This window comes from Brevundimonas sp., assembly GCF_013912005.1.
Taxonomy (GTDB): Bacteria; Pseudomonadota; Alphaproteobacteria; order Caulobacterales; family Caulobacteraceae; genus Brevundimonas.
In genome coordinates this window covers 1-54846 of record NZ_JACESB010000009.1, presented here as the reverse complement: position 1 = coordinate 54846, position 54846 = coordinate 1, and the positions used below count along the sequence as shown (strand labels likewise).

53 protein-coding genes (1 of these 53 only partly in view) are annotated in these 54846 nt (G+C 71.6%); 28 read left to right on the top strand and 25 right to left on the bottom strand.

Going from position 1 to position 54846, the window contains the following annotated elements:
- The 5 genes from H2038_RS08360 to H2038_RS08340 all read left to right on the top strand — a co-directional run.
- Positions 1 to 560 carry the 3' portion of an alpha/beta fold hydrolase gene (locus tag H2038_RS08360; RefSeq protein WP_292111558.1) on the top strand. 448 nt of this gene lie to the left of the window's left edge, so 560 of the gene's 1008 nt are visible here — the last part of the coding sequence; the start codon falls outside the window, past its left edge; the stop codon is at positions 558 to 560.
- Between the two features lie 92 nt (positions 561 to 652).
- A complete protein-coding gene (locus H2038_RS08355) occupies positions 653 to 1750 on the top strand; it encodes a Glu/Leu/Phe/Val dehydrogenase (RefSeq protein WP_292111556.1) in 1098 nt (365 codons plus the stop codon).
- A gap of 104 nt (positions 1751 to 1854) precedes the next feature.
- Positions 1855 to 3894, top strand: a complete 2040-nt coding sequence (gene cckA, locus H2038_RS08350) for a cell cycle histidine kinase CckA (protein WP_292111553.1) — start codon at positions 1855 to 1857, stop codon at positions 3892 to 3894.
- A 69-nt stretch (positions 3895 to 3963) separates the two neighbouring features.
- A complete protein-coding gene (locus tag H2038_RS08345; protein ID WP_292111550.1) occupies positions 3964 to 5808 on the top strand; it encodes a DUF885 family protein in 1845 nt (614 codons plus the stop codon).
- A 64-nt stretch (positions 5809 to 5872) separates the two neighbouring features.
- The gene (locus H2038_RS08340; RefSeq protein ID WP_292111548.1) at positions 5873 to 7672 is read left to right on the top strand and encodes a DUF885 family protein; all 1800 of its coding nucleotides are present in this window, start codon (positions 5873 to 5875) and stop codon (positions 7670 to 7672) included.
- On the opposite strand, the gene H2038_RS08335 is transcribed toward H2038_RS08340, so the two are convergent.
- The 3 genes from H2038_RS08335 to H2038_RS08325 form a co-directional block, all read right to left on the bottom strand.
- Entirely contained in the window at positions 7669 to 8583 is a 915-nt protein-coding gene (locus tag H2038_RS08335; protein WP_292111545.1) for a LysR substrate-binding domain-containing protein, read from the bottom strand. The two genes, H2038_RS08340 and H2038_RS08335, sit on opposite strands and share 4 nt — an antisense overlap.
- Before the next feature lie 348 nt (positions 8584 to 8931).
- Complete coding sequence (locus H2038_RS08330) at positions 8932 to 9840, bottom strand: NAD(P)/FAD-dependent oxidoreductase (RefSeq protein WP_292111542.1); 909 nt, start codon at positions 9838 to 9840, stop codon at positions 8932 to 8934.
- 3 nt (positions 9841 to 9843) lie between these two features.
- On the bottom strand, positions 9844 to 10056 hold the full coding sequence (locus tag H2038_RS08325) for a DUF2945 domain-containing protein (protein WP_292111540.1): 213 nt from the start codon (positions 10054 to 10056) through the stop codon (positions 9844 to 9846).
- Positions 10057 to 10199: 143 nt separating this feature from the next.
- Here H2038_RS08325 and H2038_RS08320 point away from each other — a divergent pair, with 143 nt between their 5' ends.
- From H2038_RS08320 to H2038_RS08310, 3 genes are all read left to right on the top strand, one after another.
- On the top strand, positions 10200 to 11414 hold the full coding sequence (locus tag H2038_RS08320; RefSeq protein ID WP_292111537.1) for an NADP-dependent isocitrate dehydrogenase: 1215 nt from the start codon (positions 10200 to 10202) through the stop codon (positions 11412 to 11414).
- 125 nt (positions 11415 to 11539) lie between these two features.
- Positions 11540 to 12127 (top strand): DUF2939 domain-containing protein, encoded by a 588-nt coding sequence (locus H2038_RS08315; protein WP_292111534.1) that lies wholly within the window; start codon positions 11540 to 11542, stop codon positions 12125 to 12127.
- A 79-nt stretch (positions 12128 to 12206) separates the two neighbouring features.
- Positions 12207 to 12758, top strand: coding sequence for a DUF2939 domain-containing protein (locus H2038_RS08310; protein WP_292111531.1), 552 nt, complete (start codon positions 12207 to 12209; stop codon positions 12756 to 12758).
- Here the strand turns inward: H2038_RS08310 and alaS are convergent.
- From alaS to H2038_RS08290, 4 genes are all read right to left on the bottom strand, one after another.
- On the bottom strand, positions 12755 to 15400 hold the full coding sequence (gene alaS / locus H2038_RS08305; RefSeq protein WP_292111678.1) for an alanine--tRNA ligase: 2646 nt from the start codon (positions 15398 to 15400) through the stop codon (positions 12755 to 12757). The genes H2038_RS08310 and alaS overlap by 4 nt on opposite strands.
- A gap of 93 nt (positions 15401 to 15493) precedes the next feature.
- Positions 15494 to 15751 (bottom strand): hypothetical protein, encoded by a 258-nt coding sequence (locus H2038_RS08300; RefSeq protein WP_292111529.1) that lies wholly within the window; start codon positions 15749 to 15751, stop codon positions 15494 to 15496.
- Positions 15752 to 15968: 217 nt separating this feature from the next.
- Entirely contained in the window at positions 15969 to 17048 is a 1080-nt protein-coding gene (gene recA, locus H2038_RS08295) for a recombinase RecA (protein WP_292111525.1), read from the bottom strand.
- Positions 17049 to 17208: 160 nt separating this feature from the next.
- Positions 17209 to 19092, bottom strand: coding sequence for a M20/M25/M40 family metallo-hydrolase (locus H2038_RS08290; protein ID WP_292111523.1), 1884 nt, complete (start codon positions 19090 to 19092; stop codon positions 17209 to 17211).
- A 104-nt stretch (positions 19093 to 19196) separates the two neighbouring features.
- On the opposite strand from H2038_RS08290, the gene H2038_RS08285 reads away from it, so the two are divergent.
- On the top strand, positions 19197 to 19577 hold the full coding sequence (locus tag H2038_RS08285; RefSeq protein WP_292111520.1) for a GFA family protein: 381 nt from the start codon (positions 19197 to 19199) through the stop codon (positions 19575 to 19577).
- A gap of 260 nt (positions 19578 to 19837) precedes the next feature.
- Here the strand turns inward: H2038_RS08285 and H2038_RS08280 are convergent, their stop codons facing one another.
- The 5 genes from H2038_RS08280 to chpT form a co-directional block, all read right to left on the bottom strand.
- Positions 19838 to 20062 carry a hypothetical protein gene (locus tag H2038_RS08280; protein WP_292111517.1) on the bottom strand — a complete coding sequence of 75 codons (225 nt, stop codon included), beginning with the start codon at positions 20060 to 20062 and terminating at the stop codon, positions 19838 to 19840.
- A 129-nt stretch (positions 20063 to 20191) separates the two neighbouring features.
- On the bottom strand, positions 20192 to 20422 hold the full coding sequence (locus H2038_RS08275; protein ID WP_292111515.1) for a hypothetical protein: 231 nt from the start codon (positions 20420 to 20422) through the stop codon (positions 20192 to 20194).
- A 62-nt stretch (positions 20423 to 20484) separates the two neighbouring features.
- A complete protein-coding gene (locus tag H2038_RS08270; protein WP_292111513.1) occupies positions 20485 to 21264 on the bottom strand; it encodes a protein-glutamate O-methyltransferase CheR in 780 nt (259 codons plus the stop codon).
- A gap of 40 nt (positions 21265 to 21304) precedes the next feature.
- Positions 21305 to 21676: a response regulator gene (locus tag H2038_RS08265; RefSeq protein WP_292111511.1), complete on the bottom strand. Its 372-nt coding sequence runs from the start codon at positions 21674 to 21676 to the stop codon at positions 21305 to 21307.
- A gap of 101 nt (positions 21677 to 21777) precedes the next feature.
- The gene (gene chpT, locus H2038_RS08260) at positions 21778 to 22434 is read right to left on the bottom strand and encodes a histidine phosphotransferase ChpT (RefSeq protein WP_292111509.1); all 657 of its coding nucleotides are present in this window, start codon (positions 22432 to 22434) and stop codon (positions 21778 to 21780) included.
- Positions 22435 to 22506: 72 nt separating this feature from the next.
- Between chpT and cysQ the strand changes: the two genes are divergently transcribed.
- Positions 22507 to 23310 carry a 3'(2'),5'-bisphosphate nucleotidase CysQ gene (gene cysQ / locus H2038_RS08255; protein WP_292111506.1) on the top strand — a complete coding sequence of 268 codons (804 nt, stop codon included), beginning with the start codon at positions 22507 to 22509 and terminating at the stop codon, positions 23308 to 23310.
- Here cysQ and H2038_RS08250 read toward each other — a convergent pair.
- Entirely contained in the window at positions 23307 to 24536 is a 1230-nt protein-coding gene (locus H2038_RS08250; protein ID WP_292111503.1) for a hypothetical protein, read from the bottom strand. The genes cysQ and H2038_RS08250 overlap by 4 nt on opposite strands.
- A gap of 103 nt (positions 24537 to 24639) precedes the next feature.
- Positions 24640 to 24984 carry a hypothetical protein gene (locus tag H2038_RS08245; protein ID WP_292111501.1) on the bottom strand — a complete coding sequence of 115 codons (345 nt, stop codon included), beginning with the start codon at positions 24982 to 24984 and terminating at the stop codon, positions 24640 to 24642.
- A 142-nt stretch (positions 24985 to 25126) separates the two neighbouring features.
- On the opposite strand from H2038_RS08245, the gene H2038_RS08240 reads away from it, so the two are divergent.
- The gene (locus H2038_RS08240) at positions 25127 to 25510 is read left to right on the top strand and encodes a hypothetical protein (protein ID WP_292111499.1); all 384 of its coding nucleotides are present in this window, start codon (positions 25127 to 25129) and stop codon (positions 25508 to 25510) included.
- An 18-nt stretch (positions 25511 to 25528) separates the two neighbouring features.
- Here the strand turns inward: H2038_RS08240 and H2038_RS08235 are convergent, their stop codons facing one another.
- A complete protein-coding gene (locus tag H2038_RS08235; RefSeq protein ID WP_292111497.1) occupies positions 25529 to 27160 on the bottom strand; it encodes a peptide chain release factor 3 in 1632 nt (543 codons plus the stop codon).
- A 160-nt stretch (positions 27161 to 27320) separates the two neighbouring features.
- On the opposite strand from H2038_RS08235, the gene H2038_RS08230 reads away from it, so the two are divergent.
- Both H2038_RS08230 and H2038_RS08225 read left to right on the top strand, forming a co-directional pair.
- Positions 27321 to 27455: a hypothetical protein gene (locus H2038_RS08230; protein ID WP_292111494.1), complete on the top strand. Its 135-nt coding sequence runs from the start codon at positions 27321 to 27323 to the stop codon at positions 27453 to 27455.
- Between the two features lie 113 nt (positions 27456 to 27568).
- Positions 27569 to 27949, top strand: a complete 381-nt coding sequence (locus H2038_RS08225; RefSeq protein WP_292111491.1) for a hypothetical protein — start codon at positions 27569 to 27571, stop codon at positions 27947 to 27949.
- A 3-nt stretch (positions 27950 to 27952) separates the two neighbouring features.
- Here H2038_RS08225 and H2038_RS08220 read toward each other — a convergent pair whose 3' ends face one another.
- Positions 27953 to 28282 (bottom strand): DUF1491 family protein, encoded by a 330-nt coding sequence (locus H2038_RS08220; RefSeq protein WP_292111488.1) that lies wholly within the window; start codon positions 28280 to 28282, stop codon positions 27953 to 27955.
- A 58-nt stretch (positions 28283 to 28340) separates the two neighbouring features.
- On the opposite strand from H2038_RS08220, the gene H2038_RS08215 reads away from it, so the two are divergent.
- Entirely contained in the window at positions 28341 to 29216 is an 876-nt protein-coding gene (locus tag H2038_RS08215; RefSeq protein ID WP_292111486.1) for a hypothetical protein, read from the top strand.
- A 3-nt stretch (positions 29217 to 29219) separates the two neighbouring features.
- Here the strand turns inward: H2038_RS08215 and H2038_RS08210 are convergent, their stop codons facing one another.
- Entirely contained in the window at positions 29220 to 30908 is a 1689-nt protein-coding gene (locus tag H2038_RS08210) for a HAMP domain-containing sensor histidine kinase (RefSeq protein ID WP_292111484.1), read from the bottom strand.
- Positions 30909 to 31072: 164 nt separating this feature from the next.
- Here H2038_RS08210 and H2038_RS08205 point away from each other — a divergent pair, with 164 nt between their 5' ends.
- Positions 31073 to 31510, top strand: coding sequence for a SufE family protein (locus H2038_RS08205; protein ID WP_292111482.1), 438 nt, complete (start codon positions 31073 to 31075; stop codon positions 31508 to 31510).
- A gap of 2 nt (positions 31511 to 31512) precedes the next feature.
- Here the strand turns inward: H2038_RS08205 and H2038_RS08200 are convergent, their stop codons facing one another.
- Both H2038_RS08200 and H2038_RS08195 read right to left on the bottom strand, forming a co-directional pair.
- Complete coding sequence (locus H2038_RS08200; RefSeq protein ID WP_292111479.1) at positions 31513 to 32235, bottom strand: DUF6456 domain-containing protein; 723 nt, start codon at positions 32233 to 32235, stop codon at positions 31513 to 31515.
- A complete protein-coding gene (locus H2038_RS08195; protein WP_292111477.1) occupies positions 32232 to 32588 on the bottom strand; it encodes a helix-turn-helix domain-containing protein in 357 nt (118 codons plus the stop codon). Before H2038_RS08195 ends, H2038_RS08200 begins: the two co-directional genes overlap by 4 nt.
- A gap of 273 nt (positions 32589 to 32861) precedes the next feature.
- Here H2038_RS08195 and ctrA point away from each other — a divergent pair, with 273 nt between their 5' ends.
- The gene (gene ctrA / locus H2038_RS08190) at positions 32862 to 33563 is read left to right on the top strand and encodes a response regulator transcription factor CtrA (RefSeq protein WP_292111475.1); all 702 of its coding nucleotides are present in this window, start codon (positions 32862 to 32864) and stop codon (positions 33561 to 33563) included.
- 150 nt (positions 33564 to 33713) lie between these two features.
- Positions 33714 to 34334, top strand: coding sequence for a hypothetical protein (locus H2038_RS08185; protein ID WP_292111473.1), 621 nt, complete (start codon positions 33714 to 33716; stop codon positions 34332 to 34334).
- 32 nt (positions 34335 to 34366) lie between these two features.
- Here H2038_RS08185 and H2038_RS08180 read toward each other — a convergent pair whose 3' ends face one another.
- The 5 genes from H2038_RS08180 to H2038_RS08160 form a co-directional block, all read right to left on the bottom strand.
- Positions 34367 to 34561 (bottom strand): type II toxin-antitoxin system HicA family toxin, encoded by a 195-nt coding sequence (locus H2038_RS08180; RefSeq protein WP_292111470.1) that lies wholly within the window; start codon positions 34559 to 34561, stop codon positions 34367 to 34369.
- Positions 34562 to 34564: 3 nt separating this feature from the next.
- Positions 34565 to 34777 (bottom strand): DUF1902 domain-containing protein, encoded by a 213-nt coding sequence (locus H2038_RS08175; protein ID WP_292111467.1) that lies wholly within the window; start codon positions 34775 to 34777, stop codon positions 34565 to 34567.
- A complete protein-coding gene (locus H2038_RS08170; RefSeq protein ID WP_292111464.1) occupies positions 34708 to 35745 on the bottom strand; it encodes an oxygenase MpaB family protein in 1038 nt (345 codons plus the stop codon). The genes H2038_RS08175 and H2038_RS08170 overlap by 70 nt, the downstream gene beginning before the upstream one ends.
- Positions 35746 to 35780: 35 nt before the next feature.
- Positions 35781 to 37253 carry a DEAD/DEAH box helicase gene (locus H2038_RS08165; RefSeq protein WP_292111675.1) on the bottom strand — a complete coding sequence of 491 codons (1473 nt, stop codon included), beginning with the start codon at positions 37251 to 37253 and terminating at the stop codon, positions 35781 to 35783.
- A gap of 289 nt (positions 37254 to 37542) precedes the next feature.
- A complete protein-coding gene (locus H2038_RS08160; protein WP_292111461.1) occupies positions 37543 to 38298 on the bottom strand; it encodes an SDR family NAD(P)-dependent oxidoreductase in 756 nt (251 codons plus the stop codon).
- A 112-nt stretch (positions 38299 to 38410) separates the two neighbouring features.
- Here H2038_RS08160 and H2038_RS08155 point away from each other — a divergent pair, with 112 nt between their 5' ends.
- The 8 genes from H2038_RS08155 to H2038_RS08120 all read left to right on the top strand — a co-directional run bounded on the left by H2038_RS08155 (position 38411) and on the right by H2038_RS08120 (position 50025).
- A complete protein-coding gene (locus H2038_RS08155) occupies positions 38411 to 38821 on the top strand; it encodes a helix-turn-helix domain-containing protein (protein WP_292111459.1) in 411 nt (136 codons plus the stop codon).
- Between the two features lie 75 nt (positions 38822 to 38896).
- Complete coding sequence (locus H2038_RS08150; protein ID WP_292111456.1) at positions 38897 to 41044, top strand: malate synthase G; 2148 nt, start codon at positions 38897 to 38899, stop codon at positions 41042 to 41044.
- A gap of 99 nt (positions 41045 to 41143) precedes the next feature.
- Positions 41144 to 42022 (top strand): ABC transporter ATP-binding protein, encoded by an 879-nt coding sequence (locus tag H2038_RS08145; RefSeq protein ID WP_292111453.1) that lies wholly within the window; start codon positions 41144 to 41146, stop codon positions 42020 to 42022.
- Between the two features lie 8 nt (positions 42023 to 42030).
- Positions 42031 to 45606 (top strand): M1 family aminopeptidase, encoded by a 3576-nt coding sequence (locus H2038_RS08140; RefSeq protein WP_292111450.1) that lies wholly within the window; start codon positions 42031 to 42033, stop codon positions 45604 to 45606.
- A 93-nt stretch (positions 45607 to 45699) separates the two neighbouring features.
- Positions 45700 to 46599: a Ku protein gene (locus tag H2038_RS08135; protein WP_292111447.1), complete on the top strand. Its 900-nt coding sequence runs from the start codon at positions 45700 to 45702 to the stop codon at positions 46597 to 46599.
- Between the two features lie 124 nt (positions 46600 to 46723).
- Positions 46724 to 47053, top strand: a complete 330-nt coding sequence (locus tag H2038_RS08130; RefSeq protein WP_292111444.1) for a helix-turn-helix transcriptional regulator — start codon at positions 46724 to 46726, stop codon at positions 47051 to 47053.
- Positions 47054 to 47071: 18 nt separating this feature from the next.
- Positions 47072 to 48178, top strand: coding sequence for a hypothetical protein (locus H2038_RS08125; protein ID WP_292111441.1), 1107 nt, complete (start codon positions 47072 to 47074; stop codon positions 48176 to 48178).
- Positions 48179 to 48258: 80 nt separating this feature from the next.
- A complete protein-coding gene (locus tag H2038_RS08120; protein ID WP_292111672.1) occupies positions 48259 to 50025 on the top strand; it encodes an SLC13 family permease in 1767 nt (588 codons plus the stop codon).
- 2 nt (positions 50026 to 50027) lie between these two features.
- Here the strand turns inward: H2038_RS08120 and H2038_RS08115 are convergent, their stop codons facing one another.
- Positions 50028 to 51722 carry a hypothetical protein gene (locus tag H2038_RS08115; RefSeq protein WP_292111439.1) on the bottom strand — a complete coding sequence of 565 codons (1695 nt, stop codon included), beginning with the start codon at positions 51720 to 51722 and terminating at the stop codon, positions 50028 to 50030.
- Between the two features lie 118 nt (positions 51723 to 51840).
- Between H2038_RS08115 and H2038_RS08110 the strand changes: the two genes are divergently transcribed.
- From H2038_RS08110 to nadA, 3 genes are all read left to right on the top strand, one after another.
- A complete protein-coding gene (locus H2038_RS08110; RefSeq protein ID WP_292111436.1) occupies positions 51841 to 52944 on the top strand; it encodes an Ada metal-binding domain-containing protein in 1104 nt (367 codons plus the stop codon).
- Entirely contained in the window at positions 52925 to 53452 is a 528-nt protein-coding gene (locus H2038_RS08105; RefSeq protein WP_292111433.1) for a methylated-DNA--[protein]-cysteine S-methyltransferase, read from the top strand. Before H2038_RS08110 ends, H2038_RS08105 begins: the two co-directional genes overlap by 20 nt.
- A 140-nt stretch (positions 53453 to 53592) precedes the next feature.
- Positions 53593 to 54672 (top strand): quinolinate synthase NadA, encoded by a 1080-nt coding sequence (gene nadA / locus H2038_RS08100; protein ID WP_292111429.1) that lies wholly within the window; start codon positions 53593 to 53595, stop codon positions 54670 to 54672.
- The last annotated feature ends 174 nt before the right edge of the window (positions 54673 to 54846 follow it).

Sequence of the window (54846 nt, the reverse complement as noted above, 5' to 3'; positions counted from 1 at the left end):
CCTTCGCGTCGTCACGGCCGCCGGACGCCGATCGTCTCGTCCTGCTGGCCCCCGCCGTCTGGGGCTGGACCGCGCAGGGCCCGGTGAACAGCGCCGCCCTGTGGCTCGCCGCCCACGCCATGGGCCCGCGGGCGGTGGAGGCGCCGGAATGGGCGGTCCGCGACCGCTACGCCTCGGACAACATGCTGGAGCTGATCCGCAACGGCCGGGACCCGGACAGCCTGCTGAGCACCCGGTTCGACACCCTGTATGGCCTCGTCGACCTGATGGAGACCGCGTCCCGCGGGCTCGGCGAGGTGCGAACGCCGACGCTGCTGATGTACGGGGCCAACGACCACGTCATCCAGCGCGGCCCGATGCGGCTGGCGCTGGAGCGGGCGGGCCCGCGGCCGGGCCTGCGCACGGCGTGGTATCCGCAGGGCTGGCACATCCTGAACCGCGATCTGCAGGCGGAGACGGCGTTCCGCGACGTGGAAGCGTGGCTGCGTCGGCCCGAGGCGCCTCTGCCCTCCGGCGCCGGCCCGGTTCTCCCCGCGCTGCAGACTGCAACGAAACGCTGATAACCCACGCCGTCGTGAAACGGCGGTGCTTGCGGTGTCAAAGTCCGGCGCGTATCAGCCGCCAACAAAAAATTTCCGGGAGGCGCCTGCCCATGAGCACGACGCTGTTCGATTCTCCGTCCTTTGCGAAGCATGAGGGCGTCCACGCGGTCTATGACGAAAAGACCGGCCTGCGCGCCATCATCGCGGTCCACTCGACCGCCCGCGGTCCCGCCGTCGGCGGCACGCGCATGTGGAACTACGCGTCCGCCGCCGAGGCGCTGGAGGACGTGCTGCGCCTGTCGCGGGGCATGAGCTACAAGAACGCCGTCGCGGACCTCGAGATGGGCGGCGGCAAGTCGGTGATCATCGGCGACAGCCGCACCCAGAAGACCCCGGAGCTGTTCCGCGCCTTCGGACGCGCCGTGCACACCCTGGGCGGCGTCTACTACGCGGCGGAGGACGTCGGCGTCTCGGTGTCCGACATCGCCGAGGCCCGCAAGGTCACCCCCTATGTGCTCGGCCTGAACGACGGCCCCGAGGCTTCCGGGGATCCGAGCCCGGTGACCGCCGAGGGCGTGTTCCGCTCGACCCTGACTGTCGCGCGCCGGCTGTGGAAGCAGGACGACCTGACCGGTCTGACGGTGGCGGTGCAGGGCATTGGCCACGTCGGCGGCTACCTGGCCGACAAGCTGCACAAGGCGGGCGCGAAGCTGGTGATGACCGACGTCAACACCGCCCTGCTGTCGGAAGTCGCCGCCCGCACCAACGCCGAGATCGTGGCGCCGGACGCCATCTACGACGTCAAGGCCGACATCTACGCCCCGTGCGCCCTCGGCGCGACGCTGAACCCGCAGACGCTGGACCGGCTGACGGCCCGGGCCGTCGTGGGCGCGGCCAACAACCAGCTGGCCACCCCGGACATCGGCCGGCAGCTGTTCGAGCGCGGCGTGCTCTACGCCCCGGACTACGTCGTCAACGGCGGCGGCATCATCAACGTCGCCTCGGAGATGACCGCCCGGCAGACCGGCGGCGCCTATGATCCCCAGTGGGTCGAGGGCAAGCTGTCCCGGCTGATGGAGACCCTCGAAGAGGTGCTCGACCGTTCGGAATCCGAGAAGCGTCCGACCCACGAGATCGCCGACGCCATCGCCGAGGCCCGCATCGAGGCGGCCCAGGCCGAGAAGGCGGAGCGCCTCAGGGCCGCCTGAGGGCTGTCGGGGCCGAACCGCCGGTCCGTCCGGCGGATTCGCCCCGGCGCCGCCCGCGGCGCATGATGGCCTATCCTGCTCCGTCTGATTCGGGCCGAGGCGTCATGACCGCATCCCATCGCAAGGGCGTCGATCCGCTGCTGATCCTCATGGCCGCCGGCTTCGTGGTGGTCGTGGGGGCGCTGGCCTATCCCGCCTTCCGGGCCGATCCGATGACCGCGCCGGGGCTGGTCCTGATTTTCACCGTCGGCGCCGTCGCCCTGATCGGCCTGTTCGCCTTCGCCCGGGGCGAGGCCCGCAAGCCCTCCGGGGACGACGTCGTCGAGCTGCTGGACGCGATGGCCGAGCCCGCCGCCCTGGTTTGGGCGACCGGACAGGTGCTCGCCTACAACGCCGCCTGGGCCGAGGCCGGCGGGGCGACCGTCGCCCTGCCGGCAGGCCGCTCCGGTTCGGCGCTGTACATGGCCTTCGCCCAGGCCCGTGCGGGAGAACAGGGCCGGGCCATCGTTCCGGTCGGCGAGCGGGAGCTCGAGGTGCTGATCGGCCGCGCCGGGGAGGGGCGGTTCCTGCTGCGCGCCGCGCCCGAGGCGGTGCTGCCGGTGGCGAGCCCGGCGGTCGACCGGGCCCCTGCCGTTTCGAACGCGGCCGAGAGCCGGGCCATGGCCGCCGGCGCGCCGTTCGGCTCGGCGGTCATCGGCGCGGAGGATCTGTTCGCCGGGAGTCTGGAGGAGCCCAACGCCGCGCTGGCGGTGCTCACCGGCCCGGCCGCGGCGCGGGACGCCGCCTTCGGCCACCTGTTCGAGCCGGGCTCCGTCGCCGAGGCCCGGACCAAGCTCGCCGCCGGCTCCTCGGGCCCGATCGATCTCGTGGCCCGCGCCCACCCCGACCGCATGCTCCACCTCTATGTCGCCCCCGAAGGCGACAAGCGCCGCGTCTGGCTGTTCGACGTATCGGCGCAGAAGTCGATGGAGCTGCAGCTGTCGCAGGCCCAGAAGATGCAGGCCGTGGGCCAGCTCGCCGGCGGGGTCGCGCACGACTTCAACAACCTGCTGACGGCGATCCAGCTCCAGCTGAGCGGCCTGCTGGAACGGCACCCCGTCGGCGACCCCTCGTACGAAGGCCTGAACGAGATCCGCCAGACCGCCATCCGCGCCGCCGACCTGGTGCGCAAGCTGCTGGCCTTCTCGCGCAAGTCGACGGTGCGCCGGGAGCGGCTGGACCTGGGCGAGCTGGTGGGCGAGTTCGCCGTCCTGCTCCGCCGGCTGCTGCGCGAGGACGTGCGGCTGGAGACCGACTACGGCCGCGACCTGCCGGTGGTGCTGGCGGACAAGAGCCAGCTCGAGACCGCGGTGATGAACCTCGCCGTCAACGCCCGCGACGCCATGCGGGGCGTGGTCGAGCCGGGCGACGCGGTGGTCACCATCCGCACCCGGCGGCTCACCCGCGACGAGGCGCGGGGGATGGGCTGGACCCACGCCTCGTCCGACGCGGTCGCCCTCATCGAGGTGTCGGACACCGGTCCGGGCGTCCCGCCGGAGCTGCTCGACAAGATCTTCGAACCCTTCTTCACCACCAAGGCGGTGAACGAGGGCACCGGCATGGGTCTGGCGACCGTCTACGGCATCGTCGAACAGGCCGGCGGCCACATCAATGTGACCAATCTCGAGGGGGCCGGCGCGGCCTTCCGCATCTTCCTGCCCGAGGCGGCGGAGGCGGAGCTGGCGGAGGTGCCGCACGTCGAGATCAAGGCCAAGGCCCCGCGGGACCTGTCCGGGGCCGGCCGCATCCTGTTCGTCGAGGACGAGGCGGCGGTGCGCGGCATCGCGGCCCGGCTGCTGCGCCAGCGCGGCTACGAGGTGATCGAGGCCGAAGACGGCGAGCAGGCGCTGGAGCTGGCGGAACAGCACGCCGGCGAGATCGACATGATGATCTCGGACGTGATCATGCCGGGACTGGACGGCCCCTCCCTGCTGAAGAAGGCGCGGCCCTTCCTCGGGGACGCGCCGGTGATGTTCATCTCCGGCTACGCCGAAAGCGACTTCTCCGACCTGCTGCAGGACGAGGCCGGCGTGTCCTTCCTGCCCAAGCCGCTGGACATCAAGACCCTGGCGGAGCGCGTGAAGCAGGAACTGCACGCGGCCTGACCCATCGGTAACTTGCCAGCGCGGCCGTGAGGGGCTCCTCTGCGGCCTTCGCTGTTCCGGGAGACCGCCATGCTCGATCGTCGCCGCTTCCTTCTTTCGTCCGCTGCGGTCGCCGCGGCCGCCGTCGCGACCCCGGCGCTCGCCGGCGCCGCGCAGGCTGCGGGCTCCCCGGAGGGCCGCAAGGTCACCGCCCTGCTCGACCGCATGATGCAGGAGTTCCTCGCCGAGTCGCCGGAGTTCATGACCGGTCTCGGCCTCGACACCGGACCCAACGCCGCGGCCCGCAGCCGCCTCGACGACCGCTCCCTCGCCTTCGTGGACCGGACGTTCGCGGCCTTCCGCGGCTACGGGGCGGAGCTCGCCTCGATCGACCGCGCCGCCCTGTCCGGGATGGACGCGGTCAACTACGACACCACGCGCTTCATCGTCGACGGGGCCGCCCAGGCGGATCGCTTCGACTACGGCGTCCAGGCTCCGGTCGGCGGGGCCAGCCCCTACCTCGTCAGCCAGCTGACCGGCAGCTACAGCAGCATTCCCCAGTTCCTCGACACCCAGCACCCGGTGCGGACGGTCGAGGACGCCGAGGCCTACCTCGACCGCCTGTCGGCCTTCGCGACCGTGCTGGACGTGGAGACCGACCGGGTGCGCCGCGACTTCGCCGCCGGCGCCACGCCGCCCGACTTCGTGCTGCGCCGGACCGGCGAGCAGTTCGCCGCGACCCTCGGCGTCGACCCGGCCCAGTCCGGCCTGACGCAGTCGCTGGCCCGGCGCGCGGCCGAGGCCGGTCTTTCCGGCGACTGGGCGGCGCGGGCGGAGCAGATCGTGCGCGACGCCGTCTATCCGGCCATGCGGCGTCAGGCCGAGGTCGTCGCCGGGGCCCTGCCGGGCGCCCCGACCGAGGCCGGCTGCTGGCGTCTGCCGGACGGCGAGGCCTACTACCGCCACGGCGTGCTCAGCTACACCACCACCGACATGGGCGGCGACGAGATCCACGAGATCGGCCTCGCCCAGGTCGCGGAGCTCAGCGCCCGCGCCGACGAAATCCTGCGGGCCGAGGGCCTGACCCAGGGCTCGGTCGGCGAGCGCATCGCCGCCGTCGCGCGCCGCCCGGACCAGCTCTATCCGAACACCGACGCCGGCAAGGCGCAGCTGATCGCCGACCTGAACGCGCAGATGGCGGCGATGCAGGTCCGGCTGCCGGAGGTGTTCGGGCGGCTGCCCCGCGCCGGCGTCGAGATCCGGCGCGTTCCGGTGGAGATCGAGGCGGGCGCGCCGGGGGGCAGCTACCAGATGCCGTCGCTCGACGGCTCGCGGCCGGGCGCCTACTACATCAACCTGCGCGACACGGCCGAGACCCCGCGCTTCACCCTGCCGACCCTGACCTATCACGAGGCCTCGCCGGGCCATCACTTCCAGATCGCCGTGGCGCTGGAGGCCGAGGGCATCCCGATGCTGCGCAAGATGCCGCTGTTCTCCGGCTACACCGAGGGCTGGGCGCTGTACGCCGAACAGCTGGCCGACGAGATGGGGGTCTATGAGACCGATCCGCTGGGGCGGCTCGGCTACCTGCAGTCCTTCATGTTCCGCGCCGCCCGGCTGGTCGCGGACTCGGGGCTGCACCACAAGCGCTGGAGTCGCGAACAGGCCGTTCGCTACATGGTCGAGACCCTCGGCGACGCCGAGTCGACCATGACGACCGAGATCGAGCGCTACTGCGTCTGGCCGGGCCAGGCCTGCAGCTACAAGCTGGGCCACACGGTCTGGGACCGCACCCGCACGGCCGCCAGGGCCGCGATGGGCGACCGCTTCGACATTCGCGGCTTCCACGACGTCTCGCTCGCCGCCGGCGCCATTCCGCTGGAGGTGCTGGAGCGGCTGGTGACGGACTGGGCGGCGGGGGCGACGCGCGCCTGAAGCGGCTTGCCAGCCGGGGGCGGGCGGGCTCCACTGTCGGAACCGCCGCCGCCCGGAGCCTGCCATGATCGATCGCCGCCGCCTGCTCATCTCCGCCGCCGCGGGAGCCGCCGCGGCCGCCGCCGGGCCGGCGGTCGCCTTCGCCCGCGATGGGGACGCAGAGCTCGACGCCCTGCTGACCCGCTGGTTCGACGAAGACATCGAAGATTCCCCGGAGACCGCCACCAACCTCGGCCTCGACCGGGGCGCGCGGGCGCATCTGTCGTCGGAGCTGAGCGACCGGAGCGCCGCAGCCTGGGATGATGAGCGGGCGCAGGCGGTCGGGCGCTGGCGGATCCTGCAGGGCTTCGATCGCAGCTCGCTCAGCGAGGCCGGACGCATCAACCACGCCGTCGCCGCCTTCCGGGCGGAGACGGCGGCGACGGGCGCGAGCTTCGACTACGGCTCGGCCATGGGCGGCGGGCGGATGGGGCCCTATCTCGTCAACCAGCTGACCGGGGCCTACTTCACCGTCCCCGACTTCCTCGACACCCAGCACCGGGTCGAGGATCGCGACGGGGCCGACGCCTTCCTCTCCCGTCTCGCGGCGTTCGCTCCGGCCATCGACGCGGAGACCGGACGGGTGCGCGCCGACGCCGGCAAGGGCGTCGTTCCGCCGGACTTCATCCTCGACCTGACCACGGGCCAGCTGAACGCCCTCGCCGCCCAGCCGGCGGGCGACATGGCCATGATCCGGACGCTGGAGCGCAGGGCCGCGGCGCTCGGCCTGACGGGCTACGGGGACCGCGCCGTCGCCCTGGTGGAGGCCGAGGTGAAGCCGGCGCTGGCCCGCCAGATCGCCGCCCTTGAGGCGTTGCGGCCCACGGCGGTGCACGAGGCCGGCGTGCGCCGCCTGCCGGATGGCGAGGCCTTCTACGCCCACGCCCTGAAGCACTGGACCACGACGTCCCTGACCGCCGACGAGATCCACCGCATCGGGCTGGAGCAGGTGGCCGGGATCAGCGCATCGATCGACGAGATCCTGAAGGCGCAGGGGATGAGCCAGGGCACGGTCGGCGAGCGCATCGACGCCCTGAACCGGGATCCGGCCCAGCTCTGGCCCGACACCGACGCGGGCAAGGTGGCGCTGATCGAGTCGCTGAACCGTCAGGTGCAGGCGCTGAAGCCGCGGTTGCCCGAGGTGTTCGGCCGCCTGCCGCGCGCCGACGTCGAGGTGCGCCGCGTTCCGCCGGCGATCGAGGCCGGCGCCCCGGGCGGCTACTACCAGGGCCCGCCGCTCGACGGCTCCCGGCCCGGCGCCTACTACATCAACCTGCGCTCGACCACGAACTGGCCGAAGTTCGCCCTGCCGACCCTGACCTATCACGAGGCGTCCCCGGGACATCACCTGCAGGTCGCCCTGCAGCGCGAGACCGACACCCTCCCGCCCTACCGCCGCGCCAACGGCTTCTCGGCCTACAACGAGGGCTGGGCGCTCTACGCCGAGGCGGTCGCCGCCGACGACCTGGACGTCTACGCCGACGATCCGCTGGGCCGGGTCGGCTTCCTGATGTCCTATCTGTTCCGGGCCGTGCGGCTGGTGGTCGACACCGGCATGCACCACCACGGCTGGAGCCGCGAGCGGGCGGTCGAGTACATGGCCGCCTCGGGCGCCAAGCCGCTCAACGCCGCCAACAGCGAGATCAACCGCTACGTCTCGATGCCGGGTCAGGCCTGCGCCTACAAGATCGGCCACACCGTCATCGCCCGCCTGAGGGCCGAGGCGGCGGCGAAGCCCGGCTTCGACCTGCGCGCCTTCCACGACCGCGTGCTGGTCAACGGCTCCGTCCCGCTGGCGGTGCTGGAGGAGTTGATGCGGGCCTAGGCGCCCGCGCGCGCCTCGATCACCGCCGGATCGGCGTCGGCCTGGGCGACCAGCCAGTCGCGGAAACGGCGGATCTTGGGCGACCGCCGGCGGCCCTCCGGCCAGACGAGATAGTAGCCGGGCTGGAAGGAGACGGTCTGGGAGAAGGGGCGCACCAGCAGGCCGGCGTTGATCTCCCGCGCGAACAGGATCGGGGAGGCGAGGGCGACGCCCTGGTCGCCCAAGGCCGCGGCCACCTCGAGCACCTGGTAGTCCGCGGTCAGTCGGGTGGCGGGGCGGGCGCCGTCGCTCAGCCCGGCGGCGGCGAACCAGGCCGCCCATTCCTTCTCCATGCCGATCCGCGGCGCGTCGAGCAGGTCGCACGGCTCCCGCAGATGCAGGCGCTCGGCCATGGCCGGACTGCACAGCGGCGTGAAGACGCTGGGCATCAGCAGCTGGCTCTCCATGCCGGGCCAACTGCCCGCTCCTGAGCGTATGCCGACGTCGAAGCCTTCCCGCGACAGGTCCAGCACGGCGGCGCTGGTGTCCAGCCGCACCGCCAGGCCCGGGTTGGCCAGCTGGAACGCGCCCAGCCGCGGCGCCAGCCACTGGGTGGCGAGGGTCGCGAGGGTGGTGATCGACAGGATGTGCTCGTCCGCCTCGGTCAGGTCGTCGATGGCCCGACGGAGCAGGGTGATGGCCTCCGTTGCGGCGCGCGACAGGCGCTCCCCGGCTTCGGTCGGCTGCACCTCGCGGGGCAGGCGGCGGAACAGGCTCTGGCCGAGCCGGCCTTCCAGCGCCTTGATCTGCCAGCTGACCGCCGCCTGGGTCATCCCCAGCTCGGCCGCGGCCCGGGTGAAGCTCTTCAGCCGCGCCGCGGACTCGAAGACCCGGATCGAGGCGAGCGGAATGCCGGAGAGCGGATCAGCCATAAGCGAGCCTTGTTGCGCTGGCGGACATTCTGGTTTGAGGCGTCGGCCTGTCAAGCCGATACAGGTGCCAGCAACGAGCGTCGCCCAGGGAGGGGCCGGATGGAGCCGTCGGAGGCCATTCATAAGGAAGCCACGGGGCGCTGGACGGCTGTCCTTGAGGAATGGAAGCGGAGCCGTACGCGCCGCCTTCTGCGCAGCAGGGCCTGGCCCGACGCGTCGCCCCCGCGCGCCCACTGATCCCGAATCCGGTCGGCCGCAGGCGAATTCCCTTCCCCCGCGCGCGACCGTCGACCCCCCGCGGGTCGTGGCCCGGCTCCGGAGTCTCCTGCTCCCGGAGTCGGGTCGATGCTATTCGGGGATGGTCTGGCCGTCCGCCTGCCGCAGACGGTTGTGGATGGCGGTGGCGGCGATCGCGGCTTCCGCCGTGGCCACCGCGATCTGGTTCAGTCCCCGCACCACGTCGCCGGCGGCGTAGAGCCCCGGAACGCTCGTGCCCTGGTGCGCGTCGACGAGAAGGCGGCCGTCCTCGTCCAGCCGGGCCTCGACCGCGTCCGCGAGGGCCCGGTTGGGCGAGGTGCCCAGCGCGGAGTAGACGAGATCGAAGTTGCGCACCTCGCCGCCCCAGGCGAGGGCCGTGACGCGGCGGTCCTCCAGATGGACGTCCTCGATCCGGGCGAGGACCAGTTCCACGCCCAGCCGACGGAGGTCCGGGACGGTCGTCAGCGCGTCCGGCTCGCCGACGTGGATCAGGGTCACCCGGTCCGAATAGGTGCGGATGAAGGCGGCCTCGCGCGCGCCGCGGTCGTCCCGTCCGATGACGGCCACGGCCTTGCCCGTCGCTTCGTAGCCGTCGCAGATCGGGCAGATGCGGACGATGGCGTGTTCGATCGCCCGCTCCACCCCCGGCAGTTCGGGGTGATGATCCTCGACGCCGGTGGCCAGCAGCACGGCGCGGGGATGAAGATCGCGGCCGTTCAGCCGGGCGCGGAAGCCGTCGCCGTCGCGCGCCATCGCCCCGACCGCTCCGGGCTCTATCACGGCTCCGTACTCCTGCGCCTGCTCGGCCATGCGCGAGAGGATGGCGTCGCCGGTCACGCCTTCGGGGAAGCCGGGCATGTTGTGGCTGACGGGGATCCAGCATGCGCGCGGCGCGCCGCCGTCCGCCACCAGCACCTTGCGCCGGAAGCGGGCCAGATAGGTGGCGGCGGTCAGACCGGCCGGGCCGGCGCCGATGACGAGGACTTCGGGATCGTTCACGGGTCAGGACTTGCGGAGGGCGGAAGGCTTGTGCGCCGCCCGGGCGCCGGTGCGGGCGCTCTCGACCAGATACTCCGGATTGTCGCTCGAGGCCGCGACCCGGTGTCCCTTGATGTGGGTCGGCGAGGTCAGCTTGCGGACGACCTTGCCGGTGCTCGAGCCCTGGCTGTGGTCCCAGCGGACGCGGTCGCCCGCCGTGAGGCTGTCGTCATCCATGGCCGGTCTCCCTGTGGCGCCTGCTGCTCAGCGGACGCGGCCCCGTTCCGTTCCCGCGGCTGTCCTGCGCCTTTGCGCGCCGGGGCGGCCCCGGCTATACCGCCCGCCGAACGATCCACCCCTTCATCGACAGAGAGAGACGCATGACCAGGATCAAGGTCGCCAACCCCATCGTGGACATCGACGGCGACGAGATGACCCGGATCATCTGGCAGATGATCAAGGACAAGCTGGTCTTCCCGTATCTGGACCTCGAGCTCGACTACTACGACCTGTCGATCGAGAACCGGGACGCCACCGAGGACAAGGTCACCGTCGACGCCGCCGAGGCGATCAAGCGGCATGGCGTGGGCGTGAAGTGCGCCACCATCACCCCGGACGAGGCGCGGGTGAAGGAATTCAATCTCAAGAAGATGTGGAAGTCGCCCAACGGCACCATCCGCAACATCCTCGGCGGCGTCGTCTTCCGCGAGCCGATCATCTGCTCGAACGTGCCGCGCCTGGTCCCGGGCTGGACCCAGCCGATCGTCGTCGGCCGCCACGCCTTCGGCGACCAGTACAAGGCCACCGACTTCCTGATGCCGGGCGCCGGCACCCTGTCGATCAAGTTCGTCGGCGACGACGGCCAGGTGATCGAGCACGAGGTCTACAAGTCGCCGGGCGCCGGCGTGGCCATGGGCATGTACAACCTCGATGACTCGATCATCGAGTTCGCCCGCGCCAGCTTCGCCTACGGCCTGAACCGCAACTATCCGGTCTATCTCTCGACCAAGAACACCATCCTCAAGGCCTATGACGGCCGCTTCAAGGACCTGTTCCAGAAGGTCTTCGACGAGGAGTTCGCCGCCGAGTTCAAGGCCCGCGGCCTGACCTACGAGCATCGGCTGATCGACGACATGGTGGCTGCGGCCATCAAGTGGTCGGGCGGCTTCGTCTGGGCGTGCAAGAACTACGACGGCGACGTGCAGTCGGACGTGGTGGCCCAGGGCTTCGGCTCGCTGGGCCTGATGACCTCGGTGCTGATGACGCCGGACGGCAAGGTGCTGGAGTCGGAGGCCGCCCACGGCACCGTGACCCGCCACTACCGCCAGCACCAGAAGGGCGAGGCCACCTCGACCAACTCGATCGCCTCGATCTACGCCTGGACGCGCGGCTTCAAGCACCGCGGCAAGCTGGACGGCAACCAGGCGCTGATCGACTTCGCCGAGACGCTGGAGAAGGTCGTCGTCGACACCGTCGAGAGCGGCTTCATGACCAAGGACCTGGCGCTTCTGGTCGGCGACCAGCAGGGCTGGCTGACCACCGAGGGCTTCCTCGACAAGGTCGCCGAGAACCTGAACAAGGCGGTGGCGGCGTAAGACGCCGGCCGACGCCCCGGGTCGCGAGACCGAAGCAGGAACAGCCCGCCGGATCCGTCCGGCGGGCTTTTCTTTGAGCCGATCCCGGCTTCGTGCATTGATGGACCGGTGTTCGGGAGACGCACGTGAAGATCATCGGCAATCTGCTGCTGCTGGCCCTCGTCGTGGCGGTGATCAGCTTCTTCGCCGCGCCGGCGGTGGCCTTCCTCGCCATCCGGTCGGCGGCGGACGCCCGGGACGCCGCGGCGCTGGCGCGGCTGATCGACTATCCGGCGGTGCGCCAGTCGCTGCGGCCGCAGCTGGCGGGCGACGCGGCGGCCCGGGCCCCGGCGCCCTCCTTCCTTGAGGATCCGATCGGCGCCGTGCGCCGCCAGTTCGAGGCGGGGACGGTTCCGGCGGAGGATGTGGACGCCTACCTGACGCCCGCCGCCCTCGCCGGGCTGACCCGCGGCGAGGGCCGTTTCGCCCGCCAGCGCGCCGCCGGCGGCGCGGCGGCGCGCGGCGGCGACCCGACGCCGTCGCCGGTCTACTGGGGCGTGAACCGGGCGCGGCTGGCGGTCAGCGACGAGGGCGGCTCGCGCACCATCTTCACCTTCGAGCGGCGCGGGCCGTTCGAGTGGCGGCTGGCCCACATCGGCCTGCCCGACGGCGCCGCCCCGGTCCCGCCGCCGCGGGGCTCTGCGGCGCCCGCTGGAGCCGCCCGGGCCGGCTGACCGCGTCGCCTCTGGCCGTCGCCCTCGACTCGCGGCAACCGTGGCCGTGGGGGAGGCGTTACGACGCCGGAGGGATCGCATGAAGAAGCTGCTCATCGGGGTCGCCGCGGCGGCCGTCGTGGCGCTGGTCGCCGCCTGGGCCGCCGCGCCGGTGCTGGCGGCGCAGGGGCTGATCCGCGCCGCCAAGGCCGGCGACGCGCGTCGGCTGGAGGCGCTGGTCGACTTCCCCGCCCTGCGCCAGAGCCTGAAGGAAGAACTCAACGCCGAGCTCGTCGCCCGCATGAGGCGCGATCCGGAGGTGGCCGAGAGCGGTCTCGGCGGGCTGGGCCTGATGCTGGCCCCGATGCTGCTGTCCGGCGCGGTCGACACCTTCGTGACGCCCGAGATGGTGGCGCAGATGGTGGTCACCGCCGAGGCGCCCGACCCGACCGATCCGCCCGAGCGGGAGCCCGGCGACGCGGCCGACGCCAACGACATCCACCAGTCGTGGGGCTATCGCGACCTCGACCACTTCGCCGTGACCCTGACGGACCGCGACCGCCCGGACCAGCAGCTGGCGCTGATCCTCGAGCGGCGCGGCCTGTTCGCCTGGAAGCTGGCGGCGGTGGACCTGCAGGCGGACCGGGCCTAGCCGGCCAGCGCGCTCCGGATCGCCGCCAGACCGGCCTCGGCCTTCGCGCCGTCCGGCGCGCCGCCCTGGGCGAAGTCCGGCTTGCCGCCGGCGCCCTGTCCGCCCATGGCCAGCACCGCGGCCCGGGCGAGGTCGGCGGCGTTGACCCTGCCGGCCATGTCCGAGGTGGCGGCGACGGTCACCGCCGCCTTGCCGTCGACGACGCCGATCAGGGCGACCACGCCGGAGCCGACCTGCTTGCGGAAGTCCTCGGCCACGCCGCGCAGCTCCTTGCCGCCGACGCCGTCCAGCACCCGCGCGATCAGCTTCACCCCGCCGATCTCCTCCGGCGCCGCGGAGCCGCCGGCGCCGCCGCCCAGCGCGAGCTGCTTCTTCAGCTCCGCGACCTGCTTCTCGAGGGTGCGCACCGAGCCGGTCAGCGCCTCGACCCGGGCGGGCACCTCGGCGGGCTGGACCTTGAAGCCCTGCGCCAGCGCGCGGGCGACGCCGGCCTGGGCCAGCAGGTGCTGGCGGGCGGCCTCGCCGGTCAGCGCTTCAATGCGGCGCACCCCGGCGGCGATGCCGCTCTCCGAGACGATGCGGAACAGGGCGATGTCGCCGGTGCGGGCCACGTGGGTGCCGCCGCACAGTTCGACGGAGTAGTCGCCCTCGCCGGCGAGGGCGCGGCCGAGGGTGAGCACGCGCACCTCGTCGCCGTACTTCTCGCCGAACAGGGCCACGGCGCCGGCCTCGATGGCCGCCTGCGGCGCCATCATCTTCGTTTCGGCCGGCAGGTTCTGGCGGATCACCGCATTCACCTCGTCCTCGATCCGGGCCAGCTCCTCCTCGGTGACCGGGGCGTTGTGGCTGAAGTCGAAGCGCAGGCGCTCGGCGTCGACCATCTGGCCCTTCTGGGCGACGTGCGGGCCGAGCACGTTCTTCAGCGCGGCGTGGAGCAGGTGGGCGGCGGAGTGGTTGGCGCGGGTGGTCAGCCGCGCCTGCGGGTCGACGCGCAGGCTGGCGCGCAGGCCGATCTCCAGCGCCCCGGCGGTCACCTCCAGCTTGTGCGCGTACAGGTCCCCGCCGTGCTTCTGGACATCAAGCACCGTGGCCGAGCCGCCCGGCCACTCGATCTCGCCGCGGTCGCCGGCCTGGCCGCCGCCCTCGCCGTAGAAGGGGGTGCGGTCGAAGACCACCTCGGCGATCTGGCCGGTTTCGACCCGGTCGACGGCCTCGCCGTTGTGGATCAGGGCCAGCACCTCGCCGGCGTCGTCGACCTGGTCGTAGCCGGTGAACACCGTCGGCCCCAGCCGGTCGCGCAGGGCCAGCCACTCGCCGGCGTTGGCGCTCTGGCCGGACCCCTTCCAGTTCGCCTTGCCGCGCTCGCGCTGCTCGGCCATGGCGGCGTCGAAGCCCTCGGTGTCGACCGAGAAGCCGCGGCGCCGCGCCTCGTCCTGGGTCAGGTCGAGGGGGAAGCCGTAGGTGTCGTAGAGGGTGAAGGCGGTCTGGCCGGCGATGACGCCGCCGGGCTGCAGCTCCCGGGTGGCGTCCTCCAGCAGGCCCATGCCGCGGCCGAGGGTGGTGCGGAAGCGGATCTCCTCCTGCTTCAGCGTGTCCTCGATGAAGGCCTGGGCGCGCCTGAGCTCGGGGTAGGCCTCGCCCATCTCGGCGACGAGCGCCGGAACCAGCCGGTGCATCAGCGGCTCGGACGCGCCGAGCAGGTGGGCGTGGCGCATGGCGCGGCGCATGATCCGGCGCAGCACATAGCCGCGGCCCTCATTGGACGGGGTGACGCCGTCGGCGATCAGGAAGGACGAGCTGCGCAGGTGGTCGGCGATGACGCGGTGGCTGGGCGCCCGGTCGCCTTCGGCGCGGGTGGAGGTCGCGTCCTCCGAGGCGGCGATCAGGGCCTTGAACAGGTCGACGTCATAGTTGGAATGCACGCCCTGCAGCACCGCGGCGATGCGTTCGAGGCCCATGCCGGTGTCGACCGAGGGCTTCGGGAGGGAGCGGACGATCTCGTCGTTCTCCTTCTCGAACTGCATGAACACGTTGTTCCAGATCTCGACGAAGCGGTCGCCGTCCTCCTCGGGCGAACCCGGAGGCCCGCCGGGGATGTGCTCGCCGTGGTCCCAGAATATCTCGGTGCAGGGGCCGCAGGGGCCGGAGTCGCCCATGGCCCAGAAGTTGTCGCTGCCGGCGATGCGGACGATCTTGTGGTCCGCGAAGCCGGTGACCTTCTTCCAGATGTCGAAGGCCTCGTCGTCGTCGATGTAGACGGTGACCATCAGCCGCTCGGGATCGAGGCCGAACTCCTTGGTCACCAGGGTCCAGGCGCGCTCGATCGCGTGCTCCTTGAAATAGTCGCCGAAGGAGAAATTCCCCAGCATTTCAAAGAAGGTGTGGTGGCGCGCGGTGTAGCCGACGTTGTCGAGGTCGTTGTGCTTGCCGCCGGCGCGGACGCACTTCTGCGAACTCGTCGCCCGCCGGTACGGCGGGGTGGCGGCGCCGGTGAAATAGTCCTTGAACGGCACCATCCCCGCGTTGACGAACAGCAGGGTCGGGTCGTTCTGCGGCACCAGCGGCGCGGACTGCACCTTCTCGTGGCCGTCGGCGGCGAAGAAGTCGAGGAAGGTGGAGCGGATCTGGTTCAGGCTGGCCATGGTTCGTCGCAGACGCATTCAGGGAAGGCTGCGTCCATACAGGGCTTTCGCCCGGGGCGCATCACCCCGGGGTGCGATCGAACCGGGACCGGATCAGCTTTCGTCGTCGCGGACCACGTCGTCGACCACCTCGTCGTCGTCTTCCTCCTCGTCGGGGCCGTCGGAGTCGACCTCGTCGGCGGCGGCCTCGTCCTCGGAGAGCAGGTCGTCGAGGGCGTCGATGATGGCGTCGAGCTGTTCCGGCGTGGCCTCGACCGCGATCGATCCGCCGCCGTCGCCCTCGATCTCGATGAGGTAGCCGTCAGGGGTTTCCGACAGGGTGAACTGGCTGAGGGACTGGACGTCGGCCATGGGAGTCTCCGGGCTGGGGCGGAGCACAAACGGCGGGGAGGGGGAAAAGGTTCGGGACGAAAAAGGCCGCCCGACACGGGGGTCGGGCGGCCGCTCCGTCCGGCCCGGCCCGGCGGGGTCGGATGGCGGGTCGGCGGACCCGGCCGGAGAAGTCTTTCAGGGAGGGGAGGGGAAGCGGCCGCGAAAAGCAGCGGCCGCTTCGGTCGGTTTCAGGCGGTCAGCCTTCCAGGTCCTGGCCCTCGTCGGGTTCGGGCGTGCCCAGCAGCTCGTCGGCGATCTTCGTCGTCGAGGCGCGCACCGCCTTCTCGATCGAGGCCGCGACGTCGGGATTGGCCTTCAGGAAGGCGCGCACGTTCTCGCGCCCCTGGCCGATGCGCTGGCTGTCGTAGCTGAACCAGCTGCCCGACTTCTCGACCACCCCGGCCTTGACGCCCAGATCGATGATCTCGCCGATCTTGGAGATGCCCTCGCCGTACATGATGTCGAAGATGACCTCGCGGAACGGCGGGGCGACCTTGTTCTTGACCACCTTCACCCGGGTGGTGTTGCCGACCACCTCGTCGCGATCCTTGATCGCGCCGGTGCGGCGGATGTCGAGGCGGACCGAGGCGTAGAACTTCAGCGCATTGCCGCCGGTGGTGGTCTCCGGCGAGCCGTACATGACCCCGATCTTGTGACGGATCTGGTTGATGAACAGGACGATGCACTTGGAGCGCGAGATCGAGGCGGTCAGCTTGCGCAGGGCCTGGCTCATCAGGCGGGCCTGCAGGCCGGGCAGGCTGTCGCCCATCTCGCCCTCGATCTCGGCGCGCGGCGTCAGGGCGGCGACCGAGTCGATCACCACGATGTCCACGGCGCCGGAGCGCACCAGGGTGTCGACGATCTCGAGCGCCTGCTCCCCGGTGTCGGGTTGCGACACCAGCAGGTCGTCGAGGTTCACCCCCAGCTTCTGGGCGTAGACCGGGTCCAGCGCGTGCTCGGCGTCGACGAAGGCGGCGACGCCGCCCTTCTTCTGCACCTCGGCCACCGTGTGCAGGGCGAGCGTGGTCTTGCCCGAGGACTCGGGCCCGAAGACCTCGATCACCCGGCCCACCGGCAGGCCGCCGATGCCGAGCGCCATGTCGAGGCCCAGCGAGCCCGTCGACACGCTCTCGATCTCGGCGACCACCCCGGCCTTGCCGAGCTTCATCACCGAGCCCTTGCCGAAGGCGCGGTCGATCTGGGCGATCGCCGCCTCCAGAGCCCGCTGCTTGTCGCCGTCTTCCTTGCCCACCAGTTTCAAAGCCGCCTGTGACATCGCCTTCGTCTCCCTTGCCATGATTCCCGTCTGGTTCCGGGAGAGACCCGCCACGGACCCGCCCCCTGTTTGATGAGGCTCACTATGTGCACGGTTTGTTCAGGTTGCCAATATGTTCTTTTCCGGGGGCGCGGGGCGTGCGTCCGGAACTGACGTATGGCTAGTCGGCTGCGGCCGGTGGTTCCATCGGTTCGGCCAGCCGGGCCGCGCCCGACACGCCGGCCCCGGCGACCAAGATGGCGGCGGCGGCGAGGAGCAAGGGCCGGCGCAGCCGGTCGCCGGGCTCGAACGGCCGGAGCAGCATGGCCGTCAGCAGGGCGAGCAGGGCCAGAACGCCGGGCAGATCCATGCCGACGCCAAGGAAGACGGGATGGGCCAGCGAGAGCAGCCAGCCGCCGCCGGCCGCTGCGGCCATGGCCACGGGAGCGAGCGCCGCGGGGCGCGTGAGGCCCGGGTCCAGGATGGCGGCGAGGGCGGCGACTCCGGCGGCCAGCAGGCCCGGCCACAGGAACAGGAAGGCCGTGGCCGGGGCGAAGGCCTGGGCGGCCGCGCCGAACAGCAGGCAGAGGGCGATGAGGCCGCTCCAGCCGCCCCAGGTGGAGCGGGGCGCCAGACCGGGAGCCAGCGACAGGCCGACGGCGGCCGCCCCCGCTCCGGCGAGCAGCGGGTCGAATCCGCCCCAGGCGAGGCCGGCGACCGTGAGGGCGGCGAGGCCGCCGGCCAGCCACCGGCGATCCAGGCGCGCGCGGCCTCCCAGCAGGACCAGGACGAGGGCGACCAGGGCGCCCGCCACCCCCGCCTCCAGCCACGGCAGGCGGGCGAGCAGGACGTAGTAGGCGTCCGGGCTGGCGGCGCGGACCGCCATCGGCCCGCCGAGCAGGCGGACGACCTGCGCCAGCACCAGACCGACGGCGAGGAACCAGAGCCCGTCCAGCGCGCCCCGGCCGACGTCGGCGATGGTCAGTCCGGCCCGCCGGCCGGCGCGCCAACCGGCGAGGCCGAGCAGACCCGTCGCCAGGGCGAGCAGCCCCCAGCCGACCGGCGGCGCGTGGGCGACGACGACCCGACCGAACAGGTCCGCATAGACGGCGTCGCGGCCGCCGGCCGGCAGCGTCGGGGCGCGCAGCAGGGCGTCGGCCGCCTCCAGGGCCTGGGAGCCGATATGCTGCACGCTGCCCGGATCGAGGGCGTCGGGCGTGGACTCCGGGGCGTGGTACTGGGCGGGCCGGCCGATGAAGGCGAGGTTCAGACCCTGCACCCCCCGGTCGCGCGGAACCGTGAAATCGGTGCCGTTCGGCATGAGTTCATAGACGAACGCCGCCAGTGAATTGGAGGTGACGCCGCCGTCCACCCGGCCGGCGACGCGGGCGAACAGGTCGATGGTCGCGGCGTTGCCGCGGCCGGTCTCGAACATCATCGCCCGGCCGCCGCCGCCCCGCGCCTCGAGGTTGACCACCGCCCCGATCCGGTCGCGCAGCGGGTGTCCGCCCCAGAAGATGCGGGCGCCGTCCAGCCCGATCTCCTCGGCGTCGGTCAGCAGCACCACCAGGGTGCGGTCGGCCGGACCGCGGGCGCGGATGGCGCGCACCGCCTCGAGCACCGCCGCCACCCCGGTGGAATCGTCGGCCGCCCCGGCTGAGCCGGGCACGGTGTCGTAGTGGGCCATCAGGGCCACGGCGGGCAGGCCGGGATTCCGCCCCGGGAGCACGCCGATGAGATTGACCGCCGTGTAGTCGGCCGCCGCGGGGTCGCCGCCCATGCGGCGGAGATAGTCGGCCGCGCCGCGCGAGATCGGGCCCTGCTGGGTCGAGACCTGGAGGCCGAGCGCTTCCATGCGCCGCAGCAGGACGGTCTGGACCCGGGCGTGCTCGACGGAGCCCAGGGGGTGCGGGGCGCGGGCGATCTCGCGCACGTCGACGAGGGCGCGGGCGGCGGAGAACGCCTCCGCCGGGGCTGTGGCCGGCGCGGGGCGGGGCGCCTGCAGCGTCAGCACCGCCAGCAGCAGCGCCAGCGCCAGTGATCCGGTCAGCCACACCAGCCGCATCGATCCGCCCTCCCGATGGAGCTCGCACGCTAGCGTCTGGACGCGCCGCCGTCACCGGGGGAGGCTGGCGCCGGCGAAGGCCGACGGGAGCGGAGGACGAGGCGATGCACGAGGGATCCTGCCTGTGCGGGGGCGTGAGCTTCCAGGTGGAGGGCGATCTGCCGCCGCCGGACGCCTGCCACTGCCGCCTCTGCCGGAAGCAGTCGGGCCACTATTTCGCGTCGACCGACGTCCCGAAGGCGGCGCTGACCCTGAGGACGCAGGAGACGCTGGGCTGGTTCGCCTCCTCGGACAAGGTGAGGCGCGGCTTCTGCACCCGATGCGGATCGTCGCTGTTCTGGGATCCGCCGGCGCGGGACTGGATCGCGGTAGCCATGGGGGCCTTCGACGGGCCCACGGGAACGCGGCTGAAGATGCACATCTTCACGACCGGCAAGGGCGACTACTACGATATCGGCGACGGACTCCCGCAAAACGGGAATTAGTCCGGCTGCGGACCGGTTGGAGCCTTTCGCCTCGCCCGGCACAGGTCGCACCACTCAAATCCTGGGCGCCTCCGGTCGGGGCGCCAGCGGTGACGCCGGCACCGCAACTGACGAAAAAGGCTTCGCAAAAAACCCATAGGCACCTGCCGATCACGATATGCGACCCCCGCCGCGGCCGCCCTCCTGCCACAGCAGCCACGCACGAAAAAGCCCTGCCCGGAGTATCCGGACAGGGCTTCTTGAGCGCAAACAGACTGGACTCAGTCGCTTTCGCTGTCGTCGTCGGTAGCGACCACCACGGTCGCCACCAGCACGGCGGCGCCGATCAGCAGAACCGGGAGCGGCACGCCCGCGAATTCGCTCGATTCACCGGCCTCGACGCCGACGCGGTCGCCGACGCGGGCGACGGCCGAGTTGTTGGCGGCGGCGGCTTGACCCGCCACGAGCAGAAGTCCGCCGGCCAGGGCCGCGACAATCTTCTTCATGATGTCCCCTCTAGGATGGTTGTGCGTCGAGAATCCGCCGCTACCCACTGGTTGCACGAAATCGTGAACGAGTCACGACAGCGGCCCGCGCCGCCGCAGATTGTGGCCGGCAGTGATCGGGAAACCACTCTAGGCTGCCGCGGCGAGAGCGGCGGACGAGCCCTCCGCGACCAACTGGCCCACGGGGCGTTCGCCCTGGAAGACCTCGACCGCGAGCCAGCCGGAGCAACCCGTCGCCGCCAGCGCCGCCTGGCGAAGGGCTCCCGCGTCGTCGGCCGCCTGCAGCACGAACAGGTCAGCCACCGGCTGGCCCGGCAGGGCGACAATGCAGAAGTAGGGGTCGGTGCGGTGCGGGCTCATCGGCTCGCATCAACTACTTCCCCCGAAAGTCGTTCCTGTGATGATATCCCGACAAACGTGCGTCAGGCGGCCCGCCTCAGGGACCCCGGCGCCTTGACGAACAGGCCCTGACGACCGGCCACCGGACGGAAGGCGAGGCTGTCGGCGTCGATGCGCTCCCCGGCGCCCAGGAACAGGCATCCGTCGTCCACAAGGCGGCGCTCCAGCTGGTCGAGAACCTGGCCGCGGACGGCCGGCTGCATGTCGTCCAGCACGTGCCGGCAGAAGATGAGGTCGAAGCGCACATCCTCCGCCGGGGGTGTGAGCAGGTTGGCCCGGGCGAAGCGGGCGACGGCGCGGAGTTCGGCCCGGGCGATCCAGGTCTCCTCGGTCTGGTCGAACCAGCGGAGCATGGTCGCGGCCTTGAGCCCGCGCTGGATCTCGAAACCGGTGTAGGCCCCGGAGCGCGCCTTCTCGAGCGCCCGGTGGGAGAGATCGGTGCCGATGATCTCGACCGGGGCGCCGACCTCCAGGGCGGCCATGGCGATCGACCAGACCTCCTGCCCGGTCGAGCAGCCGGCCGACCAGATGCGGATCGGCTGACCCCCGCGGGCGCGCACCAGCGCCGGCAGGAGCTCTGTGGCGAGGGTGTCGAAGGTGGCCCGGTCGCGCCGGAACCAGGTCTCCGGGTTGAGCAGGGCCTCGATGACGCTCCAGCCGAGGCTGGCGACGGGCTTCGACCACAGCGCGGCCAGCATGGCCGCGACCGAGTCGAAGCCTTCGCGGCGGGCGACGGGCCCGAGGCGGTGCTCGGCCAGCTTCATGCGATCGCGAGCCAGGCGGTAGCCCGTGCGGCTGGCCATCAGTGACTGAAGACGGTCGAAGTCCTCCGGCGACATGGGTTCAGACGGCCCCCACCTCGGCGAACTTGGAGCTCAGGATCTCGCCGTCGAACGGCTTCATCACATAGTCGTCGGCGCCGGCCGAAAGCGCTTCGGCGATGCGCTCCGCCCGGGTTTCGATCGTGCAGAACAGAACCTTCGGCCGATCGCCGCCGGGCAGATCGCGCAGACGGCGCAGGAAGGTGAGTCCGTCCATCACCGGCATCGACCAGTCGAGCAGGACCACGTCCGGCATGACCGCGGCGCAGAAGGTCAGCGCCTCCGCGCCGTCCGCCGCCTCGTCCACCTCGAAACCCAGCCCCTCGACGATGCGACGGGCGACCTTTCGGATGATCCGGCTGTCGTCGACGATCAGGCAGGTCCTGGGGGTCACTTGGCATTTCCGCTGGCGAGGGGTGCGCGACGCCCGCTCCGCACACCGGCGCATGATCGGCGCGCGCCGGTTAACGAGTCCTTGGGAAGCGGTCTTAAGGCTCAGTTAGGCATGCTCGCATGCAGCGACACCCGCCCTTCGCCCGTCTCCACGGCGAGCTCGCCGCCGGCGTCCCGCACCGTGAGCCACAGCCAGTGGGGCTGGATCCACTGGCCGGGAAGCCCCTCGGCGAGGGGCAGGCCGGCGAGACCGGCGGCGGCCTCCGGCTTGAGGCGCGCCCGCGGTCCTTCGGCGGCGGCCTCGACCACGAGCGCCTGCGCGTCGCGCCGGGCGGTCACCACCGCGGCGCCGCCCGACGGCAGGGCCGCCATGGCCATATACCCCAGATTGACGAGGACGCGGGCCTCGGCGCGGGAGAAGCCTTCCCCCTCCACCCGCCAGTCGAGGGTGGCGCGTCCGCCCTCGGTCAGCCCCGCGACGAGGGCGCCGAGGTCCCGCCCCGAGAAGCGCTCGGTCGAGGTGGCGGCCCCGAAGGCGACACGCGCGAAGTTGACGAGCGCGACCATCTTCCGCGCGCTGGCCTCGATCAGGCCCATGGCATCGTCGCGCATGTCCTGGGCGGAGGGGTCCTTGAGCAGATCGAGACCCGAGCTGATCGCGCCCGCCGGGCTGATGAAGTCGTGGCAGAGCTTGCCTGCGACCAGGGCGGCCAGGGCCTGGCCGTCGGGAAGGGCGGAGGAGTGGGCGACGTCGGTCATCGGGTCTTCGCGGTGGACAGAAGGAGGGCGGCCGGACGCTGCCCTGATTTGCGGGTTCTTCAAACCGCGCGGATGCTCTATCGCAGCGGCATGCTCGACCGATTGAACGAAGACCTCGCCTCCGGCGCCCTCGCCGAGGCGCTGGCGGAGATCGCCGAAGAGGCCGCGCAGGTGATCCTGCCCTACTGGCGCAATGGCGTGGCGGCTGCGACCAAGGCGGACGACAGTCCGGTGACTCAGGCCGACCACGAGGCGGAGGCGCTGATCCTCGCCCGGCTGTCCGCGCGCTGGCCCGACATTCCGGCGGTGGCGGAGGAGGCTGTGGCCGAACACGGCGCGCCGGACCACCCGGGCGAGGTTTTCTGGCTGGTCGATCCCCTCGACGGCACGCGCGGCTTCGTGCAGGGGCGGGAGAGCTTCACGGTCAACATCGCCCTGGTCCGGGGCGCGGCGCCCGCGGCCGGGGTCGTGGTGGCGCCGGCGACCCGGACGACCTGGCGCAGCGGCCCGGCCGGAGGCGGAGCGTTCCGCCGCCGGTTCGGCGAGGCGTGGCAAGCGATCCGGGTGCGCGAGCGGCCGGCCGAACCCGTGGCCCTGCTGAGCCACAGCATGACCGACGACGAGGCCCTGCGGCTGGCGACGCGCCACGGCTGCCGCAGCTGGCAGGGGACGGACTCCTCGCTCAAGTTCTGCCTGATCGCCGAGGGGCGTTTCGACGCCTATCCGCGCACCGGTCCGACCTCCGAATGGGACACGGCGGCGGGGCAGGCGGTGCTGGAGGCCGCCGGCGGCCGGGTCATGGCCGAGGACGGCGGACCGCTGCGCTACGGCAAGCCGGGGTGGCGCAATGGCGGTTTCGTGGCGCTCGGCGGCTAGGCGGGCAGGACCTCGGCCGCGCGGCGGGCCAGGGCCGGCACCCCCTGTTCCCGCGCGGTTTCCGCCGCTTCCGCGAGCATCAGGCCGACGGCGACGGGCTCCAGCCCGGTGAGACGACCGCGGGCGAGGGCGAGGCGGGCCATGGCGATCTGGTCGGCGGCCCAGTCGAGCGGCCGGACCGGGCCGTCGGCGGCGAGCCGCCGGCGGACCCGCGCTTCCAGCTCCGTCAGCGTCCCGACGTCTCCCGCCGCCTCGGCGAGGGCGCTTTCCGCCGCCAGTCGACGTTCGCGGACCAGGGCGCCCAGGATCAGGCCGGGGTGGTCCGCCAGCGCCTCGGCTCGCGCGAGGGCGGCGAGATCCACGCCCGCCTCAGCCCGCGCCAGCACCACGGCGATCCAGTCGAGCGGACTGTGGTCGGCGGTGAACTGGTCCGCGGCGGCGTCGAAGAGGGCGCCGCCCTGAAGCGCCGCGGCGGCGTCGCCGGCGAGGGCGGCCAAGGCCGACAGGCCGGCGCCGGCGAGGGCGAGGGCGCGGGCGCGGGTCAGCGGGCGCTGGTCGGGCGAAGCCGTTTCGATCAGCGCGCGCAGGTCGCGGCCGGCCTGGTCGAGCAGCCGGGGGTCCCGGCGGGCGATGCCGGCCTCAAGACCGAGCGCCGCGCGGTCCAGCCGCAGCTCGTCGCCGACCGACGGCGGCAGACGATCGGCGCCGTGAAGGGCGGCGTCGAGCAGGGCGGCGGCATCGAGCAGCGGCCGGGTCTCGCCGGAAAGACGCGCCCGCCGGGCCGAGAGTCGGGCGTGCAGGGAGGCCGCGGCCGAACGCGTGGCCGCCCGCTCGGCCGTCAGCGCCTGGATGTCGGACAGGGCGGCGGTCAGGCAGGCGGCGCCGCCGAACAGATCGAAACGCAGCAGGTGGATCTCGCCGGACTCGATCGCGGCGGCGGCGGTCTGGTCCGGGCTCGCGGTATGGCGCGCGGCGTCGGAGGCGGCGGCGGCGGCGCGGTCGAGGCTGGCCCGGTCGCCGGTGCGGCGGGCGTGCTCGCGCCACAGCGCCGAGGCCCGCATCCACCCGTCGAAGGGCCGGGCGCAGGAGACACGGCCGGCGTCGATGCCCTCGCGCCGCGCCTCGGTCCGCACCAGGTCGGCGCCGATGAGCTCCAGCCAGCCGAGGTCCTCGCTCTCGCGGGCCTTCTCGAACAGTTTCCTCAGGTCTCTGCCGAACTCGAACATACGCAGCCGTGCTCCAGTCGTCCCGCTCCGGGACGGACGTGACGTTTCCCCGCGGTCATGAGCAAACGCAGCGCCGCGCCGGGGGTTCGCCACGGGATCCGCGCTAGCCGAGGCGAGGCGTGCGGGCGCGGCAGCGCCGAAGCTCTGCGGCGGCGTCAGCGTCGCCGGCGGCGAGCTCGCGCACCGCACGGATGCGCGCGCGGGTCTGGTCGCCCTCGGCGGCGGCGGGGGCGCGACCCGCGGCTTCCGCCGTCTGGCTGGCGGTCAGCGACCAGTACAGGGCGGCGTCGAACAGCAGCCGGCCCTCGCGGCTTTCGCCCCCTTCCAGCTCCGAGGCGGCCTGGGTCAGGCCGGCGCAGCGGACCACCTCTTCGTAGGAGAGGGCGGGCTGGGGCGCGGCCTGGGCGACCGCCAGCGAAAGCAAGGCCGGGAGGGCCACCGCGATCATCGGAATCTCCAGGGCGACCTGCCGCTCCGGTCGACAGAGAACCACGCCGGCCCGACGAGGGAAAGCGCCATCGGCCTCCGCACGGTGAAGGTTTCGGTAACCCGGCGGCTTCCAGGTTGCCGGCCACAGGGGAGGTGACGACATGAATCTCGACCACCGGATCGAGGAGGCGACGCAGCGCGTGTTCATGACCCTTGGCGAGGGCGCCTCCGGAGCCGCTGCGTCGCGCTACATCTGCGCTCTCGTCGCCGCCCGGCCTGAGCTCGCCGGGTGGGACTGGATCCAGGACGTGCGCGAGAGCGACGGGAAGGTCGACAATGCGGACATCGAGGTGGTCGCCCGCGCCTTCGGCCGCACCGGTCCCTGCTGGACGGTGTTCGTGAGCCACGACGCCAATCTCTCGCTCTGGTGCCGGGTCATGGACGGGCTGTTCGCCGGGCGGCGACACCTGACGGCCCTGACGCCCGAGGCGGCGGTGAAGCTGCTGGACGAGGCCCGCGCAGCGCTCGCGGCTGCGGTGAGCTGAACTGCTGCGCCGCCGGCCTCAGCCGCGCTCCTTCGTCTTCATGAAGGCCACCCTGGGGAAGCGCTCGCCGACGTAGCCGGTCTCCCAGCTCGACTTGGCGAGGAACACCGGCTGGTCGTCGATGTCGCGGGCCATCTGCGGCCGGTACTTGCCGGCGAAGTCCTCGAGGTCGGCCTTGTCGCCGCCGATCCACCGCGCCTCGGCGTAGGGGGAGGGTTCGAAGACGGCTTCCAGGCCGTATTCCTCGCCCAGTCGGTCGGCCATCACCTCGAACTGCAGCTGGCCGACGGCGCCGACGATGAAGTCCGAGCCGATCTCCGGCCGGAACAGCTGGGTCACCCCTTCCTCGGCCAGGCCTTCCAGCGCCTTCTTCAGGTGCTTGGCCTTGAGGGGGTCCTTGACCCGGACCCGCTGCAGGATCTCGGGCGCGAAGTTGGGCAGGCCGGCGAAGCGGATCAGGCCGCTTTCCGACAGGCTGTCGCCGACGCGCAGGACGCCGTGGTTCGGGATGCCGATCACGTCGCCGGCGAAGGCGTCCTCGGCCAGCTCGCGGTCCGAGGCGAAGAACATGATCGGGGCGTTCACGCTCAGCTGCTTGCCGGTGTTCTGGACCTTCAGCTTCATGCCGCGGCGGAACTGGCCGGACGCCATGCGGAACATGGCGATGCGGTCGCGGTGGTTGGGGTCCATGTTGGCCTGGACCTTGAACACGAAGCCGGTGACCTCGGCCGAGCCGGGGTCCACGGTCACATCCTCCGGCGCCGGCGCGTTGCGGGTCTCGGGCGGCGCTTCCTTGCGGGCCTTCATCACCTTGGGGGCCGGGGCCCACTCGCCGATCGCCGCCAGCAGCTGGTCGATGCCGAAGTGGCGGAGCGCCGAGCCCCACAGCACCGGCGTCAGGTGGCCTTCGAGGAAGGACTGCCGATCGAAGGCCGGGTAGCCCCCCTCGACCAGCTCCAGCGCTTCGGCAAGGGCCTCCTGCTCCCCCGCCTCGAAGTAGCGGTCGGCGTCGGCCAGCGGCAGGGGCTGGGGGTGTTCCGGATCTTCGTCGGCGCCGGCGGCCTTGCGCGCGTAGGGCTGGAAGCGGCCGGTGCCGATCTCGACCATGCCGCGCAGACGGTTGCCGCTCTCCGCCGGCCACCAGATCGGGGCGGGATCGAGCTGCAGCCGGCTGGCGATGTCGTCCAGCAGGGCCATCGGGTCCTGGGCCTCGCGGTCCAGCTTGTTGATGAAGGTGATGATCGGGATGTCGCGCAGGCGGCAGACCTCGAACAGCTTCAGCGTCTGCGGCTCGATGCCCTTGGCCGCGTCCAGCACCATGATGGCGCAGTCGGCCGCCGTCAGGGTGCGGTAGGTGTCCTCCGAGAAGTCCTCGTGCCCCGGCGTGTCGAGCAGGTTGAACATCTTGCCGTCGTGCTCGAACGTCATCACCGACGCCGAAACGGAGATGCCCCGCTCCTTCTCGATCTTCATCCAGTCCGAGCGGGTGCGGCGGTTCTCGCCGCGCGCGCGCACGGCCCCGGCGGCGCGGATCGCCCCGCCGGCGAGCAGGATGTGCTCGGTCAGCGTGGTCTTGCCGGCGTCGGGGTGCGCGATGATGGCGAAGGTCCTGCGGCGCAGGGCCTCCTGTGCGAGAGTCAGTTTCGACATGGGTCTTCCTTGGGCCGCGCGACCTAGCGCGGAAGCGCGACAAAGTCACCCGAGGCGAAAAACCCCTCGCCACGAAGGGTCTTCGGAGTCATGCTCGCCGACAGGCGAGACGACCCGGTCACGTCAGCCGGGCGCCGCCTGAGGAAACCCAGGAGCGGCCATGACCCTGCACTCGCCCCTCGACCCCCCGCCGCATCGCGAAGGCCCGCACCCGGCGATCAGCCTGCTGCTCGGCTTCGGCGTGATCGTGGCCGGGGCGCTGATCGTCCACGTGCTGTTCAACATGGTGTTCTGACGGTTTTCGCCGGTCGGAATTCCTTAACCGCGTTCGGGAACGGAACCGCAAGCGCCTGCGGCTACGGTGGCTTCAACGGGCCGGTATGAGCCCGGTGATGGCAGGTGTCCCCGATGCTCTTTCTGCTGAACGACGTGGTGTTCGATCTCGACGAGACCTGCCCGGTCACGCCGGGCGACGCGCGCCGCTTCGACAGGCTGGGCCTCGACTATGTGCTGGAGCTGGGCTGCGAACTCTTCGCCGAGGACCCGCTGCTGCACCGCAACGATCCGCAGCGCGCCCGCCGCCTGGCCTGGCTGATCCACGACCGTTCGCCCGAGGTCAACGCAGCCCTGTTCGCGGCCCCGGCCGCCGGCTGCGCGCCGGAACTGGTCGAGCCGCTGTTCTGCGCCCTGCCGACGCCGGTGATGCGCCAGCTGCAGATGCGCGCCAGCCGCGGCAAGCTCGACTCCGTGGCCGCCGACCGGGCGGTGTGGATGCGGCTGGCGGCCTGACGCCTAGGCGGCCACCTTCTCCGTGATGAAGTGGCGGCCCTCGCGGTCCTCGATCTCCACGATCCAGAGGTCGGGGTCGTAGCGGATCTGGCGCTGCAGATAGGCGTCCAGCTCGGCCTCGGACTCGCTCTCCACCGGCTGCATCCACAGACGTTCGCCGTCCGGGCCGAAGGCCTCGCTGTAGAGCCGCGCCCGGCGGCTGGAGGTGTCGAACACCTTGACGATCACCGTGCCGGCGCGGGCGTCGCCCTTGCGCGCGACGGTGGCGAAAGCCCCGCCGATCTCGGCCCGGCGGATGAGGGCGGCCACCCAGACGTCGCTCGACAGAAGCAAATCGCTAACCCTGATCGGAAACGCGACCGGAACGCCTGATGGTGCAGGTTGTCGCCCCATGAGGATAGGCTACAACAGGGTCCGGGCCCAAGCCGTCGCACGCGGGGCGCTCGCGCTGGCCGCGACCGCCCTCGCGGCCGCCACGCCTGCCGCGGCGGCGGCGACCGACGCCTATTACGAGCGGGCCTTCGTGGTCGCGGCGGACGGCCGCTGCGAGCTGTTCCCGGCCGCCATCGCCGCGGCGCTCGAGGCTGCGACGGCCCAGGCGCGCGGCGCGGCGCTGCGCGGCGGGGCGAACCCGGCCGAACTGGCCGCGGTGGCCGGACGGGCGCGGGCGCGGGCGCGGGCGGTGTCGTGCCGCGATCCCGAACTGGCCACGGTCCGCCAGCGGGTGGCCAACGCCTTCGCCGGCTGGTCGCGCACGCCGCGGATGACCTTCCCCGGGGCGCGCCTGGCGTGGACCGCCGACCGCTACAGCTGGGACAAGACGTCCTGGCGTCTGCGCCAGGCGACCCGCATCGGCGCCTCGCCGGTGGCCTTCGGCTACGCCGGCAAGGGGGAGCGGCCCGCGCTGGCGGCGGTGGTCAGCTGGCACGGCCGCCCGCGGCCCTATGCGGCGCGGCTGGTGCTGCGCGACCCGGCCCGGCTGGCGCGGCCCTGGGTGACGGGCGACGGGCTGCCGCCGACCCGGGCCCGGGCCAGCTTCTGGTCGTCCGGGGTCGCGCCGGCCGACGCGGCGCTGCTGGACGGGGATCGGCGGGCCGGCGACCTGTGGCGCTTCCCGGCCGCCGCGGGCGAGGCCCTCGCCGGGCTGGATCCCCGCGAATCCTTCGCCCTCGAATTCCACTTCCGCGACGGCAGCGTAGCGACGGCGCGGCTCGAGGCGGGGGACTTCACCGCCGGCCGGGCCTTCCTGGCCATGGGCGCGGTCTGAGGCTCAGCCGCCGTTCGCCACCGGCAGGGGGATGATCTCGGCCCCGCCCTCGGGCGCCGGCGATCGGGCGGCGACGGCGACCGGCAGGCGCACCGTGACCGCCGTGCCTTCGCCGAGGGTGCTCTCGATGCTCATGGCCCCGCCGTGCAGTTCCGCGAAGGCGCGCACCAGCGACAGACCCAGACCCGTGCCCTGGCGACGCTGTTCGGGCCCGCCGGCCTGCTCGAACGGCCGGCCGAGGCGCTGGAGGTCCTCGACGGCGATGCCGACGCCGGTGTCGGCCACGACGATCTCGATCCCGTCGCCCCGGGTCTCGAGCGAGACGGTGACGCCGCCGCCGGCCGGCGTGAACTTGACGGCGTTCGACAGCAGGTTGAGGGCGATCTGCTTCAGCGCCCGCCGATCGGCCAGGACGTCGACCGGCTCGGACGGCAGCAGGCCGGAGAGGGCGACGCCCTTGTCGTCGGCGTTCACGCGCACCAGGGCCATGGCGGCGGAGACGACCTCGCGGGCGTCGAAGCGCTCACGCGAGAGGGTGTAGCGCTCGGCCTCGATCTTGGAGACGTCGAGCAGGTCGTTGATCAGGTCGAGCAGGTGGCCGCCGGCCTCGTGAATGCTTTCGGCGTAGTCGGCGTAGCGGTCGGGCACCGGGCCGAACAGGCGCTGGCGCATGATGTCCGAGAAGCCGAGCACCGCGTTGAGCGGCGTGCGCAGTTCGTGGCTCATCGTCGCGAGGAAGCGGGACTTGCCGACCTCCCGGGCCTCGGCCTCGGCGCGGGCGACCTCCAGTCCCAGCTCGCGGGCGTACTGGGCGGTGGCGTCGAAGGCCTGGGCGATCAGGCGCGGCTCGGCGCCGTCGTCGAGCCGGCGGACGATCAGCTGGATGCGACGATCGAGGGCCAGGCGCGGGGCCAGCATGGCCGAACCCTCGTGGCCGCCCCCGGCGCGGCCGAGGGCGGCGAGCAGGCGGGGCCGGTCGGGGGCGTGGATGGCCGCGACGAGGCCGTGCTCGAACAGCGGATCGACCGGCAGGGCGGGCGGAGGCGCCCCGTAGGCCGCCAGCACCCGGCCGGCGGGATCGAGGACCAGGGTCAGGCCGGGCTGGGCGGCGAGCAGGGTCTCGACCCGTCGCACCTCGCTCTCCGCCGCCGCCAGACGCATCTCGCGCTGGCGCCAGGAGAGACGGACGGCCAGGGCCGCCGCAGCCGCCGTGAGAGCCGCCGAGATCGCCGCCAGCACCGGCAGATGATCGCCGGGGCCGAGCAGCCAGCCCGACAGCAGGCCGGCCAGGGTGGCGACGCCGACGGCCGCCGCGCCCGCCTGCACCGGCCGCGGCCCGCCGAGCGCGATTCCGGCCGCCAGCGGCAGGAAGGCGAAGCCGGCCAGCGGCCCGGCCAGTCCCCCGGAGAGCACGGCGCCGACGACGGCCGCCAGTCCCCACAGGGCCAGCACCGCCAGACGGCGGCCTTCGCCGTCGCGATGGAGCAGGGTGAGGCCGGCGAGGCCCGGCGCGGCCATGACGAGCACGCCGTAGAAGACCGGGCCGTCGAGGCCGCCGATCCAGCGGCCGCCCAGCGCCAGCAGGGCCGCGGCCACCGCCCAGCCGGCGTGCCAGGCGGCCAGCGCCGGACGGTCGCCGGCCTCAGGACCGGCGTCGCTGGCGGTGGCTGGGAGAGGGTGGTCGGCGGTCAAGGGCGGGCCGGAGCGGAGGACAGTCGCGCGGCAGCCTAGCGGGCGCGGCGAGTCGCCCATAGTCCGCACCCGTCTCAGGCGACTGGCTCGCCGGACGCCCGCGCGGAATTCCGGGGACAGGTGCGGCGGTTGTCGTTAACCGCCGGCCGGCCTATCTGCCGCGGATGACTCCGCAGCCTTCCATCGACGCCGTCCTCGCCGAGCTGGCGGAGGAGTTCGACCTGCTCGGCGACTGGGAAAGCCGCATCGGCTACGTCATCGATCTGGGGCGCGAGCTGCCGCCGCTGCCGGAGGCGGACCGCACCGAGGCCAACAAGGTGCCCGGCTGCGCGGCGCAGGTCTGGCTGGCCGTGCACGACCGGGGCGACCGGCTCGACTTCGCGGCCGACAGCGACAGCGCCCTGTCCAAGGGCAACATCGCCCTGCTGCTGCGGCTGTACAGCGGCCGCACGCCGGCGGAGATCCTCGCCTTCGACGCGCGGGCGGCGCTGGAGCGGCTGGGCTTGCCGGCGGCCCTGACCCGGCAGCGGGCCAACGGGCTCAACGCCATGGTGGGCCGCATCCGCGACGCCGCGGCCGCCCGCGCCCAGGCCTCGCCATAGCTTCACCCCAGGCGATAGTGACGGGCCAGCGCCTCCAGCCCCTGACGGAGCAGCAGCTTGCCGGTGCGGCGGCGCAGGCCGAGGTCGCGCTCGGCCGCCTCCAGGGCGGTGGCGCGGACGCAGATGCGGTCGACCATGGCCCGTGCGGGACCGCAGGCGGCCAGCGCCGCCTCGACGCGGCGGGCGGCGGCGAGGGCCGTCTCCCCGGGGCCGCCCCGCCGGCCCAAGCCGCCCGCCCGCGTCCGCGGCAGGGCGTCCCAGCGCAGGGTCAGGTGCGGTCCCCGCATCGCCTGCTCGACGTCGGCGTCGAGGCGCATCGCGGCGGCGACGTGGATCGGCTCCAGCCAGGGGCGGCCGTCGGGCCCGCAGCGGCGAGCCAGCCAGGCGACCGGCGTCTGGGTCAGGTTGGCCCGGCGCAGGACCAGCCCGGCGTCCGGCTCCATCACCGGGCGGCTTCCCTCCACCATGCCGGGCCGGCCCGGAGCCGGGGCGGAGTCGCCGGCCCCGACCGGAAGTTGGCGGATCATCCATCCGCCGGCCGGGCGGACGCGCAGGCCCGGGCTCTCGATCAGCCGCCGGAAGGCGGCCTCGTCGATGCTGCCGAGAACCCGCGAGCGCCGATCGGGGCCGGTGCGCAGGACATAGCGGTCCCCCGCTGCCTCGATCCAGCCGCTCGGGGCGGCGAGCACCCGGCGCGCGAAGGCCAGGGTCCGCGCGGCGGTCACCCTCCCAGCTCGCAGGCCGGCGCCTCCAGCACCTCGCGCACGCAGCGCTCGAGCCGGTCGAGCAGGGCGTCGAGGATCGGCCGGTCGCGGCCGTCCTCGGCCCAGCGGCACGCCGCCGCGGCCGTGGTCCGGTTCATGCCGAAGGCGAAACCGACGCGCTCCAGCGACCAGCCGAAGGCCACGTGAGCCAGGTACATCGCCAGCCAGCGCGCGCGGCAGGCGCGGCCGTCCAGCCGTGTGCCGCGCATCATCGTCTCCACGGCCACGCCGGTGGACACGGCCACGATCTGCAGCGCCATCCGCGCGCGCACCCTGTCGCGCTGCGCCTCCGCCAGCCACGGCCTCGTCATCATCTCCCAGCTCCCTCGCCGCTCGCATCGCCCGTCCGGCGACGATAGGAATATGTTCCTGCGATGCGTCTGTTTCGGACGCAGGGCGGTGGCGGGCCGGAAAAAGTTCCGTCGCTTGACTCCGGACTCTCGACGGCGATTCGCAAATCAGCCTAGATTCGCCGTTAACCAGTCGCGTTAACCCTTCTTAAGTTTTTGGAGGGTTAACCCTAGAACAAGGTTACCCCGAAACGGGGCAGTAACGACTAAAGCCAAGCTCTGCCTGGAGGGGCAACGATGCGCGTCCTGCTTATCGAAGACGACCACGCGACCGCGCAGAGCATCGAGCTGATGCTGAAGTCGGAAGGCTTCAACGTCTATACGACGGACCTGGGCGAGGAAGGCATCGACCTCGGCAAGATCTATGACTACGACCTGATCCTGCTCGACCTGAACCTGCCCGACATGAACGGCCTCGAGGTGCTGCGCCAGCTGCGCGTCGGCAAGGTCAACACCCCGGTGATGATCCTCTCGGGCACCTCGGAGATCGAAACCAAGGTCAAGACCTTCGGCGGCGGCGCCGACGACTACATGACCAAGCCGTTCCACAAGGACGAGCTGATCGCCCGCACCCACGCCGTGGTGCGCCGCTCCAAGGGCCACGCCCAGGCGATCATCCACACCGGCGAGATCGCGGTGAACCTGGACGCCAAGACCGTCGAGGTGAACGGCCACCGCGTCCACCTGACCGGCAAGGAGTACCAGATGCTGGAGCTCCTCTCCCTGCGCAAGGGCACGACCCTGACCAAGGAGATGTTCCTCAACCACCTGTACGGCGGCATGGACGAGCCCGAGCTGAAGATCATCGACGTCTTCATCTGCAAGCTGCGCAAGAAGCTGGCCACCGCCGCCGGCGGCAAGCACTACATCGAGACCGTCTGGGGCCGCGGCTACGTCCTGCGCGACCCGGCCGAGGGCTCGGTCAGCGCCGCCGCCTGACCGGGGCGACAACCGAACAAGGAAGCGCCCGCCGGGGAGACCCGGCGGGCGTTTTGCTTGCCGGACGGAAAGCGGAAGTCCGGAGCGTTCGCAACGGGTGGGGAGCGGACATTGCCACGATAGGCCATTGTCACGCTTGGAGGGTGCCTGATGATCTATGACCTGTTCGCTCTGCTCAACGAGAAGACCTTTTCCCATCCGAGCACAGTCGCAGCGGCGCAGATGGCCGATGACACCCTGAGGCTGACAGTTCGCGGGTGTGGCTGGTGGAAAACCCAACCCACTTGGACGAATGGCGACGCGATCCTTTCGTTCACCGGCATCTCCCACGGCAAGCTAGGCGTTCCGGCGTTGGTCGATCCAGAAGACGACGAAGCTCTTGGAGACTTCGAGATTATTCGGTCAGATGATCTAGACTGGGCGCAGCCGGTGACATTCTTGATCTATTGCAGCCAGCCGCTACCGGAGCCGCTCGCGCTCTACGATGTGGTGGAGCGTTGGGTCGAGCGGTCGAGCGGGATCAAAGCCGTGCATGATTTCCTTCACGGGGCGACACGACTTTCCACGTTCCTCACATACTCGAACACGAGCTTCTACATGCTGGCTCAAGGCCCAGAAAGCTTGCGACCGCTCCTCGCAAACGAGCTTACACGGCAGAACGTGAGGCATCAGTTCGAAGCGGGACACGGGTGTTCGGAGAGCCGCTATCTTGTCCGGCTTGCAGCGGGGACCTGGTTTTTCTGCGAGTCTGCCACACTTGAGGAGATCTAGGTTGTACGTCCGCAACGGGTCGCAAGCGGACGTCAGAAAGCCTTCGGCAGCCCTGCGTCCTTCAGGATCTGGTTGGCCATGTGCCGGCTCTTCGTGCGGGGGACGGCGAAGGTCCGGCCGGTCGCCGGGCTGAACCAGATTTCATGGCTGCCCTTGCCGGGGCGGACGAACCGGCATCCGGCGTCGCGCAAGCGTCGCTCGAGCTCCGGATAGAAGTCCTTGGGCACGACTCAGGACGCGGCCTTCAGCGCCGTCTCGCCTGTGATGGTGACCGGCCCCGGCTCCACACCGTTGTCGCGCATCAGTTCCGGAGCCAGCGTCTCGACGAGATCGACAAACTCGCTCAGGGTCGCCGCCTCGACGTTCAGGCCGACTATGTCGCTCTGCGACCAGTAGACGCCAGCATCGGCGTCCCAGACTGCGGTGACCGTGTAGCGAGCCATGCAGGGAGAGTGGGGCTTCGGCGCTGTAGCGTCAATCCGCACCCCCCGCCGGCAGACGACTCCCGTTCTTGATACAGCCAGTCCGCCGGCAGGCCCATCCGCACGCAGGCCTGCGCCGGCGGGGCGCTGTCCAGCACGAGGCGGTCCGCGGCGGCGCCGAGGGCGCGGACGAGGGGGCGTTCCAGCGGCGACAGGCCCTGTCCCGCCAGCCCCAGCTTCGACTGCAGCCGCTCCGGCAGCAGGTCGACGGCGGCGCGGATCAGCAGCGGCTGGGCGAGGCGGCCGGCGGAGGGCAGGGCGGGGGCGCCGCGCATGATGGCGAGGAACTCGCCCAGCACCGGCGAGGGGCCGAGCTTCGGCTCCATGGCGGCGAGCGCGCGCGCCCAGTCGGCCTCGGAGGCCGGGCTGTTTCGCGCGCCGTAGAGGGCCGCCGCCCGCGCGGCCTCGGCCCAGGCGCGGTCGCGATCGGCCGGCGACAGGGGCGCGACGAAGCGGTGGCGGGCGCCGATGAAGCCGAAGCTGGCGGTGGCCTGGACCCAGTCCAGCAGCTCGGGGTCGTCAGCGGCGTAGGCCGCGCCGTCGTCGGCCGTGCCGGTGATGCGCGCATGACGCCTGTTGACGCCGGCGATCATCCGTTCGGCCGTGGCCCGGTCGGCGTAGACGGTGACCATGGCCGCGAGACCCGTGCGGCGCAGGCGCATGACCGGATCGGTGCGGAAGCTGGTGTGGTCCCACACGCCCGAGCGGACGCGCGGCTCGGCCAGCTCCAGCAGCACGGCGGCGACGCCGCCAATGTAGAGGCTGACCGGGTTCTTGAAGATCCGCCACGAGATCGAGTCCGGCGGGACCAGGGCCGCGGCGCCGGCGGGCTGCGAGAAGTCCACCTCAAGCCCCGGCGCCGACATCAGGTCGGCGGCCATGGCGTTCAGGCGCTGCTGCAGCGGACGGGGGAGGCGAAGCGGGGCCATGCCGGTTCAAGACATGGCCCCGCCAGCGCGTTCCGTCAGCCCTGGGCGGCGTAGCCCTTGCCGCCGTTGGACGGGCGGCGACGGCGCGGGCGCCGCTTCAGCTCGCCGACCGGCTTCGGCTCGGCCTTGCGCGGGTCGTTGTTGACCGGGCGGGCGCGCTCGGCGGCCATCGGGTCGAAGGCCGCGGCCGGACGCTCGGCGTGGTGGGTGCGGTCGCGCTGGCCGCCCTTGCGCTGGCGGTGCGGCTGGCCGCCGCCTTCCGGACGCACCCCGTCGCGATGCGGATTGCGGCCGCGGCGGCCGCGGGCCTCCTGCTCGCTCTTGCCGGCGCTGTCGATGCTGGCCTTCTTGCCCACGCCGGCGGCCATGATGGAGGCGTCCAGCTGGGCCAGCTGCTTGTCGTTGCGGCGGTCGATCGCGGGGATCTTCTGCCGGGTGACCTTCTCGATGTCCTTGAGCAGCTTCATCTCGTCGCCGGCGACGAAGCTGATGGCGGTGCCGTCCGAGCCGGCCCGCGCCGTGCGGCCGATGCGGTGGACATAGGCCTCGGGGACGTAGGGCAGCTCGAAGTTGACCACGTGGGTGACCTTGTCCACGTCGATGCCGCGGGCGGCGATGTCGGTGGCCACGAGCACGCGCAGCTTGCCGTTCTTGAAGGCCTCAAGCGCGCGCTCGCGCTGGGGCTGGCTCTTGTTGCCGTGGATGGCCCCGGCTTCGACGCCGCCGGCCTCGAGGTAGGCGGCGACCTTGTCGGCCCCGTGCTTGGTCTTGGTGAAGACCAGGCAGCGCGTGTAGCTGGGATCGGAGAACAGCTCGGTCAGCAGGGCGCGCTTGCGGCCCTGTTCGACCCAGATCACCGACTGCTGGATGCGCTCGACGGTGGTCGCCTGCGGCGTCACCGACACCTTGACCGGGTCCTTGAGCAGGTCGCCGGCCAGCTTGCCGATCTCCGACGGCATGGTGGCCGAGAAGAACAGGTTCTGGCGCCGCGCCGGCAGGCGCGAGGTGATCTGGCGTATGGGCTTGATGAAGCCGAGGTCCAGCATCTGGTCGGCCTCGTCGAGCACGAAGATCTCGGTCGAGGAGAGGTCCAGGGTCTTCTGCTGGATGTGGTCGAGCAGGCGGCCCGGGGCGGCGACGAGGATGTCGAGACCCTGCTGCAGGGCGCGCTCCTGGGCGCCGTACTTCACCCCGCCGAAGATCACGGCGACGCGGAAGCCGAGATGCTTGCCGTAGGCCCGGAAGCTCTCGCCGATCTGGGTGGCCAGCTCGCGGGTGGGGGACAGGATCAGGGCGCGGGTGGTGCGCGGCACGGGGGCGGTGCGGTTGGCCGCCAGCCGGTGCAGGATCGGCAGGGCGAAGGCCGCGGTCTTGCCGGTGCCGGTCTGGGCGATGCCCAGCAGGTCCTTGCCGACCATCACGTCGGGGATGGCCTTGGCCTGGATCGGGGTGGGCTTTTCGTAGCCCTCGGCCTTCAGGGCGGAGAGCAGGGCCGGGTTGAGGCCCATGGATTCAAAGGTCGTGTTCGTCACGGTCGTCTTTCATGTGCGGCGGGGCGCACGACCGGAACTCGCCGGATCGACGCGCGCAGCCGGCCCCCTCGGGGGCGGGATACGGCGTCGTCCCGCGTGAAGTGACGACGAATGATCTTGAGGAGCCGGGCGCTTCTACAGACGGGTCCGGAAGGGACCCTCACGCGCTGGAGCGCGCCGGACATCGCGAGGTGCGATGGCCGCAAGCTAGGGGGTGAATACGGCCGAGGCAAGGCGGGCGGCCATTCGACCGCCCGCCGTTCCGTCAGCCGCCCCCGTTCAGCATGGCGTAGACCTGCTCGTAGCGGCCCTCGATCTCCGCGAAACGCAGCGGTTTCACCCGCTCCACCAGGATCTCGCCGCGCGGCGTCTCGCCCCGCTCGATCAGCCCCATCACCTCCGCCGTGTAATCCGCCAGCGGCATCGAATTGGGATTCTCCGCATGTCCCGGCATGAGGTCGGTGGCCACGGCTGGCGGGGCCAGCTCCAGCACCTCCACCGATGCGCCTTCCAGCTGCGTCCGCAGCGACTGGGTCCACGAGTGCAGCGCCGCCTTGGTGGCGTTGTAGGTCGGGGCGGCGACCAGCGGGATGAAGGCGAGGCCCGAGGTGACGGTCATCACCGTCGAGGCCGGTTGCCGCTTCAGCTGCGGGAGCAGGGCCGTCGTCAGCCGGATCGGGCCGAGCAGGTTGGTGGCCACGGTCGCTTCGGCGGTCGAGAGGTCGAACGGCTCGGCGTTCAGGTCCTCGTGGATCATGATCCCGGCGTTGTTGATCAGCACGTTCAGGTCCGGCCAGTCGCGGGCGATCTGATCCGCGAAGGCGCGGATCGCCCCTGCGTCGGTCATGTCCAGCGTCGCCCAGGCCATGCCCGGGTTGGCGTCGGCGACCGCCTGCAGCGGCCCCGCGCGGCGGCCGGTCACGATCACCCGGTTGCCCTTGGCGTGCAGGGCTTCGGCCAGGGCCCGGCCGATGCCGCCGCCGCCGCCGGTGATCAGGATGGTGTTGCCGGTGATTTTCATGGCGCTCGTCTCCCGCGCGTGCATTCGCGCGGAAGCCCAGCTATGACGGACACTCTCTTTCTGAAAGCAGGCACCGGAAACTGCCATACTTACTTTCCGGGAAGAAATGGACATGACGGACCTTCCGCCCGCAAGAATCTCGTCGCCCCATCATGACGAGCCGCCCGACCCGCGGGTCGAGGCGTTGGTCAACGAGGTCATCGGCCGGGTCGCCGACAAGTGGACCATGCTGATCCTCGAGGTGCTGGCCGAGCATGGCGAACAGCGATTCAGCCGCATCGGCGAACTCGTGGGCGGCGTCAGTCAGAAGATGCTGACGCAGACCCTGCGTCAGATGGAGCGCGACGGTCTGCTGGTGCGCACGGTCCATCCGGTGATTCCGCCGCGCGTCGAGTACCGCCTGACCGATCTCGGCGTCACCCTGGCGGAGGCCTTCTGCGGCGTGTGGACCTGGGCCGAGACCAACCTCGAGCGCATCGAGGCGGCGCGCCGCGCGTTCGACGCCCGCAAAGCGGCCGGCTGAGCGGGACGTTCCCGGACGGCCTCGACTTCCGTGACGTCATCACGGAATGTTACAGCCGTCCCCGAGGAGAAGCCCATGACCACGACAACCCGCGCCGGTCTCCAGGTCGCCAGCGAACTGGCCGCCTTCATCGAGGAGGAGGCCCTGGCGGGCGTCGGGCTGGAGCCTTCGGCCTTCTGGGAGGGGGCGGCGGCGCTGTTCGGCCACTTCGCGCCCCGCAACCGGGCGCTGTTGAAGGCGCGGGACGGGCTGCAGGCGGCGATCGACGAGTGGCACGTGGGCCGTCGCGGCCAGCCGCACGAGCCCGAGGCCGCCGAGGCCTTCCTGCGGGCCATCGGCTATCTCGTCGACGAGCCGGCGCCCTTCCGGATCGGAACGGCGAACGTCGACCCGGAGATCGCTGCGACCGCCGGGCCGCAGCTGGTGGTGCCGGCGCTGAACGCGCGCTTCGTGCTCAATGCGGCGAACGCCCGCTGGGGCAGCCTCTACGACGCCCTCTACGGCACCGACGCCCTCGGCGACCTGCCGCCGGCCGGCGGCTACGATGCGGCGCGCGGGGCGCGGGTGGTGGCGCGGGCCAAGGCCTTCCTCGACGAGGCGGTTCCGCTGGCGGAGGGCTCGCACGCGGGGGCGACGGGCTATGCGGTGGTCGAGGGCCGGCTGGTCCCGGCGCTGCGGGACCCGGCGCAGCTGGTCGGCTGGCGCGGCGACGCCGCCGCGCCCGAGGCCGTCCTGCTGAGCCATCACGGCCTCCACGTCGAGCTGGTGCTGGACCGCGGGCGCCCGGTCGGCGCCGGCGACCCGGCGGGGCTGGCCGACGTGGTGCTGGAGGCGGCGCTGACCACCATCGTCGATCTGGAGGACTCGGTCGCCGCCGTGGACGCGACGGACAAGGTGGCCGCCTATCGCAGCTGGCTCGGACTGATGCGGGGCGATCTGGTCGAGACCTTCGCCAAGGGCGACCGCCAGGTCACGCGCGCCCTGGCGGAGGATCGCGACTATGCGGCGCCGGACGGCTCGACCCTGACCCTGCCGGGCCGCAGCCTGCTGTTCGTGCGCAACGTCGGCCACCTGATGACCACGCCGGCCTTGCGCCTGGCGGACGGGGCGGAGGCGCCGGAGGGGATCCTCGACGCCATCGTCACCAGCCTGATCGGCCTGCACGACCTGAAGGGACTGGGCCGCTTCCGCAACAGCCGCGCCGGCTCCATCTACATCGTCAAGCCGAAGATGCACGGGCCGGAGGAGTGCGCCTTCACCAACGACCTGTTTGACGCGGTGGAGGACCTGCTGGGGCTGGAGCGGCACACGATCAAGGTGGGGGTGATGGACGAGGAGCGCCGCACCTCGGCCAACCTCGCCGCCTGCATCCACGCCGTGCGCGATCGGATCGTCTTCATCAACACCGGCTTCCTCGACCGCACCGGTGATGAGATCCACACCTGCATGCAGGGCGGACCGGTGGTGCGGAAGGCGGAGATGAAGGCCGCCCCGTGGATCGCCGCCTACGAGGCGCGCAACGTCGCCGTCGGCCTCGCCTGCGGCCTCGACGGCCGGGCCCAGATCGGCAAGGGGATGTGGGCCGCGCCGGACCGCATGGCCGAGATGCTGGCGCAGAAGGCGGGCCACCCGAAGACCGGGGCCAACACCGCCTGGGTGCCCTCGCCGACGGCGGCGACCCTGCACGCCCTGCACTATCACCAGACCGACGTCTTCGCCCTGCGCGAGGCGATCGCGGCGCAGCCGGTTCCGTCCCTCGCCGACCTGTTGACCCCGCCGCTGGCCGAGGGCCGCAACTGGTCGGAGGCCGAGGTGGTCGAGGAGCTGGAGAACAACTGCCAGGGCCTGCTCGGCTATGTGGTGCGCTGGATCGACCAGGGCGTCGGCTGTTCGAAGGTGCCCGACATCCATGATGTCGGCCTGATGGAGGACCGGGCGACGCTGCGCATCTCGTCCCAGCACATCGCCAACTGGCTGCTGCACGGGGTCTGCACCGCGGAGCAGGTGGACGCCGCCCTCCGGCGCATGGCGGCGAAGGTCGACGCCCAGAACGCCGGCGATCCCCTGTACCGGCCGATGGCGCCCGACCCGGAGAACAGCCTCGCCTTCCGGGCGGCCCGGGCGCTGGTGTTCGAGGGCGCGGCCCAGCCGAACGGCTACACCGAACCGCTGCTGCACGCCTTCCGGGCGCAGGCGAAGGCGGCGGCGCTTTCGGCGGATTGAGGGAAGGGGCCGGGGCCCGCCGGGCCAATCTGACCCATGTTTAACTTGCGGCCCCCGACCCCGGGCGACAGGGTGAAGGGAGCACCAAGGGGGGCGCGCATGCTGACGATCGAGAACCTCACCCACGTCTACGGCAACGGAACGCGGGCGCTGGACGACGTCAGCCTGACGATTCCGAAGGGGATGTTTGGCCTGCTCGGGCCGAACGGCGCGGGCAAGTCGACGCTGATGCGCTCGATCGCCACCCTGCAGACGCCGACCTCGGGCTCGATCCGCTTCGGCGACATCGACGTGATCCGCGAGCCGGAGAAGCTGCGCCGCGTGCTCGGCTACCTGCCGCAGGATTTCGGCGTCTACCCGCGGGTGTCGGCCTACGACATGCTGGACCACATGGCCGTGCTGAAGGGCATCGCCAACGGCCGCGAGCGCAAGGAGACGGTCACCGCCCTGCTGCACCAGGTGAACCTGTGGCCGGTGCGGGGCAAGGCGCTGGCCGGCTTCTCCGGCGGCATGCGCCAGCGCTTCGGCATCGCCCAGGCGCTGATCGGCAACCCGGAGCTGATCATCGTCGACGAGCCGACCGCCGGCCTCGACCCCGAGGAGCGCAACCGCTTCCTCAACCTGCTGGCCGAGGTCGGCGAGAACGTGGTGGTCATCCTGTCGACCCACATCGTCGAGGACGTCACCGACCTGTGCCCCCGGATGGCGGTGCTGGCCGGCGGCAAGATCCAGCTCGAGGGGGCGCCGACCGACCTGATGCACAGCCTCGAGGGCAAGGTCTGGCGGCGGACCATCGACAAGGCCGAGCTGGCCGAGTTCCAGAAGCGGCACAACGTGATCTCGACCCGCCTGCTGGGCGGCCGCACCGTGGTGCACGTGCTCTCCGAGGGGCATCCGGGCGACGGCTTCGAACGCGCGCCGGGCGGCCTTGAGGACGTCTACCTCGCCACCGTCGCCGCCTCGCGCCGCGCGGCCTGAGGCGCATCATGTTCGGCAAGATCGCGAGCTTCGAGTTCCGCTACCAGCTGCGCCAGCCGGCGTTCTGGGTCATCGCCATCGTCTTCGGCCTGCTGGCCTTCGGCGCGGTGGCCAGCCCCAACGTCTCGCTCGGCTCGGGCGGCAATGTGCACAAGAACGCGCCCTATGCGCTGGCCGGCGCGCACATCATCTTCAACATCTTCTTCATGCTGGCGACGACGGCGATCGTCGCCAACGTCGTGGCCCGGGACACCCAGACCGGCTTCGGGCCGATGATCCTGTCCACGCGGATCACCAAGGGGGCGTACCTGTACGGCCGCTTCCTCGGCGCCTTCGCCGCCGTGGCCCTGTGCTACCTGAGCATCGCCATCGGCACCCTGCTGGGCACCTTCATGCCCTGGGTGGATCCCGAGACGATCGGGCCGCTGCGGCTCGGCGACTACGCCTACGCCTACCTGGTGTTCGGCCTCACCGGGGTGTTCCTGACCTCGGCCCTGTTCTTCACCCTGGCGACCGTCACCCGGTCGATGATGGCGACCTACATCGGCGTGGTGGCGGTGCTGATCGCCTATCTCGCCAGCACGGGGGTGCTGGGCAGCCGGCCCGAGTTCGAGACCGCCATGGCCTGGGCCGAGCCGTTCGGCAGCGGCGCCTATGCCCTGGTCACCAAGTACTGGACGGCCGCCGAGCGCAACACGCTGAACCCGCCGCTGGAAGGCGTGCTGCTGTGGAACCGGGTGATCTGGACCGCCGTGGGCTTCGCCCTGCTGGCCGCCGCCTGGGCGCTGTACCGGCCGTCGCCGAAGGGGGCGAAGCTGCGCAAGCAGGAGCGGCTCAAGGCGCTGGTGGAGACGGATGCGCCGCCGGCCGCTCCGGTCGGCGCCCTGCCGCGTCCCTCCTACGGCTTCCGCAGCGGGCTCACCCAGCTGGTGTCACGCACCCGCTTCGAGATGGCCCTGGTGTTCAGGAGCCCGGCCTGGGTGGTGCTGGTGCTGCTGGCCTTCGCCTTCGCGGTCGCCACCCTGTTCTTCACCGGCGAGATCTACGGCGCGCCGATCCTGCTGGTCACCCGGGTGGTGATCACCGCCCTGATGGGCACGTTCGGCCTGATCTCGATGGTGATCGCGATCTACTATTCGGGCGAACTGATCTGGCGCGACCGCGACCGCCGGACCCACGAGATCGTCGACGCCACCCCGACGCCGGACTGGACCTTCCTCGTCCCCAAGACCCTCGCGCTGGCCCTGGTGCTGATCTCCACTCTCGCGGTCGGCGTGCTGGCCGGCGTCGTGACCCAGACGATCAAGGGCTACACGGACTTCGAGTTCGACAAGTACCTGTTCTGGTACGTCCTGCCGCAGGGGCTCAGCTTCACCCTGCTGGCGGTGCTGGCGATCTTCGTCCAGGCCCTTTCGCCCAACAAGTTCATCGGCTGGGCGATCATGGTGGTCTACATGATCGCCACCATCGTGGCGGTGAACATGGGCTTCGACCATGTGCTGTACCGCTACGGCGCCGGCATCGGCGTGCCGCTGTCGGACATGAACGGGACCGGCGACTTCGCCCGCTTCAACGCCTGGACCGACGCCTACTGGACCGCCTTCGCCATCCTGCTGCTGGTCGTGGCCTGGGGCCTGTGGCGGCGCGGGACCGAGACCCGGCTGTGGCCGCGGCTGAAGCGCTTCCCGCACCGGCTGGCCGGCCCGGCCGGCCTGATCGCCGGCGTGGCGCTGGTCGCCTTCGTCGGCCTCGGGAGCTTCATCTACGTCAACACCAACGTCTGGAACGACTACCAGTCCCGCGACGCCCGCGAGGCCGAACAGGCCGCCTATGAGAAGGCCCTGCTGCGCTACGAGACCACGCCGCAGCCGTCGGTCGCGCACATGCAGCTGGCCATGGACCTGCGGCCGCACCAGCCGAAGCTGACCACCCGCGGGACCTATGTGCTGGAGAACCGCACCGATGCGCCGCTCAGGGAGGTGCACCTGCGCTGGACCGAGGACCTCGACATGGTCCGGCTGGACGTCGAGGGCGCGGCCGTGGCCCGCGAATGGCCGGAGTTCGAGTACCGCATCTACCGCTTCGCCGCCCCGATGCAGCCGGGCGAGCGCCGCACGGTGACCTTCGAGACGGTGCTCGAGCAGCGCGGCTTCCGCGCCTCGGGCAACACCACGCGGCTGGTCGACAACGGCACCTTCGTGAACAACATGGAGTTCGCCCCGATGATCGGCATGAGCCGGCAGGGGCTGCTCGACGACCGCAGCAAGCGGCGCAAGCTGGGCCTGCCCGCCGAGCTGCGGCCGGCCAGGCTGGAGGACGAGTCCGCCCGCCGCCGCAACTACATCGGCGCCGACTGGACCACCGCGGACATCACGGTGACCACGGACGCCGACCAGACGGTGGTCGCGCCCGGCCGCATGGTGTCCGATGTGGTGCAGGGCGACCGCCGCACCTCGCGCTTCGTCACCGAGTCGCCGGTGCTCAACTTCTTCTCGGTGCAGTCCGCCGAGTACGAGCGGACGGCGCGGACGCACGACGGCGTCGAGCTGGTGGTCTTCCACGACCCCGACCACGACCGGAACGTGCCGCGCATGCTGGACGCCCTGGCGGCGTCGCTGGACTACTTCCAGACCAACTTCAGCCCGTACCAGTTCCGGCAGGCGCGCATCGTCGAGTTCCCGGACTACGCCAGCTTCGCCCAGTCCTATCCGAACACCTTCGCCTGGTCGGAAGGGCTCGGCTTCATCGCCGACCTCTCGGACGAGACCAAGATCGACTACGTCACCTACGTCGCGGCCCACGAGTTCGCCCACCAGTGGTGGGCCCACCAGGTCGTCGGCTCGGACCAGCAGGGCGCCACCGCCCTGTCCGAGACCCTGGCCCAGTACTCGGCCCTGATGGTGATGGAGAAGCTGTACGGCCGCGAGCAGATCCGGCGCTTCCTGAAGGACGAGCTGGACGGCTACCTCAGCGCCCGCGGCATGGAGCGGCTGGAGGAGCTGCCGCTGATGCGGGTCGAGAACCAGCAGTACATCCACTACCAGAAGGGCGGTCTGGTCATGTACCTGCTGCGTGACCAGATCGGCGAGGATGCGGTCAACCGCGCCCTGCGCCGGGTGCTGGCCCAGTACGCCTTCAAGGGCGCCCCGTGGCCGCGCTCCCTCGATCTGGTGGCGGCGCTGCGCGCCGAAGCGCCGGCCGACAAGCAGGCGCTGATCACCGACCTGTTCGAGAAGATCACCCTGTATGACGTGAAGACCACCGGGGCGACGGCGACGAAGCGCGCCGACGGCCGCTGGGACGTCGCGGTCACGGTCGAGGCGCGCAAGCTCTACGCCGACGGGGAGGGGGTCGAGACGGAGGCGCCGCTGAACGAGACCTTCGACATCGGCCTCTTCACCGCCGAGCCGGGCAAAGGCGTGTTCGACGAGGAGGATGTGATCCTGCTGGAGCGCCGGCCGATCCGCTCCGGAACGCAGACCCTGCGCTTCGTCGTCGACCGCGAGCCGGAGTTCGCCGGCGCCGATCCGTTCAACAAGTGGATCGACCGCAACTCGGACGACAACGTGCGGCCGGTGGGGTGAGGGAGCGGGGCCGGCGTTCCGCCGGTCCTGCCCGCCTCGCCTGAACGACTCCCGGAGACCGGCGTTGAGTCGGCCGAACAAGGAGTCCGCACCATGGCCGCCCGACCCACCTGGCAGGGGCATCTGAAGCTGTCGCTCGTGACCTGTCCGGTCGCGATGTACACGGCCACCTCCAGCCGGAGCCACGTCAGCTTCCACCTGATCAACCCGGAGACGAACAACCGCATCCGCATGGTCCCGACCGATCCCGACACCGGGCCGGTCGAGCGCTCGGATCTGGTCAAGGGTTACGAGGTGTCGAAGGACGAGTACGTGCTGTTCGACGACGAGGACTTTGACAAGGTCAGGATCGAGAGCACGCGAACCCTGTCGATCGACGAGTTCGTCGACGTCGAGGACATCGACCGGCTGTACTGGGACGATCCCTTCTACATCGTGCCGGAGAAGGGGGTCGGGACCGACGCCTTCGCGGTGATCCGGGAAGCCATGCGCTCGGCCGGAAAGATCGCCCTGGGCTGTCTGGTGCTGCGCGGCCGGGAGCGGCAGATCGCCCTGGAGGTGCGCGGCAAGGGCATGGTCGCCTGGAGCCTGCGCGCCCACGAGGAGGTGCGCGATGCGAACGACTTCTTCGACGAGATCCCGGATGTCGAGGCCGACGCCGACATGGTCGACATCGCCGAGCGGCTGATCGCCCAGAAGGAGGCCGATTTCGACCCGAGCCAGTTCCGAGACCGCTACGACGAGGCCCTGCGCGAGATGGTCAAGGCCAAGCAGAAGGGCGGCGAGGGTCTGGTCGAGGCGCCCGAGCCCGAGGACACCAACGTCATCGACCTGATGGCTGCGCTCAGGAACAGCCTGAAGGGTTCGGCCTCCGGCGGCGGCGCGAAGAAGGCCCCGGCGAAGAAGGCGGCCCCGAAGAAGACGGCGGCGAAGAAGCCCGCCGCGAAGAAGACGCCTCCCAAGAAGGCTCCCGCGCGAAAGAAGGCGGCGTAGGCGTCCGGTCCGTCGCTCCGTCGCGATGGCGGCGGGGCGGCGAACGCCGTTCGGCTTGACTCCTTGGCACCCTTTGTCCCATACACTGTGTGTCACACACTATGTGGCGGACAGGTGAATGGGCATGGCGGTCGATCCCGACCTCTTCGAGAGCATGAGGCTGGAGCTGCGGCGCGGCTCCCTGGTGCTGGCCGTGCTCGCCTGCCTGCGGACCGAACGCTACGGCTACACGCTGCGGCAGGCGCTGGCGGCCGACGGGCTCGAGATGGAGGAATCCACCCTCTATCCGCTGCTGCGCCGGCTCGAGAGCCAGGGCCTGCTGGAGAGCGAATGGCGCGAGGAGGAGAAGCGGCGCAAGCGCTTCTACCGCCTTTCGCCTGCGGGAGCGGAGATGCTGGCCGCCCTGTCCGACGAATGGCGGCGCATCAACGCCGCGCTCGACAAGCTTCTCTGAGGGAAGGGGGACCGTCCGATGGACATGATCGACCGTTACCTGGCCGCCGTCGCGGCCCAGCTGCCGCAGGACGAGCGCGACGACATCGTCGCCGAACTGCGCGACCTGATCCTGAGCCGCTTCGAGGCGAAGGAAGAGGCGCTGGGCCGGCCGCTGACCGAGGCGGAGCAGGAGGAGATCCTGCGCGAGATCGGCCACCCGCTCGTGGTGGCGTCGCGCTACCGCAAGGGACCGGACTCGCTGATCGGGCCGGAGCTCTTTCCCTACTGGTTGTTCGGCGTGAAGGCCGGTCTGCTGCTCCTGCTGACGCTGCAGGGCGTGTTCCTGTTCATCAACCTGCTCAGCGGTCCGGCCGATGCGGGGCGGGCGATGGCGCAGGCGGTCAACGGCTTCATCGACTCGGGTCTCGCGCTCATCGGCGTGCTCACCCTGGCTGGCGCGGTCATGGAGCATGTCGGCTACCGACCGGCATGGATGCGAAACTGGCGGGTCAGCGAACTCTCCGCCTTCGGCCTGTCGGATCCGGGCGCCTGGGGCGCGGCCATGGGCGGGCGGAAGACGGCCGGGACCCGCGCGGAGCGAACCGCGCTCGCGCGGGCGCCGGGCTGGCCGGGCGGCGAGCACCTGGTGTCGCTGCTGGCCACGGGCGTGTTCGTGCTGTGGTGGGTGGGGGCGCTGCAGTTTCCCGGCCTCGCCAGCCTCGAGCTGCGGGGGGCGGAGGCGGTGGTGCAAGGCGCGCCGGTGTGGACCGCCCTGCACGGCTTCATCCTCGTCTACGCCCTGGCCCAGATGGCGGTGGATCTCGTGGGTCTCGCCCGGCCGACGGCGGTCCGGCTGCGCGGCGCGGGACGGGCGGCCCTTGCGGTCGCCGGGCTGTGGCTGACGGCGACCATCTTCGAGGCGGGGCACTGGTTCACCCTGGTGCGCGGCGAGGAGACGGCGCGGATCGCGGGCGACGGGTCGATGCTGAACTTCGAGACCCTGCGGGCGCTCGGCGACAGCGGCCGCGAGCTGGCGGGCGTCGCCGCCAACCTGTCGATCGTCGCCGTCTGGGTGCTGGCGATGATGGCGATCGGCCTGGCCTTCCAGCTGCTGGGCGGGCTGTGGCGGGCGGTTCGCGGCTGAACGCGGCCGGCGCAGCGAAACCGGGTGATCTGCGTTAACGGCCGGCGGCGATCCGGCCGCGGGGGGAAATCGCCTTGGGCGTGACGCTGCAGCAGGGACTGGCCTTCGGTCTGGTCGGTCTGACCATCGCCGGCTTCGTCTGGGGGCGGTTCCGCTACGACCTCGTCGCGCTCGCGGCCCTGGTGGCGGGGCTGGCGGTCGGGGTGATCCCGGCGGAGGCGGCCTTCGACGGCTTCCGCAACGATGTCACGGTGATCATCGCCGCGGCCCTGGTGGTCAGCGCCGCCTTCGCCCGGTCCGGCATCGCCGAACTGGCGCTCAAGCGGATCCTGCCCCTGCTCAAGACCGAGCGCAGCCAGACGCCGGTGATGACCGTCGCCGTGACCCTGCTGTCCATGGTCACCAAGAACGTCGGGGCGCTGGCCATCATGATGCCGGTGGCGATGCAGCTGAGCCGGCGGACCGGGACCTCGCCCTCCCGCCTGCTGATGCCCATGGCCTTCGGCGCCATGGCGGGCGGCATGGTCACCCTGGTGGGCACCTCGCCCAACATCATCGTCGCCGAGACCCGCGCGGAGCTGCTGGGCGAGCCGTTCGGCATGTATGATTTCGCGCCGGTCGGGCTTGCGCTGACGGCGATCGCCCTGGTCTTTCTCGCCTTCGGCTACCGCCTGCTGCCGAAGAACCGCCAGGGCTCGATCAGCCTCGGCGAGGCGCTGTCGGCCCAGGGCTACGCCACCGAGGCGCGGGTTCCGCAGGACTGGACGCCGGAGACCATCAAGACGCTGCGCGAGCGGGGCGGCGAGGTCCGCATCCTCGCCCTGATCCGCGGCGGCCGGCGCATTCCCCGGCCGCGCGGCAACCAGAAGGTCCAGACCGGCGACAGCCTGCTGGTGGAGGGCGAGCAGGAGGCGCTGGAGGCCTTCCTCGCCGCCACCCGGCTGAAGCTGGTGCGCGACGACCACCCGGTGACGCTCGAGCAGCCGGCCGACGAGGTGCAGGTGGTCGAGGCGGTGATCGGCGCCAACTCGCCGCTCGCGGGGCAGTCGGCGCGCCAGGCCGACCTGTACGGCCAGTACGGCGTCAACCTGCTGGCGGTGTCCCGCAGCGGGCACGAGCTGACCCAGAAGCTGCGCTCCACCCGGCTGAAGCCCGGCGACATCGTCCTGCTGCAGGGCGGGGAGGCCGGGCTTCCCATGGCGCTGCAGGCGCTGGACCTGCTGCCGCTGGCGGAGCGGGAGGTGCGCCTGGGCAGCGCCCGGCGGCGCTACCTGCCGGCGGTGGTGCTGGCCGCGGCCATGCTGCTGGTGGGCTTCGGCGCGGCGCCGGTGGCGGTCGCCTTCTTCGGCGCGGCGGTGGTCATCGTGGCGTTGGGCGGGCTGAAGATGCGCGAGGCCTACGCCGCGCTCGATGGCCCGCTCCTGGTGCTGATCGCGGCGCTGATCCCGGTCTCGAACGCCATCCAGGAGACCGGGGGCGCCGACCTGATCGCCGGCCTGATGCGCCAGCTGTTCACCGGCCTTCCGGGCGTGCTGGCGGTGGGCGGGCTGATGCTGGCGGCGATGGCGGTGACGCCGTTCCTGAACAATGCGGCCACGGTGCTGATCGTCGCGCCGATCGGGGCCAGCCTCGCCACCCAGCTGGGCTACGATCCCGACGCCTTCCTGATGGCGGTCGCGGTCGGCGCGGCCTGCGACTTCCTCACGCCCGTCGGCCACCAGTGCAACACCCTGGTGATGGGGCCGGGCGGTTACCGCTTCGAGGACTACGCCCGGCTCGGCGCCCCGCTCAGCCTGCTGGTCCTGCTCGCGGGCCCGCCGCTGATCCTGCTGTTCTGGCCGCTGTAGGGTCACGCCGGCTGCGGCGGGGCCTCCCGGACCAGATGGAAGACGGACGTCGGCAACTCGGTATCGAGGGGCGGCAGCCCTCCCTCCATCATGAGGAGAGTCCGTCCGTTGACAGAACACTCCACCGGCGGAGCGCCCGCTGGCGGCGAGACGTCTTCCGGTACGCCCGCGTCGAACGCGAGGCTCGCCTGCTCATTGGTCCGGCTCCAGCGGACGACGCCGCCGACCAGAGTCATCGGCCTTGCGGGTTGGCCGCCGCAGGAGAGGGTCAGATGGGTCGAGCCGCTGACCACGCCAGAAGCGCGGCGACCAGTGGTCCGCTCGACCACCGCGAAGGTCATGGGGATCACGGGAGCGGCGGCGGCGTCGTCCGCCGGGACGGCGATGCGGCGGGCGAGGGTCGCCGCGCGCAGGGCGACGCTGGACCTGAAGTCGGGGAGGCTCACAGGAGGCGGGGCGAGCAGCAGTTCGGCGGTCGTGCCGTCAGGCCGCCGGATCACGGACTTCACTGCTGGCGCCAGGCTGACCGACGCGGCGGCCTCCGCGGCGGGCGTGAAGTGAAAAGTGAACCGGCAGACGGACGGTCCGGGAGCAACTCTCTGTTCCTGCACCTCCACCCGGGTCGCCGTGGCCGAGCCTGCACGCCCCGCCTGGGCCGCCAGCTCCCAGTAGTCCTGCCGACAGTAGTTGGACGGCAGATCAGCCAGGTCGAGGCTGTACGCGAACGGCGCAGCGCTTTCGACGCCGACCGGGTTGGAAGAGGCCGGGGTGAAGCGGGCCAGCTGGGCGGCGCGTCTGGCGACCTCCGAGGCGGTCGGAAGCCGCGCCGGCGTCGGAAGGCCCCAGTACGCGACCGCATATTCGAAGTTCGCTCCCTCCAAACCGGCGCGAAGGCTCCCTGATCCGCCGCCGCGGCCGGAGAGGAACGGCACCACCGAGGACACGTTTACGGCGCCGGACAGGATGGCGTTCTGGGTCAGACCTTCGGTCCGGTAGAGGGCGGCTCCGTCCACCTGAGAGTAGATCTCGAGCTCGCGTCGGTCGGCGGCGTCGATCATGCCCGGGGAGATCCGGTACCAGTCCCAGAGCGACATGAAGGCGCGGAAACGGGGGATTGGCCCGGCGACGTCCGGCGTGGTCGGGTTGAGGCCCAAGGCGATCGCCAGCGGGGAGACCATGCGGCCTGCATAGGCGTAGGCGGTCTGTGCCCGGTTCTGGTCGACGTTGGCGGAAAGAGCGAGCTTCACCTGCGCCAGATCAAGCCGGAGTTCGGTGTTGGCGCTCGCGGCCAGCATCGTGGCGCAATTGTGCTGGCGTGTGGCGTTGCCCTGGAGGGCGTAGAAGATCGGGCTGCTCCGCTCCGCTGAAGCGCCGATGCGGTAGAGCGGCTCACCGGTGTACCTGCCATCCACGCGCCGGTGAACCTGGGAGAAGATGCTGTCGAGGGAGTCGTTGCCGTAGACGGTGACGCTCTCATTCCACCGGTCGCGGAGCAGCTGCCAGTTCCGGATGTCTTCAGGAACCACCGTCCCATTGCTGCGGGCGGGGCGAAAACCGGCGAAGCAACTGCGCCCCACGACGCGGAAATGCTCCTCGATCCAATCGCCGAGACGTCGTTGCTCGCTCTCCTGGGCGCGGGATTCGGACGCTAATCCAAGGCACGCAGCGACGATAACGCATGCAAGCGCTGTCTTCATCACCTTCCCTCCAAGCCCGCATCCATCGTAGCAGAACGGTGTTGGTTGAACAGCGGCCCTGACGCCCGTGTCCGAAAACCGCGAGACTCGCGGGCGGGGCGGGGGCAGGATGGCGGCCATGGACACCGCCCGCCAGCTCGACCAGGAGGCCTGCTACCGCGCCGTGCTGACACGGGATGCGCGGTTCGACGGCCGCTTCTTCACCTGCGTGAAGTCGACCGGGATCTACTGCCGGCCGGTCTGCCCGGCGCGGACGCCGAAGCGGGAGAACATGGTCTTCGTGGCCTCGGCCGCCGCGGCCGAGGAGGCCGGCTTCCGCGCCTGCCTGCGCTGCCGGCCGGAGACGGCGCCGGACATGGGCGCCTGGCGCGGCACCTCCAACACCGTGAGCCGGGCCCTGACCCTCATCGAGGCGGGAGCGCTGGACGAGGGGGATGTGGACGCCCTCGCCGGCCGGCTCGGCGTCGGGGAGCGGCACCTGCGGCGGCTGTTCCGCCAGCACCTCGGGGCGGCGCCGGTGAGCGTGGCCCAGACGCGCCGGGTCCTTCTGGCCAAGGCGCTGATCCACCAGACCGACCTGCCCATGGCGCAGGTGGCGCTGGCCGCCGGCTTCGGCAGCGTGCGGCGCTTCAACGAGACCTTCCAGGCCCTGTACGGGCGGCCGCCGTCGACCCTGCGCCGACGGGGGGAGCGGGAAGCGACGGGCGGGGTGCGGCTGAGCCTGCCCTGCCGTCCGCCTTTCGAATGGGACGCCCTGCTGGCCGCCCTGGCCGCCCGCGGCGACGCGGTCGAGGGGCGGCGCTGGTCACGGGAGCTGACGCGCGCGGTGGACGGGGCCGACGGCCGGGTCACGGTGGAGCCGGGCGAGGCGGGACGGGTCTCCGTCTGCGTCGAGGCCGACGACCTGAGGGCCTTGCCGGGCGTGCTGGCCCGGGTGCGCCGGGTGTTCGACCTGTCGGCGGACCCGGAGGCGATCGCCCGCGACCTTTCGGCCGATCCGGTCCTGCGGCCGCTGGTGGAGGCCCGGCCCGGCCTTCGTCTGCCCGGCAAGTGGATCGACGACGACGGAAACCCGCCCAGCGACCGGCTGGAGGACGCGCGCCTGACGGCGCGCGCCGAGGCCTGGCGTCCGTGGCGGGCCTACGGAGCCCTGCACCTCGCGGCGGCGGGGATCGGCGCCGCCGCCCTGATGGAGAGAGACGATGCGCAACGCGCCGCCTGAGACCCTGACCCTCGACCGCATCGCCACGCCGGTGGGCGAGGCCCTGCTCGTCACCGACGCGGACGGCGCCGTGCGGGCCCTCGACTTCTCCGATTACGAGCCGCGCATGCGCCGGCTGCTGCGCCGGCACTGCGGCGCTGACCCGGTGCTGGTCGAAGGGCGGGCCCCTGAAGGGGTGCGGCGGGCGGTCGAGGCCTATTTCGGCGGCGACCTGCGGGCGCTGGACGGACTGGAGGTCCGGACGGCCGGCACCGCCTTCCAGCGCGCGGTCTGGGCGGCGCTGCGGGCTATCCCGCCGGGCGAGACGCGCAGTTACGGCCAGCTGGCGGCCGCGATCGGCTTCCCGAAGGCGGTGCGGGCCGCAGGGCTGGCCAACGGCCAGAACCCGGTGGCGGTGATCGTGCCTTGCCACCGGGTGATCGGCGCGAACGGAACCCTCACCGGCTACGCCGGAGGGCTGGAGCGCAAGCGATGGCTGCTGGCGCACGAGGGGGCGCAGGCCCGCTGACCGCTTGCATTTCACGCCGATCGGCCTAGATTGTCGCTGCTTATGCTGAAAGTGAGCATAAGTCGGCGGCGGGCCGGAGGGCCTGGTCGCCGTTCTTCAGGCCTCACATTTGCTCAAATGGAGCAAAAGGAGAGCGGGCGATGGCCGACGGCGCATTCGGACTGACGCGGGAGCTGGAGCGGGCGACGGCCCCGGTGTGGGCCAAGGTCAAGGACCACGTCACCCCGCTGGAATGGCCGGCGCAGGCGGCGCTGATCGCGGAGATCAACGCCCTGAAGCGCGAGCGCGACGCCGTCATCCTCGCCCACAACTACATGACGCCGGAGATCTTCCACGGGGTGGGCGACTATGTGGGCGACAGCCTCGGTCTGGCGAAGGAGGCCGCCAGGTCGAAGGCGAAGGTGATCGTCCAGGCCGGCGTGCACTTCATGGCCGAGACCTCGAAGATCCTGTCGCCGGACAAGACGGTGCTGATCCCGGACCTCCGCGCGGGCTGCTCGCTGGCCAGTTCGATCACCGGCGCCGACGTGCGGCTGATCAAGCAGCGCTACCCGGGCCTGCCGGTGGTCACCTATGTGAACACCACCGCCGACGTGAAGGCCGAGACGGACATCTGCTGCACCTCGGCCAACGCCGTGCAGGTGGTGGAGTGGGCGGCGAGGGAATGGGGCGTCGACCGCGTCATCCTGATCCCCGACGAATACCTGGCGCGGAACGTGGCGGCCCAGACGACGGTGGGCATCATCGCCTGGAAGGGCCGCTGCGAGGTGCATGAGCGCTTCACCGCCGAAGACATCGCCGAGATGCGCGCGGCGTATCCGGGGGCCGAGATCCTGGCCCACCCCGAATGCCCGGAAGAGGTGCTGGCGGCGGCCGACTTCGCCGGCTCGACGGCGGCCATGACGGACTATGTGGCGGCGCGGAAGCCGAAGCAGGTGGTGATGATCACCGAATGCTCGATGGCCTCCAACGTCGCGGGCGACGTCCCGGGCGTGCAGTTCATCGGCCCCTGCAACCTGTGCCCGCACATGAAGCGGATCACCCTCGAGAACATCCGGGACTGCCTGCTCAACATGCAGTTCGAGGTGACCGTGCCCGAGGACATGGCCGAGCGCGCGCGGCTGGCGGTGCAGCGGATGATCGACCTGCCGCCGCCCGCCGTTCCGGCGCGCTACGACCTGGTCAAGGCGCGGCATCACGTGGCGGTGGAGCTGATCTGATGCACTACGTCCCGCCCGTGCGGGCCGTGGCGACGGTCGACCGGAAAAGCCTGCGACTTCTCGCCCTGCTGGCCTTGTGGCTGCGGGCGGAAAAGGCCACGTCGGACCGATGAGCGACACCAACGCCCCCCGCCGGCCCGGCCCCTGGGATCCCAAGCCCGAGGAGGCCTCCGC

What these genes read in the sequence shown, in the direction of transcription:
- H2038_RS08355 (WP_292111556.1), top strand. Translation starts at nt 653, where the DNA reads ATGAGCACGACGCTGTTCGATTCTCCGTCCTTTGCGAAGCATGAGGGC.
- cckA (WP_292111553.1), top strand. Translation starts at nt 1,855, where the DNA reads ATGACCGCATCCCATCGCAAGGGCGTCGATCCGCTGCTGATCCTCATG.
- H2038_RS08345 (WP_292111550.1), top strand. Translation starts at nt 3,964, where the DNA reads ATGCTCGATCGTCGCCGCTTCCTTCTTTCGTCCGCTGCGGTCGCCGCG.
- H2038_RS08340 (WP_292111548.1), top strand. Translation starts at nt 5,873, where the DNA reads ATGATCGATCGCCGCCGCCTGCTCATCTCCGCCGCCGCGGGAGCCGCC.
- H2038_RS08335 (WP_292111545.1), bottom strand. Translation starts at nt 8,583, where the DNA reads ATGGCTGATCCGCTCTCCGGCATTCCGCTCGCCTCGATCCGGGTCTTC.
- H2038_RS08325 (WP_292111540.1), bottom strand. Translation starts at nt 10,056, where the DNA reads ATGGATGACGACAGCCTCACGGCGGGCGACCGCGTCCGCTGGGACCAC.
- H2038_RS08320 (WP_292111537.1), top strand. Translation starts at nt 10,200, where the DNA reads ATGACCAGGATCAAGGTCGCCAACCCCATCGTGGACATCGACGGCGAC.
- H2038_RS08310 (WP_292111531.1), top strand. Translation starts at nt 12,207, where the DNA reads ATGAAGAAGCTGCTCATCGGGGTCGCCGCGGCGGCCGTCGTGGCGCTG.
- alaS (WP_292111678.1), bottom strand. Translation starts at nt 15,400, where the DNA reads ATGGCCAGCCTGAACCAGATCCGCTCCACCTTCCTCGACTTCTTCGCC.
- H2038_RS08300 (WP_292111529.1), bottom strand. Translation starts at nt 15,751, where the DNA reads ATGGCCGACGTCCAGTCCCTCAGCCAGTTCACCCTGTCGGAAACCCCT.
- recA (WP_292111525.1), bottom strand. Translation starts at nt 17,048, where the DNA reads ATGTCACAGGCGGCTTTGAAACTGGTGGGCAAGGAAGACGGCGACAAG.
- H2038_RS08290 (WP_292111523.1), bottom strand. Translation starts at nt 19,092, where the DNA reads ATGCGGCTGGTGTGGCTGACCGGATCACTGGCGCTGGCGCTGCTGCTG.
- H2038_RS08285 (WP_292111520.1), top strand. Translation starts at nt 19,197, where the DNA reads ATGCACGAGGGATCCTGCCTGTGCGGGGGCGTGAGCTTCCAGGTGGAG.
- H2038_RS08280 (WP_292111517.1), bottom strand. Translation starts at nt 20,062, where the DNA reads ATGAAGAAGATTGTCGCGGCCCTGGCCGGCGGACTTCTGCTCGTGGCG.
- H2038_RS08275 (WP_292111515.1), bottom strand. Translation starts at nt 20,422, where the DNA reads ATGAGCCCGCACCGCACCGACCCCTACTTCTGCATTGTCGCCCTGCCG.
- H2038_RS08270 (WP_292111513.1), bottom strand. Translation starts at nt 21,264, where the DNA reads ATGGCCAGCCGCACGGGCTACCGCCTGGCTCGCGATCGCATGAAGCTG.
- chpT (WP_292111509.1), bottom strand. Translation starts at nt 22,434, where the DNA reads ATGACCGACGTCGCCCACTCCTCCGCCCTTCCCGACGGCCAGGCCCTG.
- cysQ (WP_292111506.1), top strand. Translation starts at nt 22,507, where the DNA reads ATGCTCTATCGCAGCGGCATGCTCGACCGATTGAACGAAGACCTCGCC.
- H2038_RS08250 (WP_292111503.1), bottom strand. Translation starts at nt 24,536, where the DNA reads ATGTTCGAGTTCGGCAGAGACCTGAGGAAACTGTTCGAGAAGGCCCGC.
- H2038_RS08245 (WP_292111501.1), bottom strand. Translation starts at nt 24,984, where the DNA reads ATGATCGCGGTGGCCCTCCCGGCCTTGCTTTCGCTGGCGGTCGCCCAG.
- H2038_RS08240 (WP_292111499.1), top strand. Translation starts at nt 25,127, where the DNA reads ATGAATCTCGACCACCGGATCGAGGAGGCGACGCAGCGCGTGTTCATG.
- H2038_RS08235 (WP_292111497.1), bottom strand. Translation starts at nt 27,160, where the DNA reads ATGTCGAAACTGACTCTCGCACAGGAGGCCCTGCGCCGCAGGACCTTC.
- H2038_RS08230 (WP_292111494.1), top strand. Translation starts at nt 27,321, where the DNA reads ATGACCCTGCACTCGCCCCTCGACCCCCCGCCGCATCGCGAAGGCCCG.
- H2038_RS08225 (WP_292111491.1), top strand. Translation starts at nt 27,569, where the DNA reads ATGCTCTTTCTGCTGAACGACGTGGTGTTCGATCTCGACGAGACCTGC.
- H2038_RS08215 (WP_292111486.1), top strand. Translation starts at nt 28,341, where the DNA reads ATGAGGATAGGCTACAACAGGGTCCGGGCCCAAGCCGTCGCACGCGGG.
- H2038_RS08205 (WP_292111482.1), top strand. Translation starts at nt 31,073, where the DNA reads ATGACTCCGCAGCCTTCCATCGACGCCGTCCTCGCCGAGCTGGCGGAG.
- H2038_RS08195 (WP_292111477.1), bottom strand. Translation starts at nt 32,588, where the DNA reads ATGATGACGAGGCCGTGGCTGGCGGAGGCGCAGCGCGACAGGGTGCGC.
- ctrA (WP_292111475.1), top strand. Translation starts at nt 32,862, where the DNA reads ATGCGCGTCCTGCTTATCGAAGACGACCACGCGACCGCGCAGAGCATC.
- H2038_RS08185 (WP_292111473.1), top strand. Translation starts at nt 33,714, where the DNA reads ATGATCTATGACCTGTTCGCTCTGCTCAACGAGAAGACCTTTTCCCAT.
- H2038_RS08175 (WP_292111467.1), bottom strand. Translation starts at nt 34,777, where the DNA reads ATGGCTCGCTACACGGTCACCGCAGTCTGGGACGCCGATGCTGGCGTC.
- H2038_RS08170 (WP_292111464.1), bottom strand. Translation starts at nt 35,745, where the DNA reads ATGGCCCCGCTTCGCCTCCCCCGTCCGCTGCAGCAGCGCCTGAACGCC.
- H2038_RS08165 (WP_292111675.1), bottom strand. Translation starts at nt 37,253, where the DNA reads ATGGGCCTCAACCCGGCCCTGCTCTCCGCCCTGAAGGCCGAGGGCTAC.
- H2038_RS08160 (WP_292111461.1), bottom strand. Translation starts at nt 38,298, where the DNA reads ATGAAAATCACCGGCAACACCATCCTGATCACCGGCGGCGGCGGCGGC.
- H2038_RS08155 (WP_292111459.1), top strand. Translation starts at nt 38,411, where the DNA reads ATGACGGACCTTCCGCCCGCAAGAATCTCGTCGCCCCATCATGACGAG.
- H2038_RS08150 (WP_292111456.1), top strand. Translation starts at nt 38,897, where the DNA reads ATGACCACGACAACCCGCGCCGGTCTCCAGGTCGCCAGCGAACTGGCC.
- H2038_RS08145 (WP_292111453.1), top strand. Translation starts at nt 41,144, where the DNA reads ATGCTGACGATCGAGAACCTCACCCACGTCTACGGCAACGGAACGCGG.
- H2038_RS08140 (WP_292111450.1), top strand. Translation starts at nt 42,031, where the DNA reads ATGTTCGGCAAGATCGCGAGCTTCGAGTTCCGCTACCAGCTGCGCCAG.
- H2038_RS08135 (WP_292111447.1), top strand. Translation starts at nt 45,700, where the DNA reads ATGGCCGCCCGACCCACCTGGCAGGGGCATCTGAAGCTGTCGCTCGTG.
- H2038_RS08130 (WP_292111444.1), top strand. Translation starts at nt 46,724, where the DNA reads ATGGCGGTCGATCCCGACCTCTTCGAGAGCATGAGGCTGGAGCTGCGG.
- H2038_RS08125 (WP_292111441.1), top strand. Translation starts at nt 47,072, where the DNA reads ATGGACATGATCGACCGTTACCTGGCCGCCGTCGCGGCCCAGCTGCCG.
- H2038_RS08115 (WP_292111439.1), bottom strand. Translation starts at nt 51,722, where the DNA reads ATGAAGACAGCGCTTGCATGCGTTATCGTCGCTGCGTGCCTTGGATTA.
- H2038_RS08110 (WP_292111436.1), top strand. Translation starts at nt 51,841, where the DNA reads ATGGACACCGCCCGCCAGCTCGACCAGGAGGCCTGCTACCGCGCCGTG.
- H2038_RS08105 (WP_292111433.1), top strand. Translation starts at nt 52,925, where the DNA reads ATGCGCAACGCGCCGCCTGAGACCCTGACCCTCGACCGCATCGCCACG.
- nadA (WP_292111429.1), top strand. Translation starts at nt 53,593, where the DNA reads ATGGCCGACGGCGCATTCGGACTGACGCGGGAGCTGGAGCGGGCGACG.